The 57231-nt window shown below is 53.8% G+C and carries 57 protein-coding genes, 1 tRNA gene and 2 pseudogenes; 30 read left to right on the top strand and 30 right to left on the bottom strand.

The window, feature by feature from the left end:
- Nucleotides 1-27 precede the first annotated feature (27 nt).
- Nucleotides 28-915, bottom strand: a pseudogene (locus tag FDW98_RS14685) (tyrosine-type recombinase/integrase); the annotation flags it as partial.
- Nucleotides 916-1114: 199 nt separating this feature from the next.
- Nucleotides 1115-1199, bottom strand: a tRNA-Leu gene (locus tag FDW98_RS14680).
- A gap of 289 nt (nt 1200-1488) precedes the next feature.
- On the opposite strand from FDW98_RS14680, the gene FDW98_RS14675 reads away from it, so the two are divergent.
- The 3 genes from FDW98_RS14675 (at nt 1489) to FDW98_RS14665 (ending at nt 4177) form a co-directional block, all read left to right on the top strand.
- Nucleotides 1489-2502 (top strand): HNH endonuclease, encoded by a 1014-nt coding sequence (locus FDW98_RS14675; protein WP_096758480.1) that lies wholly within the window; start codon nt 1489-1491, stop codon nt 2500-2502.
- Nucleotides 2502-3083, top strand: coding sequence for a bifunctional 2-polyprenyl-6-hydroxyphenol methylase/3-demethylubiquinol 3-O-methyltransferase UbiG (locus tag FDW98_RS14670; protein WP_096758481.1), 582 nt, complete (start codon nt 2502-2504; stop codon nt 3081-3083). The genes FDW98_RS14675 and FDW98_RS14670 overlap by 1 nt, the downstream gene beginning before the upstream one ends.
- A 74-nt stretch (nt 3084-3157) precedes the next feature.
- On the top strand, nt 3158-4177 hold the full coding sequence (locus FDW98_RS14665; RefSeq protein WP_096758482.1) for an NAD(P)-dependent alcohol dehydrogenase: 1020 nt from the start codon (nt 3158-3160) through the stop codon (nt 4175-4177).
- Nucleotides 4178-4208: 31 nt separating this feature from the next.
- Here the strand turns inward: FDW98_RS14665 and idnK are convergent, their stop codons facing one another.
- Nucleotides 4209-4730: a gluconokinase gene (gene idnK / locus FDW98_RS14660; RefSeq protein ID WP_096758483.1), complete on the bottom strand. Its 522-nt coding sequence runs from the start codon at nt 4728-4730 to the stop codon at nt 4209-4211.
- 217 nt (nt 4731-4947) lie between these two features.
- On the opposite strand from idnK, the gene idnD reads away from it, so the two are divergent.
- The 5 genes from idnD (at nt 4948) to FDW98_RS14635 (ending at nt 10801) form a co-directional block, all read left to right on the top strand.
- Nucleotides 4948-5991 carry an L-idonate 5-dehydrogenase gene (idnD, locus tag FDW98_RS14655; protein WP_096758484.1) on the top strand — a complete coding sequence of 348 codons (1044 nt, stop codon included), beginning with the start codon at nt 4948-4950 and terminating at the stop codon, nt 5989-5991.
- A gap of 11 nt (nt 5992-6002) precedes the next feature.
- A complete protein-coding gene (gene idnO / locus FDW98_RS14650; protein ID WP_096758485.1) occupies nt 6003-6767 on the top strand; it encodes a gluconate 5-dehydrogenase in 765 nt (254 codons plus the stop codon).
- Between the two features lie 82 nt (nt 6768-6849).
- Entirely contained in the window at nt 6850-8169 is a 1320-nt protein-coding gene (gene idnT / locus FDW98_RS14645; RefSeq protein ID WP_016155581.1) for a gnt-II system L-idonate transporter, read from the top strand.
- Between the two features lie 51 nt (nt 8170-8220).
- A complete protein-coding gene (locus FDW98_RS14640; protein WP_096758486.1) occupies nt 8221-9219 on the top strand; it encodes a LacI family DNA-binding transcriptional regulator in 999 nt (332 codons plus the stop codon).
- A 79-nt stretch (nt 9220-9298) separates the two neighbouring features.
- Nucleotides 9299-10801 (top strand): helicase HerA-like C-terminal domain-containing protein, encoded by a 1503-nt coding sequence (locus FDW98_RS14635; protein ID WP_096759474.1) that lies wholly within the window; start codon nt 9299-9301, stop codon nt 10799-10801.
- A 103-nt stretch (nt 10802-10904) separates the two neighbouring features.
- Here the strand turns inward: FDW98_RS14635 and lptG are convergent, their stop codons facing one another.
- The 3 genes from lptG to FDW98_RS23515 all read right to left on the bottom strand — a co-directional run bounded on the left by lptG (nt 10905) and on the right by FDW98_RS23515 (nt 13200).
- On the bottom strand, nt 10905-11987 hold the full coding sequence (gene lptG, locus FDW98_RS14630; RefSeq protein ID WP_137398875.1) for an LPS export ABC transporter permease LptG: 1083 nt from the start codon (nt 11985-11987) through the stop codon (nt 10905-10907).
- Nucleotides 11987-13087, bottom strand: a complete 1101-nt coding sequence (gene lptF, locus FDW98_RS14625) for an LPS export ABC transporter permease LptF (RefSeq protein WP_096758488.1) — start codon at nt 13085-13087, stop codon at nt 11987-11989. The genes lptG and lptF overlap by 1 nt, the downstream gene beginning before the upstream one ends.
- Before the next feature lie 62 nt (nt 13088-13149).
- Nucleotides 13150-13200 (bottom strand): hypothetical protein, encoded by a 51-nt coding sequence (locus FDW98_RS23515; protein WP_212723231.1) that lies wholly within the window; start codon nt 13198-13200, stop codon nt 13150-13152.
- Between the two features lie 153 nt (nt 13201-13353).
- Here FDW98_RS23515 and pepA point away from each other — a divergent pair, with 153 nt between their 5' ends.
- From pepA to FDW98_RS14605, 4 genes are all read left to right on the top strand, one after another.
- On the top strand, nt 13354-14865 hold the full coding sequence (gene pepA / locus FDW98_RS14620) for a leucyl aminopeptidase (RefSeq protein ID WP_005134172.1): 1512 nt from the start codon (nt 13354-13356) through the stop codon (nt 14863-14865).
- A gap of 129 nt (nt 14866-14994) precedes the next feature.
- Entirely contained in the window at nt 14995-15438 is a 444-nt protein-coding gene (gene holC, locus FDW98_RS14615; protein WP_096758490.1) for a DNA polymerase III subunit chi, read from the top strand.
- Nucleotides 15438-18293, top strand: a complete 2856-nt coding sequence (locus FDW98_RS14610) for a valine--tRNA ligase (RefSeq protein WP_096758491.1) — start codon at nt 15438-15440, stop codon at nt 18291-18293. Before holC ends, FDW98_RS14610 begins: the two co-directional genes overlap by 1 nt.
- A gap of 207 nt (nt 18294-18500) precedes the next feature.
- Nucleotides 18501-19004 (top strand): GNAT family N-acetyltransferase, encoded by a 504-nt coding sequence (locus FDW98_RS14605; RefSeq protein ID WP_096758492.1) that lies wholly within the window; start codon nt 18501-18503, stop codon nt 19002-19004.
- A 25-nt stretch (nt 19005-19029) separates the two neighbouring features.
- Here the strand turns inward: FDW98_RS14605 and FDW98_RS14600 are convergent, their stop codons facing one another.
- The 3 genes from FDW98_RS14600 to rraB form a co-directional block, all read right to left on the bottom strand.
- The gene (locus FDW98_RS14600; protein ID WP_096758493.1) at nt 19030-19860 is read right to left on the bottom strand and encodes a topoisomerase II; all 831 of its coding nucleotides are present in this window, start codon (nt 19858-19860) and stop codon (nt 19030-19032) included.
- Nucleotides 19861-20008: 148 nt separating this feature from the next.
- Nucleotides 20009-20767: a tRNA isopentenyl-2-thiomethyl-A-37 hydroxylase MiaE gene (gene miaE, locus FDW98_RS14595; RefSeq protein ID WP_096758494.1), complete on the bottom strand. Its 759-nt coding sequence runs from the start codon at nt 20765-20767 to the stop codon at nt 20009-20011.
- Between the two features lie 51 nt (nt 20768-20818).
- On the bottom strand, nt 20819-21244 hold the full coding sequence (gene rraB / locus FDW98_RS14590) for a ribonuclease E inhibitor RraB (protein WP_096758495.1): 426 nt from the start codon (nt 21242-21244) through the stop codon (nt 20819-20821).
- 99 nt (nt 21245-21343) lie between these two features.
- Between rraB and FDW98_RS23845 the strand changes: the two genes are divergently transcribed.
- Together FDW98_RS23845 and argF (FDW98_RS14585) are read left to right on the top strand one after the other, a co-directional pair.
- A complete protein-coding gene (locus tag FDW98_RS23845; protein WP_371683367.1) occupies nt 21344-21439 on the top strand; it encodes a hypothetical protein in 96 nt (31 codons plus the stop codon).
- A complete protein-coding gene (gene argF, locus FDW98_RS14585) occupies nt 21409-22413 on the top strand; it encodes an ornithine carbamoyltransferase (protein ID WP_096758496.1) in 1005 nt (334 codons plus the stop codon). Before FDW98_RS23845 ends, argF (FDW98_RS14585) begins: the two co-directional genes overlap by 31 nt.
- A gap of 117 nt (nt 22414-22530) precedes the next feature.
- Here argF (FDW98_RS14585) and FDW98_RS14580 read toward each other — a convergent pair whose 3' ends face one another.
- Entirely contained in the window at nt 22531-22983 is a 453-nt protein-coding gene (locus tag FDW98_RS14580; RefSeq protein WP_096758497.1) for a YhcH/YjgK/YiaL family protein, read from the bottom strand.
- 675 nt (nt 22984-23658) lie between these two features.
- Between FDW98_RS14580 and arcA the strand changes: the two genes are divergently transcribed.
- From arcA to FDW98_RS14555, 5 genes are all read left to right on the top strand, one after another.
- Nucleotides 23659-24879, top strand: coding sequence for an arginine deiminase (gene arcA / locus FDW98_RS14575; RefSeq protein ID WP_096758498.1), 1221 nt, complete (start codon nt 23659-23661; stop codon nt 24877-24879).
- A gap of 9 nt (nt 24880-24888) precedes the next feature.
- On the top strand, nt 24889-25821 hold the full coding sequence (arcC, locus tag FDW98_RS14570) for a carbamate kinase (protein WP_096758499.1): 933 nt from the start codon (nt 24889-24891) through the stop codon (nt 25819-25821).
- Nucleotides 25822-25875: 54 nt separating this feature from the next.
- On the top strand, nt 25876-26880 hold the full coding sequence (gene argF / locus FDW98_RS14565) for an ornithine carbamoyltransferase (RefSeq protein ID WP_096758500.1): 1005 nt from the start codon (nt 25876-25878) through the stop codon (nt 26878-26880).
- 55 nt (nt 26881-26935) lie between these two features.
- Nucleotides 26936-28339 carry a YfcC family protein gene (locus FDW98_RS14560; protein WP_096758501.1) on the top strand — a complete coding sequence of 468 codons (1404 nt, stop codon included), beginning with the start codon at nt 26936-26938 and terminating at the stop codon, nt 28337-28339.
- Between the two features lie 144 nt (nt 28340-28483).
- On the top strand, nt 28484-28963 hold the full coding sequence (locus FDW98_RS14555) for an arginine repressor (RefSeq protein WP_096758502.1): 480 nt from the start codon (nt 28484-28486) through the stop codon (nt 28961-28963).
- Here the strand turns inward: FDW98_RS14555 and FDW98_RS14550 are convergent.
- The gene (locus FDW98_RS14550) at nt 28960-29082 is read right to left on the bottom strand and encodes a hypothetical protein (RefSeq protein WP_096758503.1); all 123 of its coding nucleotides are present in this window, start codon (nt 29080-29082) and stop codon (nt 28960-28962) included. The genes FDW98_RS14555 and FDW98_RS14550 overlap by 4 nt on opposite strands.
- Between FDW98_RS14550 and pyrL the strand changes: the two genes are divergently transcribed.
- The 4 genes from pyrL to ridA all read left to right on the top strand — a co-directional run bounded on the left by pyrL (nt 29062) and on the right by ridA (nt 31071).
- The gene (pyrL, locus tag FDW98_RS14545) at nt 29062-29196 is read left to right on the top strand and encodes a pyr operon leader peptide (protein ID WP_096758504.1); all 135 of its coding nucleotides are present in this window, start codon (nt 29062-29064) and stop codon (nt 29194-29196) included. The two genes, FDW98_RS14550 and pyrL, sit on opposite strands and share 21 nt — an antisense overlap.
- A 2-nt stretch (nt 29197-29198) precedes the next feature.
- Complete coding sequence (gene pyrB, locus FDW98_RS14540) at nt 29199-30134, top strand: aspartate carbamoyltransferase (protein ID WP_096758505.1); 936 nt, start codon at nt 29199-29201, stop codon at nt 30132-30134.
- Between the two features lie 12 nt (nt 30135-30146).
- Nucleotides 30147-30608 (top strand): aspartate carbamoyltransferase regulatory subunit, encoded by a 462-nt coding sequence (gene pyrI, locus FDW98_RS14535; protein WP_096758506.1) that lies wholly within the window; start codon nt 30147-30149, stop codon nt 30606-30608.
- A gap of 76 nt (nt 30609-30684) precedes the next feature.
- Complete coding sequence (gene ridA / locus FDW98_RS14530) at nt 30685-31071, top strand: 2-iminobutanoate/2-iminopropanoate deaminase (RefSeq protein ID WP_071696512.1); 387 nt, start codon at nt 30685-30687, stop codon at nt 31069-31071.
- Nucleotides 31072-31162: 91 nt separating this feature from the next.
- On the opposite strand, the gene FDW98_RS14525 is transcribed toward ridA, so the two are convergent.
- From FDW98_RS14525 to mgtL, 5 genes are all read right to left on the bottom strand, one after another.
- Nucleotides 31163-32449: a TRAP transporter large permease gene (locus FDW98_RS14525; protein ID WP_006686394.1), complete on the bottom strand. Its 1287-nt coding sequence runs from the start codon at nt 32447-32449 to the stop codon at nt 31163-31165.
- A gap of 30 nt (nt 32450-32479) precedes the next feature.
- Complete coding sequence (locus tag FDW98_RS14520) at nt 32480-32989, bottom strand: TRAP transporter small permease (RefSeq protein WP_096758507.1); 510 nt, start codon at nt 32987-32989, stop codon at nt 32480-32482.
- A 62-nt stretch (nt 32990-33051) separates the two neighbouring features.
- Nucleotides 33052-34029 carry a TRAP transporter substrate-binding protein gene (locus tag FDW98_RS14515; protein ID WP_096758508.1) on the bottom strand — a complete coding sequence of 326 codons (978 nt, stop codon included), beginning with the start codon at nt 34027-34029 and terminating at the stop codon, nt 33052-33054.
- 378 nt (nt 34030-34407) lie between these two features.
- A complete protein-coding gene (mgtA, locus tag FDW98_RS14510; protein ID WP_096759475.1) occupies nt 34408-37116 on the bottom strand; it encodes a magnesium-translocating P-type ATPase in 2709 nt (902 codons plus the stop codon).
- Between the two features lie 143 nt (nt 37117-37259).
- Entirely contained in the window at nt 37260-37313 is a 54-nt protein-coding gene (mgtL, locus tag FDW98_RS23840; RefSeq protein ID WP_223240171.1) for a mgtA regulatory leader peptide MgtL, read from the bottom strand.
- A 190-nt stretch (nt 37314-37503) separates the two neighbouring features.
- Here mgtL and treR point away from each other — a divergent pair, with 190 nt between their 5' ends.
- From treR to nrdG, 5 genes are all read left to right on the top strand, one after another.
- A complete protein-coding gene (gene treR, locus FDW98_RS14505; protein WP_096758509.1) occupies nt 37504-38451 on the top strand; it encodes a trehalose operon repressor TreR in 948 nt (315 codons plus the stop codon).
- Between the two features lie 110 nt (nt 38452-38561).
- Nucleotides 38562-39980, top strand: a complete 1419-nt coding sequence (gene treB / locus FDW98_RS14500) for a PTS trehalose transporter subunit IIBC (RefSeq protein ID WP_096758510.1) — start codon at nt 38562-38564, stop codon at nt 39978-39980.
- A gap of 49 nt (nt 39981-40029) precedes the next feature.
- Entirely contained in the window at nt 40030-41682 is a 1653-nt protein-coding gene (gene treC, locus FDW98_RS14495; RefSeq protein WP_096758511.1) for an alpha,alpha-phosphotrehalase, read from the top strand.
- A 406-nt stretch (nt 41683-42088) separates the two neighbouring features.
- The gene (gene nrdD, locus FDW98_RS14490; RefSeq protein WP_096758512.1) at nt 42089-44227 is read left to right on the top strand and encodes an anaerobic ribonucleoside-triphosphate reductase; all 2139 of its coding nucleotides are present in this window, start codon (nt 42089-42091) and stop codon (nt 44225-44227) included.
- Between the two features lie 121 nt (nt 44228-44348).
- A complete protein-coding gene (gene nrdG, locus FDW98_RS14485; RefSeq protein ID WP_096759476.1) occupies nt 44349-44813 on the top strand; it encodes an anaerobic ribonucleoside-triphosphate reductase-activating protein in 465 nt (154 codons plus the stop codon).
- Between the two features lie 3 nt (nt 44814-44816).
- Here nrdG and FDW98_RS14480 read toward each other — a convergent pair whose 3' ends face one another.
- The 13 genes from FDW98_RS14480 to pmbA form a co-directional block, all read right to left on the bottom strand.
- Entirely contained in the window at nt 44817-45101 is a 285-nt protein-coding gene (locus tag FDW98_RS14480; protein ID WP_096758513.1) for a type II toxin-antitoxin system RelE/ParE family toxin, read from the bottom strand.
- The gene (locus FDW98_RS14475) at nt 45091-45333 is read right to left on the bottom strand and encodes a type II toxin-antitoxin system RelB/DinJ family antitoxin (RefSeq protein ID WP_096758514.1); all 243 of its coding nucleotides are present in this window, start codon (nt 45331-45333) and stop codon (nt 45091-45093) included. The genes FDW98_RS14480 and FDW98_RS14475 overlap by 11 nt, the downstream gene beginning before the upstream one ends.
- Before the next feature lie 77 nt (nt 45334-45410).
- On the bottom strand, nt 45411-47324 hold the full coding sequence (locus tag FDW98_RS14470) for a BglG family transcription antiterminator (RefSeq protein ID WP_096758515.1): 1914 nt from the start codon (nt 47322-47324) through the stop codon (nt 45411-45413).
- A gap of 21 nt (nt 47325-47345) precedes the next feature.
- Nucleotides 47346-48086, bottom strand: coding sequence for a KDGP aldolase family protein (locus FDW98_RS14465; protein ID WP_096758516.1), 741 nt, complete (start codon nt 48084-48086; stop codon nt 47346-47348).
- A complete protein-coding gene (locus FDW98_RS14460) occupies nt 48083-49201 on the bottom strand; it encodes a DgaE family pyridoxal phosphate-dependent ammonia lyase (RefSeq protein WP_096758517.1) in 1119 nt (372 codons plus the stop codon). Before FDW98_RS14460 ends, FDW98_RS14465 begins: the two co-directional genes overlap by 4 nt.
- Entirely contained in the window at nt 49185-50318 is a 1134-nt protein-coding gene (locus FDW98_RS14455) for an amidohydrolase/deacetylase family metallohydrolase (protein ID WP_096758518.1), read from the bottom strand. Before FDW98_RS14455 ends, FDW98_RS14460 begins: the two co-directional genes overlap by 17 nt.
- 113 nt (nt 50319-50431) lie before the next feature.
- On the bottom strand, nt 50432-51076 hold the full coding sequence (locus FDW98_RS14450; protein WP_096758519.1) for a DUF4310 family protein: 645 nt from the start codon (nt 51074-51076) through the stop codon (nt 50432-50434).
- 11 nt (nt 51077-51087) lie between these two features.
- Entirely contained in the window at nt 51088-51864 is a 777-nt protein-coding gene (locus FDW98_RS14445; protein WP_096758520.1) for a DUF4311 domain-containing protein, read from the bottom strand.
- Between the two features lie 22 nt (nt 51865-51886).
- Nucleotides 51887-52186, bottom strand: coding sequence for a DUF4312 family protein (locus FDW98_RS14440; RefSeq protein WP_096758521.1), 300 nt, complete (start codon nt 52184-52186; stop codon nt 51887-51889).
- A 2-nt stretch (nt 52187-52188) separates the two neighbouring features.
- A complete protein-coding gene (locus FDW98_RS14435; protein ID WP_096758522.1) occupies nt 52189-52551 on the bottom strand; it encodes an SFCGS family glycine-rich protein in 363 nt (120 codons plus the stop codon).
- 10 nt (nt 52552-52561) lie between these two features.
- Entirely contained in the window at nt 52562-52882 is a 321-nt protein-coding gene (locus tag FDW98_RS14430; protein ID WP_096758523.1) for a glycine dehydrogenase, read from the bottom strand.
- Between the two features lie 344 nt (nt 52883-53226).
- Nucleotides 53227-53613 carry a cytochrome b562 gene (cybC, locus tag FDW98_RS14425; RefSeq protein WP_096758524.1) on the bottom strand — a complete coding sequence of 129 codons (387 nt, stop codon included), beginning with the start codon at nt 53611-53613 and terminating at the stop codon, nt 53227-53229.
- 80 nt (nt 53614-53693) lie between these two features.
- A complete protein-coding gene (pmbA, locus tag FDW98_RS14420) occupies nt 53694-55046 on the bottom strand; it encodes a metalloprotease PmbA (protein ID WP_096758525.1) in 1353 nt (450 codons plus the stop codon).
- 95 nt (nt 55047-55141) lie between these two features.
- On the opposite strand from pmbA, the gene yjgA reads away from it, so the two are divergent.
- Nucleotides 55142-55693 (top strand): ribosome biogenesis factor YjgA, encoded by a 552-nt coding sequence (gene yjgA, locus FDW98_RS14415; protein ID WP_096758526.1) that lies wholly within the window; start codon nt 55142-55144, stop codon nt 55691-55693.
- A 14-nt stretch (nt 55694-55707) separates the two neighbouring features.
- On the opposite strand, the pseudogene FDW98_RS23760 reads toward yjgA, so the two are convergent.
- Nucleotides 55708-55821: pseudogene (locus tag FDW98_RS23760) on the bottom strand (IS3 family transposase); the annotation flags it as partial.
- A 999-nt stretch (nt 55822-56820) separates the two neighbouring features.
- On the opposite strand from FDW98_RS23760, the gene FDW98_RS23675 reads away from it, so the two are divergent.
- Nucleotides 56821-57231: hypothetical protein (locus FDW98_RS23675; protein ID WP_249935704.1), on the top strand; the 411-nt coding region annotated here is incomplete at its 3' end.

Raw genomic sequence — 57231 nt, 5'->3', positions numbered from 1 at the left:
TCGTCTACCGGGGTGGGGTCAGTCCAGTTTAAGGATTGCCAGTGCCTGACGAGAAAGTGGCACTAAATGAGGAGTACGCATTTTCGAGCCACGTTCCGAATGCTTCACTCCTTCAATAGCTTCTCGTTCAGCCGGTATTGTCCACATTGCCGTTTCAAAATCTATTTCAGACCAACGCGCAAAACGCAGTTCACTTGAACGAATAAAGATTAACAAGGTGAGTTCAACTGCCAGACGAGTTAAAGGGCGTCCCGTGTAACTATCAATTCTGTGGAGTAGTTCAGGTAAGCGTTTCAGCTCAAGTGCAGGACGATGAACACGGTTACTGGAAGCAACTGCCCCAGCCATCTCCTGAGCAGGATTGTAATCGATCAAACCGCTTTGCACTGCATAACGCATAATCGCATTGGTACGCTGCTGAAGACGCGAAGCCACTTCAAAACGCCCTGTAGCCTCAACTCCTTTGATAGGAACAAGGAGATCGCGCGTGCTAAAACTATCAATACTCCGCTTCCCAATTGCTGGGAACAAATTATCTTCCAGGCTCTTTAACACCCTTCGGCTATGTTCTTCTGACCATTTTTTATTAGCGGCATGCCACTCTCTGGCAACTGACTCAAAGGTAATATCTTCTTTCGCCAGTTCTTCTTTCACGGCCCGTTTGTGTTCACGAGGATCGATTCCAGCAGCAACAAGCCTTCTGGCCTCTTCCCTCTTTTGACGAGCATCAGCGAGGGATATTTCAGGGTAAACCCCAAACGCCATCAGGTGTTGCTTGCCACCAAAGCGAAAGCGAAACCGCCAGTATTTTGAGCCGTTAGGGTGAATAAGCAAAAACATGCCATCCCCATCGACAAGGGTGTACTCCTTTTCCTGCGGTTTTGCAGAACGCACTTTGATATCTGTCAGAGCCATAAAAGTTCTCCTTCCATGTGCTGCCGTGAGTATATAAGCATTATCGAACCAGCATATATACTCGGTTCTATACTCACAAGCATGTTGATGTGGGGTAACTCAGATTGACGTCGGTTGACTGAAAAGCGGGGCAAGGCCTTGCGGATACTGGATTTCAGGCACAAAAAAAGACGTCCGTTGACGTCTATTGATGTTCCGATGGTGCCGAAGGCCGGACTCGAACCGGCACGTATTTCTACGGTTGATTTTGAATCAACTGCGTCTACCGATTTCGCCACTCCGGCACGGAAGGGATGCGGAAAACGTTGTGGATTATACCTGTCGCACGCCACCATGCAAGCGGCAGCGCACGATAGTCGCGCTAAGTGTTGAAAAAAACAGCGTCATTGCGGTTCGATCGCCCACACGCCCTTCTTCCTCCCGCTATTCTCATCTCTAACCTGAATTTTTCCGGAATTTACCTCGCAAAAAAATGCAACGTGACCCGCTCGGTTTACATTTGCTGCTGTTTACTATGAGATGTCGTTACTGAATCCAGTAATAGCAGTTACCAACCGTTCTCAGGACACCGTTATGCGTTTCTATCAGGTTGAACCCACGCTGGAAAACTACTGGCGCGGGATTATCCTCTTTGGCAAGAATGTGGCTTCCTACAAGTTTGCGCTCGCCCATGCATTGCACGAACTCAAACCTGATGGCAGCGATCTCATCACGCTTGAAGATCTGGCTGTACCGTTCAGCAGCCATTTGTGCCGCCATCTCAGACATGCGCCAAAGCAGATAACCTCACGCAGCAGCCAGTTTATTGCCACCTGTACGCAATTTAATAACGGCGAGATCACGCGTGATGAACTCACCGCCATCACGGTCCGGCAGGGGTTTAATAATGTGATTGATGCCTTTCACAATGTGAATCAGGGCGAAATTGAAAAACGCTTTTTTATTGATGAGCGTAAAACGCATAAAGGCATCCGGATGACGGATAATTTCTACAATCTGGGTGAGCGCCTGCAATACCGAAACCTTATTTTTGAAACAGATGCGCGCTGGAACCTCGTCGAACAAGCCTGGGCTATGAATATCTCCAGCCACCTGATAAATGTCGAGTATGACAACGATAACCAAATGCTGTTTAGCAGGAACAGTGACCGGCGGGTGACGATCTCCAGCTGTCGGGACAGCCTTAACGGTTATCAGAAGGGGCGCTGCTTCTACTGTTTTGCGCCTATTAGTTTGCTCCCTGGCGACGACACCTTTGCCGATGTTGATCATTTTATCCCGTGGAAAGCTCGGGGACAGGTCGCAAATATCGATGGCGTCTGGAATCTGGTACTCGCCTGCAAAGAATGTAACCGGGGTGGGAAAGGCAAATTTGCCCAACTTCCCTCACCCAGGCTACTTCAGCGTCTTCGGGACAGAAATGAATATTTCATTAACAGCCATCTCCCACTGCGTGAAACATTGATTCGCCAGACGGGCGCGACCCCGACGCTGAGAAACACATTTTTGAACGACAGCTGGAACGAGGCGCTTAAAATACTCTTTCACCAATGGGAACCCCTTGCACAAGGAACGGATACATTCTGATGACTCTCGAATATTACCAGCGCCACGCGCAGGATTTTTTTAGCTCTACGGTTAATGTCGATATGGAATCGCTTTATCTCCCCTTCCTGCGACACCTCCCGCAGAGCGGACGTATTCTGGATGCAGGCTGCGGCTCCGGCCGTGACAGTAAAGCCTTCCTGGAAAAAGGTTATCAAGTCGAAGCATTCGATGCCTCTGCGGAAATGGTTAACCTTGCCAGCCAGCATACCGGACTGTGCGTCAAACAGATGACATTTAACGATATCGCCGACACCGAACGCTATGATGGTATCTGGTGCTGTGCATCGTTGCTGCATGTGAGCGCCGAAGCGTTACCCGGTGTAATGAGCAAACTCGCCCACGCGCTTAAAACCGGGGGGATATGGTATGTCTCGTTCAAATACGGCGAAACAGAAAGAGTGAAAGACGGCCGTCACTTTACCGATCTCACCGAGCAGGGACTGGAAAAGCTGATCGCACCGCTGAGCGATATCACGCTAATCAGCAGTTGGACGACGCTCGATAAGCGTCCTGACCGCGACGAAATGTGGCTCAACGCCTTGCTGCAGAAAAGGCCCTAATCCCCCCTTCTGCGAAGCACCCTATTTCCCCATGCTCTACACTTCCTGTTCAACACCACACTGAGGGAAACACGATGTCGATGATAAAAAGCTACGCCGCAAAAGAGGCGGGCAGCGAACTCGAACTCTATGAATATGATGCGGGAGAACTAAAGCCGGAAGATGTCGAAGTACAGGTCGAATACTGCGGTATCTGTCATTCTGATTTGTCGATGATCGACAACGAATGGGGGTTCTCTCAGTATCCGCTGGTTGCCGGGCATGAGGTGATTGGTCGCGTGGCGGCGCTCGGCAGTGCGGCGCAGGATAAAGGCCTGAAGGTCGGCCAGCGCGTCGGCATCGGCTGGACGGCACGCAGCTGCGGGCACTGCGATGCCTGTATCAGCGGTAATCAGATTAACTGCCTGGAAGGTGCCGTTCCCACGATCCTCAATCGCGGCGGCTTTGCCGAGAAGCTGCGTGCAGACTGGCAGTGGGTGATCCCGCTGCCGGAGAGCATCGACCATGCGGCTGCCGGTCCATTGCTGTGCGGCGGCATCACGGTGTTCAAACCGCTGCTGATGCACCACATCACCGCCACCAGCCGCGTCGGGGTGATTGGTATCGGCGGCCTGGGGCATATCGCCATTAAGCTGTTACACGCGATGGGGTGCGAAGTCACCGCGTTCAGCTCCAACCCAGCGAAAGAACAGGAAGTGCTGGCGATGGGGGCCGATAAAGTGGTTAACAGTCGCGATCCGGAGGCGCTAAAAGCGCTGGCGGGCCAGTTCGATCTCATCATTAATACGGTTAACGTCGATCTCGACTGGCAGCCCTATTTTGAAGCGCTGGCCTACGGCGGTAATTTCCACACTGTCGGCGCGGTACTGAAGCCGCTGCCGGTGCCGGCGTTTACCTTAATTGCCGGCGATCGCAGCGTCTCCGGTTCGGCAACCGGCACGCCGTTCGAACTGCGCAAGCTGATGAAGTTTGCCGGGCGCAGCAAGGTGTCGCCAGTCACCGAGCAGTACCCGATGTCAAAAATCAATGAAGCTATCCAGCACGTACGCGACGGCAAAGCCCGTTACCGCGTGGTGCTAAAAGCCGATTTCTGATGCGGTGGCTCAGTCCCGTAAGGGGCTGAGCTTATTGCCCATGACGAAATGCGAGCACCGCCTGGCGGCACTGTTCCGTCACATGCTCGATGTCATGGTTCACGTCGATGCGGGCAATATCGCGTTCATCTTCCTGCGGGCACTCCAGCGCGTCGAACTGACTTTTTAGTAATCCCACCGGCATAAAATGCCCTGCCCGACGCTGCATGCGCGCCAGAATAGTCTCGTAATCGCCATCCAGCCACAAAAAATGCACATTCGGGCTGCCCTGGCGCAATATATCGCGATACTGTTTTTTTAATGACGAGCAGACAATAAATCCGGTTTCATTCTTTTTATACAGGCTGTATGACGCGTCATTTAACCGTTCTAACCACGGCAGCCGGTCTTCATCAGTTAATGGAATACCTTCCGACATTTTATCAATATTTTTGGCGGGATGGAGATCGTCACCATCTATGAATTTAGCGGATAATACGGCGGCAACTTTGCTGCCAATGAGTGATTTACCGCTACCAGAAACGCCCATCAAAATATAACTTTCCCCAGCCATCTAAAAAACTCCAGATTCATATTCCATGGCGCGATATTACGCCTTGCTGATGGGGAAATTCACGCTTTTTCAGTACCACTGAGCAGATTTACAAGGCGCATCACGTTATGCGTAACATTGTAGTGTAACAATTTTCCAGCGTGATCTTCATCACAAATAATAACAATTAAAACCGTTTAAATGCTGCCGAGGTTACTACCTGACCAGTGAGGAATTTATGCAAGTCAAAACCCAATCCTGCGTTGTCGCGGGTAAGAAAGCTGTTGCCATTACCGACCAAAATATTGAATGGAATAATAAAGGAACGTTAGTTCAAATTACCCGCGGGGGAATTTGTGGTTCCGATTTACATTATTATCAGGAAGGCAAAGTCGGTAATTTTACCGTTAAAGCCCCGATGATTTTAGGTCATGAAGTTATTGGTAAAGTGGTCCAGAGTGATTCACCTGAATTACATGAAGGTCAGTCGGTGGCGATTAACCCGTCGAAGCCCTGCGGCCACTGCAAATACTGTCTGCAGCATGAAGAAAATCAGTGTACGGAGATGCGATTTTTTGGCAGCGCCATGTATTTTCCCCATGTTGACGGCGGCTTTACCCGGTTTAAAACCGTCGATACCGCGCAGTGCATCCCCTACCCGCAGCAGGCCGATGAAAAAGTCATGGCCTTTGCCGAACCGCTGGCGGTAGCAATCCACGCCGCGCATGAAGCGGGCGACCTGCAGGGTAAACGGGTGTTTATCTCCGGCGTTGGGCCAATTGGCTGCCTGATCGTCAGCGCAGTGAAAACGCTCGGCGCAGCAGAAATCGTCTGTGCAGACGTCAGCCCACGTTCGCTTTCGCTGGCGCAACAGATGGGCGCAGACACGCTGATTAATCCGCAACAAGACTCGCTCGACGCGTGGAAAAAAGAGAAAGGCTATTTTGACGTCAGCTTCGAAGTCTCCGGCCATCCTTCCTCAATCACCACCTGTCTGGAAGTCACCCGCGCGAAAGGCGTGATGGTGCAGGTCGGCATGGGCGGCGCGGTACCAGAGTTCCCGATGATGATGCTGATCGGCAAAGAGATCGCGCTTAAAGGCTCGTTCCGCTTTACCACCGAATTCAATACCGCGGTGTCGTGGCTGGCAAATAACGTTATCGATCCGCTGCCGTTACTCAGCGCCGAATATCCGTTTACCGACCTTGAACAGGCGCTGATCTTCGCCGGGGATAAAACCCAGGCGGCGAAAGTCCAGCTCGTTTTTGAAGACATAAAATAAGGAATAGCATGATGAACGATCTTTTTTCACTGGATGGCAAAAATATTCTGATCACCGGTTCGGCGCAGGGTATTGGTTATTTACTGGCGACCGGGCTGGGCAAATATGGCGCGCAGATCATCGTCAATGATATTACGCCGGAACGCGCAGAAGCCGCCGTGGCAAAACTGCAGCAGGAAGGGATCCGCGCCGTTGCCGCGCCTTTCAATGTTACGCATAAACAGGATATCGACGCCGCCATTGACCATATCGAAAAAGATATTGGCCCGATTGATGTGTTGGTGAATAACGCTGGTATCCAGCGCCGTCATCCGTTCACCGAGTTCCCGGAACAGGACTGGAACGACGTGATTGCGGTGAACCAGACGGCAGTATTCCTGGTGTCGCAGGCGGTCACTCGTCGCATGGTGGAACGCCAGGCCGGGAAAGTCATCAACATCTGCTCCATGCAGAGCGAACTGGGCCGCGACACCATCACGCCATATGCCGCCTCAAAAGGGGCGGTGAAAATGCTCACCCGTGGGATGTGCGTTGAGCTGGCGCGCCACAATATCCAGGTGAACGGCATCGCGCCGGGCTACTTCAAAACCGAGATGACCAAAGCGCTGGTCGAAGACGAAGCCTTCACCGCCTGGCTGTGCAAACGGACGCCTGCCGCACGTTGGGGCGATCCGCAGGAACTAATTGGTGCGGCGGTTTTCCTCTCGTCCAAAGCATCCGATTTTGTTAACGGACACCTGCTGTTTGTCGATGGCGGCATGCTGGTCGCCGTCTGATACAACACCACGCAACATCACGCAGCGCCCTGGCGCTGCATTTTTGGCACACCACTCTACATAATTTATAAGAGAAAATAATATGCCATTAATTATAATTGCGGCAGGCGTCGCGCTGCTCCTGGTCCTGATGATTGGCTTTAAAGTTAACGGCTTTATTGCTCTGGTCCTGGTAGCGGCGGTCGTCGGTTTTGCCGAAGGGATGGATGCCCAGGCCGTTCTGCATTCAATACAAAATGGGATCGGCGGGACGCTCGGCGGGCTGGCGATGATCCTCGGGTTCGGCGCCATGCTCGGAAAGTTAATCTCCGATACCGGCGCGGCCCAGCGCATCGCCACCACGCTGATTGGCACGTTCGGTAAAAAACGCGTGCAGTGGGCGCTGGTCATTACCGGGCTGGTCGTCGGTCTGGCGATGTTCTTCGAAGTCGGTTTTGTTCTGCTGCTGCCGCTGGTGTTTACGGTGGTGGCCTCATCCGGACTGCCGCTGCTGTACGTCGGCGTGCCGATGGTGGCGGCGCTGTCCGTGACCCACTGTTTTCTGCCGCCTCATCCGGGACCAACGGCGATTGCCACCATTTTCGAGGCCAACCTTGGCACCACGCTGCTGTACGGCTTTATCATTACTATCCCGACGGTGATTGTCGCTGGGCCGCTGTTCTCCAAGCTGCTGACCCGCTTTGAGAAAGCGCCGCCGGAAGGGTTATTTAACCCACATCTGTTTACCGAAGAAGAGATGCCGTCGTTCTGGAACAGTATCTTTGCAGCGGTTATCCCGGTCATACTGATGGCGGTCGCCGCAGTGTGCGAAATTACGCTACCGAAGACCAACAGCGTGCGGGTGTTCTTTGAGTTTATCGGTAACCCTGCGGTCGCCTTGTTTATTGCCATCGTCCTCGCCATTTTCACCCTTGGTCGTCGTAACGGACGTACGATCGAGCAAATAATGGATATCATTGGCGACTCTATCGGTGCCATCGCCATGATTGTGTTTATCATCGCCGGCGGTGGGGCGTTTAAGCAGGTGTTGGTCGACAGCGGCGTGGGCCAGTATATTTCGCACCTGATGACCGGTACCTCACTCTCTCCGCTGTTGATGTGCTGGACGGTCGCGGCGTTGCTGCGCATCGCGCTCGGTTCAGCCACCGTGGCGGCGATTACTACCGCGGGCGTGGTGCTGCCGATTATTAACGTCACCCATGCCGATCCAGCGCTGATGGTACTGGCAACCGGTGCGGGCAGCGTGATTGCTTCCCACGTTAACGATCCGGGATTCTGGCTGTTTAAAGGCTATTTTAATCTCAGCGTCGGCGAAACGTTGCGCACCTGGACGGTCATGGAAACGTTGATTTCCATTATGGGACTCCTTGGGGTTCTGGCGCTTAACGCCATTCTGCATTAGTTCGGCATTACCGGGGAGCACAAGCCTGCGCTCCCCGGCTCAGGAGAGAAGATGAGGAACCACAGAATTTCTTTGCAAGATATCGCCACCCTGGCGGGTGTGACCAAAATGACGGTGAGTCGCTACATCCGCTCGCCGAAAAAGGTCGCAAAGGAAACCGGCGAGCGCATCGCGCAGATTATGGAGGAGATTAACTACATCCCCAACCGCGCGCCGGCAATGCTGTTGAACGCGCAAAGCTATACGCTCGGTGTGCTGATCCCCTCGTTTCAAAACCAGCTGTTTGCCGACATTCTGGCCGGGATTGAATCCGTGACCTCGGACCATAACTATCAGACCCTGATCGCCAACTACAATTACGATCGGGAGTCCGAGGAAGAATCGGTTATCAACCTGCTGTCGTACAACATCGACGGCATTATTCTTTCCGAGAAATATCACACTTTACGTACCGTGAAGTTTCTGCGTTCAGCGACTATTCCGGTAGTTGAGCTGATGGATATTCAGGGCGATCGTCTGGATATGGAGGTGGGATTCGATAACCGCCAGGCGGCGTTTGATATGGTCAGCACCATGCTGGATAAACGCCCGCGCCACAAAATCCTGTATCTGGGTTCGAAAGACGACGTCCGTGACGAACAGCGCTATCGCGGCTATTGCGATGCCATGACCCGCCGGGGTCTGGAACCGCTGCGCGTGAATCCGCGCGCCATCTCTTCCATCCATCTCGGTACCCAGATGATGCGTGACGCGCTGGCTGCGCACCCGGATGTAGACGGCGTGTTCTGTACCAACGACGATATTGCGATGGGCGCGCTGCTGCTGTGCCGCGAGCGCGATCTGGCGGTGCCGGAGCAGATCTCGATTGCCGGATTCCACGGGCTGGAAATGGGCAGGCAGATGATCCCAAGCCTCGCGAGCGTGATCACCCCACGTTTCGACATTGGTCGCATGGCGGCACAGATGCTGCTCAGTAAAATCAAGAACAACGACCATAACCACAACACCGTAGATTTGGGATATCAGATTTATCACGGCAATACGCTTTAAGTCATTTTCTCTCCCCTGCGCATATTCTCTTTCATCGACATTGCCTATACTCCAGGCAGGATAAATGGAGGAAATCTCAATGAGCGCACCCCTGTTAATTGCCCGCACACCGGACACCGAACTGTTTTTACTGCCTGGCATGGCCAACCGCCACGGGCTGATTACCGGCGCGACCGGGACCGGTAAAACCGTCACCTTGCAGAAGCTGGCCGAATCGCTGTCGGAGATCGGCGTACCGGTGTTTATGGCCGATGTTAAAGGCGACTTAACCGGCGTGGCGCAGGCAGGACAGGCGTCTGAAAAGCTGCTGACCCGTCTGAACAACATCGGTATTACCGACTGGCAGCCGCATGATAATCCGGTCACGGTGTGGGATATCTTCGGTGAGAAAGGTCACCCGGTGCGCGCCACGGTATCGGACCTCGGCCCGCTGCTGCTGGCCCGCCTGCTGAACCTGAACGATGTGCAGTCCGGCGTGCTGGATATTATCTTCCGCATTGCCGATGACCAGGGGCTGTTGCTGCTCGATTTCAAAGACCTGCGGGCTATCACTCAGTACATCGGCGATAACGCTAAATCCTTCCAGAATCAGTACGGCAATATCAGTAGCGCCTCGGTCGGGGCTATCCAGCGCGGGTTGCTGTCGCTGGAGCAACAGGGCACGGCGCACTTCTTTGGCGAGCCGATGCTGGATATCAAAGACTGGATGCGCACCGACGCCAGCGGCAAGGGGATAATCAACATCCTTAGCGCAGAAAAACTGTACCAGATGCCCAAACTGTACGCCGCCAGCCTGCTGTGGATGCTCTCCGAGCTATACGAGCAGTTGCCGGAAGCGGGCGATCTGGAAAAACCCAAGCTGGTGTTCTTCTTCGACGAAGCCCATCTGTTGTTCAACGATGCCCCGCAGGTATTGCTGGATAAAATCGAACAGGTGATCCGCCTTATCCGCTCGAAAGGCGTCGGTGTTTGGTTCGTGTCGCAAAACCCGTCGGATATTCCGGACAACGTGCTCGGTCAGTTGGGTAACCGCGTGCAGCACGCCCTGCGCGCATTCACCCCCAAAGACCAGAAGGCGGTGAAAACTGCGGCACAAACCATGCGCGCCAATCCGGCATTTGATACCGAAAAAGCCATTCAGGAACTGGGGACCGGCGAGGCGCTAATCTCGTTCCTCGATGCCAAAGGCAGTCCGTCGGTGGTGGAGCGGGCGATGGTGATTGCGCCGTGCTCACGCATGGGACCGGTAACCGACGATGAGCGCAACGGGCTGATTAATCACTCCGCGCTGTACGGCAAATATGAAGAAGAGGTTGACCGTGAGTCGGCCTATGAGCGCTTACAGCAAGGCGTGCAGGCCAGTACTGAGCAGCAAAACACACCACCCGCCAACGGCAAAGCGGTCGCAGTGGACGACGGTATTCTCGGCGGGCTTAAGGATATCTTGTTTGGCAGCACCGGACCGCGCGGCGGCAAGCGTGATGGTGTGGTGCAGAGCGTGGCGAAAAGCGCGGCGCGTCAGGTCACCAATCAGATTATTCGTGGCATGTTGGGAAGTTTGATGGGCGGAAGAAAACGCTAGCCCCGTGTTACGTTGCCGGATGGCGGCGTAAACGCCTTATCCGGCCTACGGGTCCGGAGTAGGCCTGAAAAGCACAACACCATCAGGCCTACGATTGCTGTGATTACGACTTACGCAGCATCAACCACAGGCTTATCAGGAAGAAGCTGGCACTTGGCAGCAGCGCCCCGATAATCGGTGGAATACCGTATACCAGCGTCAGCGGGCCAAAGATCTGGTCCAGCACGTAGAACACGAAGCCGAAGCTAATCCCCGTCACTACACGCATGCCCATCGGCACACTACGCAGCGGGCCAAAGATGAACGACAGCGCCATCAGCATCATCACCGCCACGGACAGCGGCTGGAAGACTTTGCTCCACATGTTGAGCTGGTAGCGTCCGGCGTCCTGGCCGCTCGACTTCAGGTACTTCACGTAATTATGCAGACCGCTGATCGACAGCGCATCCGGATCCAGCGCCACGACACCGAGTTTGTCTGGCGTGAGGTTGGTCTTCCAGGTGCCGCTCACGGTTTGTGAACCGGTAACCTGCTTCGGATCCTGCAGGTTGGACTCATCCACCTGCGACAGACGCCAGACCTTATTGTCTTTATCAAATTTGGCAGAAGCCGCATAGCGCACGGACTGCAAACGACGCTGGTCGTTAAAGGTATAAATACTGATGCCCCCTAACTCTTCGTCGCCTTTCACCCGCTCGATGTAGACAAAGCTGTCGCCGTCTTTCGCACACAGCCCTTGCTGGGTAGACAGCAGCGAGCCACCGTACATCTGCTGTGCGCGGTAGTTACGCGCCATCTGTTCACCCTGCGGCGCAACCCATTCCCCGATAGCCATCGTCAACAGCACCAGCGGAATAGCGGTTTTCATCACCGACAGCGCAACCTGCATGCGGGTAAAACCAGACGCCTGCATCACCACCAGTTCACTGCGCTGGGCCAGCATGCCCAATCCCAGCAGCGCGCCGAGCAGCGCCGCCATCGGGAAGAAGATCTGAATGTCTTTAGGAGCACTGAGCAGCGTATACAGCCCGGCCCCCATCGCGTCGTAGCTCCCCTGCCCGGCCTTTTTCAACTGGTCAACAAACTTGATGATGCCGGAGAGCGACACCAGCATGAACAACGTCATCATGATGGTGGTAAAAATGGTTTTACCGATATAGCGGTCAAGTACACCAAAGGGCTGCATTATACCGCTCCTTTACGCAGAAAACGGGCACGCAAGCGGCGCACAGGCACCGTATCCCACAGGTTAAGCGCAATCGCCAGAGCCAGATAACTCAGGTTAACCGTCCACATCCAGAACACCGGATCCAGTTTCCCTTTGCCGCCGTTCGACTTCAGTGAGGTCTGGATCAGGAAGAACATCAGATAAAGCAGCATGGCGGGCAGCATCGACAGTACGCGTCCCTGACGTGGATTCACCACGCTCAGCGGTACCACCATCAGCGCCATCATAAACACGGTGAATACTAACGTGATACGCCAGTGCAGCTCCGCACGGGCGCGATCGGTGTCGGTGGTCCACAGCGTGTGCATACTCATCTGGTCGGTATCGTTCGGATCCAGCGCCACGGCCTGATGGCCAATAATTGCCTGATAGTCCTTGAAGTCGGTAATGCGGAAGTCACGCAGCAGCGCGGTCCCTTCAAAGCGCGTACCTTCGTTCAGCGACACCACCTGGGAGCCATCGCGTAGCTGCGTCAGATGTCCGGAATCGGCCACGACCACGGAAGGACGGGCGTTACCTTTTGGGCGGATCTGCGCGAGGAACACATCTTTGAAATTACTGCCATCGACGCTTTCAATAAACAGCACCGAGCTGCCGTTAGTGGCCTGCTGGAACTGTCCTTGCGCGAGCGCCGCCATGCCGGGGTTCGCTTTCGCTTCTGCCAGCACTTCGTCCTGATGCTTTGAAGACCAGGGCCCCGCCCACATCACGTTGATCGCCGCAAAGATACTGGTAAACAACGCCAGCACCATCGCCGCTTTCACCAGTACGGCCTTACTCAGCCCGCAGGCGTGCATCACCGTAATTTCACTTTCGGTATACAGTTTGCCCAGCGTCATGAGCAGCCCGAGGAACAGGCTTAATGGCAAGATAAGTTGCGCCATTTCTGGCACGCCCAGCCCCAGCAGCGAGAGCACCAGATTTGCCGGGATGTCACCGTCAACCGCCGCACCGAGGATCCTGACAAGCTTTTGACAAAAGAAGATCAACAGCAGGATGAATAGGATCGCAAGTTGGCTTTTGAGCGTTTCCCGTACCAGATATCTTATGATTATCACTTTAAATACGCCCGTAAAAACCCGTCTTTTGCAGGAAAATAGCTTGTTTCATGGCTTAAACGTCATTTATTCTCTTGAGTCGTCGAAATCGTCGCTAAGATCATTATACTCAACGGATCCACCTCTCAGAAATTGTTCTGACGTGCCAATGCCGTAATAACGTTAAGATTAACACGAAGTCACCGCAACAGCGGGTATGAGTTACGAAAGCTTGCAATTCTATCCGTAGCCACCGCCGTTGTCTTTAAGATTCAGGAGCGTAGTGCATGGAGTTCAGTGTAAAAAGCGGTAGCCCAGAGAAACAGCGGAGTGCCTGCATCGTCGTGGGCGTCTTTGAACCACGCCGCCTTTCTCCGATTGCAGAGCAGCTCGATAAGATCAGCGACGGGTACATCAGCGCCCTGCTGCGTCGTGGCGAACTGGAAGGCAAACCGGGTCAGACCCTGTTGCTACACCACGTTCCTAACGTTCTGTCTGAGCGCATTCTTCTCATTGGTTGTGGCAAAGAGCGCGAACTTGATGAGCGCCAGTACAAGCAGGTTATTCAGAAAACCATCAATACTCTGAATGATACCGGCTCCATGGAAGCCGTCTGCTTCCTGACCGAACTGCACGTTAAAGGCCGTAACAACTACTGGAAAGTGCGTCAAGCTGTCGAGACAGCACAAGAGACCCTCTACAGTTTTGATCAGTTGAAGACCAACAAAAGCGAGCCACGTCGCCCGCTGCGTAAAATGGTGTTCAACGTCCCTACCCGCCGTGAACTGACCAGCGGCGAGCGCGCCATTCAGCACGGCCTGGCGATTGCCGCCGGTATTAAAGCCGCGAAAGATCTCGGCAACATGCCGCCGAACATCTGTAACGCAGCGTACCTGGCTTCTCAGGCGCGTCAACTGGCCGACAGCTACAGCAAAAATGTCGTCACGCGCGTCATTGGCGAACAGCAGATGAAAGAGCTGGGCATGCACTCTTATCTCGCCGTCGGACACGGTTCGCAGAACGAGTCGCTGATGTCGGTTATCGAGTACAAAGGCAACCCGTCAGAAGACGCACGTCCTATTGTGTTGGTCGGTAAAGGGCTAACCTTCGACTCCGGCGGTATTTCCATCAAGCCTGCTGAAGGCATGGATGAGATGAAATACGACATGTGCGGCGCGGCGGCAGTATACGGTGTGATGCGTATGGTGGCGGAACTTCAGTTACCCATCAACGTTGTCGGCGTGCTGGCGGGCTGTGAAAACATGCCAGGCGGGCGCGCGTATCGTCCGGGTGATGTGTTAACCACCATGTCCGGTCAGACTGTTGAAGTACTGAACACCGATGCCGAAGGCCGCCTGGTGCTGTGCGACGTGTTAACCTATGTCGAGCGTTTCGAACCTGAAGCGGTCATCGACGTCGCCACCCTGACCGGCGCCTGCGTGATTGCGCTGGGTCATCACATCACCGGCCTGATGTCGAACCACAACCCGCTGGCGCACGAGCTGATTGGCGCGTCCGAACAGGCGGGCGATCGCGCATGGCGTTTACCGCTGGGTGATGAGTTCCAGGAACAGCTGGAGTCCAACTTCGCAGATATGGCGAACATCGGCGGACGCCCTGGCGGCGCGATTACCGCTGGCTGCTTCCTGTCGCGCTTTACCCGTAAGTACAACTGGGCACACCTCGACATCGCGGGAACCGCCTGGCGTTCAGGAAAAGCCAAAGGTGCAACCGGTCGTCCGGTGGCGCTGCTGTCGCAGTTCCTGCTCAATCGCGCCGGGTTTAACGGCGAAGAGTAAGTTTGCTTGATTGCCGGATGGCGCCGCATACGCGTCTTATCCGGCCTACAGTGAGTATTTAACCGTAGGCCGGATAAGCGTAGCGCCATCCGGTTTTGCATTTAAATCCACAACAAGAAGCCCCATATTATGAGAAACGCAACGTTCTATCTTCTGGATAACGACACACAACAAGATGGCTTAAGCGCCGTTGAACAACTGGTGTGTGAAATTGCCGCAGAACGTTGGCGCGCGGGCAAGCGCGTACTGATCGCCTGTGAAGACGAAAAACAGGCTATTCGGCTGGATGAAGCGCTGTGGGCAAGACCGGCAGAAAGCTTCGTGCCGCATAATCTGGCGGGGGAAGGCCCGCGTGGCGGTGCTCCGGTCGAAATAGCCTGGCCAGAAAAACGCAACAGCAGCCCACGCGATCTGCTGATCAGTTTGCGCGTCGGCTTTGTAGATTTTGCCACCGCTTTCACAGAAGTGGTAGACTTCGTCCCTTATGAAGATTCTTTGAAACAATCGGCACGCGAGCGCTACAAAGCTTACCGCGTGGCTGGTTTTAACCTGAATACGGCAACCTGGAAATAATGGAAAAGACATACAACCCACAAGATATCGAACAGCCGCTTTACGAGCACTGGGAAAAGCAGGGCTATTTCAAACCTAACGGCGATGAAAGCAAAGAGTCCTTCTGCATCATGATCCCGCCGCCGAACGTCACCGGCAGTTTGCATATGGGTCATGCTTTCCAGCAAACCATCATGGACACCATGATTCGCTACCAGCGCATGCAGGGTAAAAACACCCTGTGGCAGGCCGGTACCGACCACGCGGGTATCGCCACCCAAATGGTGGTTGAGCGTAAGATTGCCGCTGAAGAAGGTAAAACCCGTCACGACTACGGTCGCGATGCGTTTATCGATAAAATCTGGCAGTGGAAAGCGGAATCCGGCGGCACCATTACCCGTCAGATGCGCCGTCTGGGCAACTCCGTGGACTGGGAGCGCGAGCGCTTCACCATGGACGAAGGTCTTTCCAATGCCGTGAAAGAAGTCTTTGTTCGCCTGTACAAAGAAGACCTGATTTACCGTGGCAAGCGCCTGGTAAACTGGGACCCGAAATTGCGCACCGCCATCTCCGATCTGGAAGTAGAAAACCGCGAGTCAAAAGGCTCAATGTGGCACATCCGCTATCCGCTGGCTGACGGCGCAAAAACCGCAGACGGGAAAGATTATCTGGTGGTCGCCACCACGCGTCCGGAAACCTTGCTGGGCGATACCGGTGTGGCCGTCAACCCGGAAGATCCGCGTTATAAAGATCTGATCGGCAAATTCGTTATCCTGCCGCTGGTTAACCGCCGTATTCCGATTGTTGGTGATGAACACGCCGATATGGAAAAAGGCACCGGCTGCGTGAAGATCACCCCGGCGCACGACTTTAACGACTATGAAGTCGGTAAACGTCACGGCCTGCCGATGATCAACATCCTGACCTTTGACGGCGACATCCGCGAAACCGCGGAAGTGTACGACACCAAAGGCGAAGAATCTGACGTCTATTCCAACGCGATCCCGGCTGAGTTCCAGAAGCTGGAGCGCTTTGCCGCACGTAAAGCGGTGGTTGCTGCTATCGACGCGCTGGGCCTGCTGGAAGAGATTAAACCGCACGACCTGACCGTGCCTTACGGCGACCGTGGCGGCGTGGTTATCGAACCGATGCTAACCGACCAGTGGTACGTCCGTGCCGACGTGCTGGCAAAACCGGCGGTAGAAGCGGTTGAGAACGGCGACATTCAGTTCGTGCCGAAGCAGTACGAAAACATGTATTTCTCCTGGATGCGTGATATCCAGGACTGGTGTATCTCCCGCCAGCTGTGGTGGGGTCACCGCATCCCGGCCTGGTATGACAACGACGGCAACGTCTATGTCGGCCGTACCGAAGACGAAGTGCGTCAGGAAAACAACCTCGGCACCGACGTTGCGCTGCGTCAGGATGAAGACGTTCTCGACACCTGGTTCTCCTCCGCGCTGTGGACCTTCTCTACGCTGGGTTGGCCGGAAAACACCGACGCGCTGCGTCAGTTCCACCCAACCAGTGTGATGGTTTCTGGCTTCGATATCATCTTCTTCTGGATTGCCCGCATGATCATGATGACCATGCACTTCATCAAAGATGAAAACGGCAAGCCGCAGGTTCCGTTTAAGACGGTCTACATGACCGGTCTGATTCGTGACGACGAAGGCCAGAAGATGTCCAAGTCCAAGGGTAACGTTATCGACCCGCTGGATATGGTTGATGGTATTTCCCTGCCGGATCTGCTGGAGAAACGTACCGGCAATATGATGCAGCCGCAGCTGGCTGAGAAAATTGCTAAACGTACCGAGAAGCAGTTCCCGGACGGCATCGAGCCACACGGTACCGACGCCCTGCGTTTCACCCTGGCGGCACTGGCCTCAACCGGTCGCGATATCAACTGGGATATGAAGCGTCTGGAAGGTTACCGTAACTTCTGTAACAAGCTGTGGAACGCCAGCCGCTTTGTGCTGATGAACACTGAAGATCAGGATTGCGGCTTCAACGGCGGCGAAATGACCCTGTCGCTGGCGGACCGTTGGATTCTGACGGAATTCAACCAGACCATCAAAGCGTACCGCGAGGCACTGGATAACTTCCGCTTCGATATCGCCGCGGGCATTCTGTACGAGTTCACCTGGAACCAGTTCTGCGACTGGTACCTGGAGCTGACCAAGCCGGTCATGACCGGTGGTTCTGAGTCTGAGCTGCGCGGCACCCGCCATACGCTGGTCACCGTGCTGGAAGGTTTGCTGCGCCTGGCGCACCCAATCATCCCATTCATCACCGAAACCATCTGGCAGCGTGTGAAGGTTATTTGCGGTAACACTGCCGACACCATCATGCTGCAGCCGTTCCCGGAATACGATGCGGCGCAGGTTGATGAAGCCGCGTTGGCCGATACCGAATGGCTGAAGCAGGCGATCGTGGCCATCCGTAACATCCGTGCGGAAATGAACATCGCGCCGGGCAAACCGCTGGAGCTGCTGCTGCGTGGTTGCAGCACCGACGCGATGCGTCGTGTGAACGACAACCGTAGCTTCTTGCTGAACCTGGCACGTCTGGAAAGCATCACCGTGCTGCCTGCTGATGATAAAGGTCCGGTTTCCGTGACCAAAATTATCGACGGCGCCGAGCTGCTGATCCCGATGGCTGGCCTGATCAATAAAGAAGATGAGCTGGCACGTCTGGCGAAAGAAGTGACCAAAATCGACGGTGAGATTGGCCGCATTGAAGCCAAACTGTCCAACGAAGGCTTTGTCGCACGCGCGCCGGAAGCGGTGATCGCTAAAGAGCGTGAGAAGCTGGAAGGTTACGCGGAAGCGAAAGCGAAGCTGATTGAACAGCAGGCGGTTATTGCCGCGCTGTAAAGCTGTTTGCCGGATGGCGCTACGCTTATCCGGCAAACAGGCACCGTCATCGTAGGTCGGATAAGCGTAGCGCATCCGACACCGCAGACGATAAAAGCCTCTGACGCTCTCGCCCAGAGGCTTTTTATTGAATTATCCTCGCTTGCGCTTTCCCTCTCCGCAGTGGTATTAACTGCATATGTCCCACTTTTACGTCATGAGTTCGCTATGAGTGTCATTACACCTGTCTCGGCGACGCTGCGTCGCATTGCTGCCGACGATAACACCGCCATTGCCCACGTGATCCGCCAGGTCTCCGCCGAATACGGTTTGACCGCTGATAAAGGTTACACGGTGGCTGACCCCAATCTCGATGAGTTATTCCAGGTATACAGCCAGCCGGGTGCGGCCTATTGGGTGGTTGAACAAAATGGGCTGGTCGTCGGTGGCGGTGGCGTTGCGCCATTAGGCTGTAGCGAGCCGGATATTTGCGAATTACAGAAGATGTACTTTCTGCCGAGCGTGCGTGGTCAGGGACTGGCGAAAAAGCTGGCGTTGATGGCTCTCGATCACGCCCGTGAGCAGGGATTTAAACAGTGCTATCTGGAAACCACCGAATTTCTGACCGAGGCGATTCACCTCTACGAACGTCTGGGCTTTGTGCATATTGCCGAGCCGCTGGGCTGCACGGGGCATGTAGATTGCGAAGTGCGGATGCTAAAACCCCTCTGACGTTAGGCAAAGGGGCAATACTGCGTTATTGCATTTCGGCTGAGAGCATCAGACGAATCACGCCGGCGGCGCGAGCGGTCGGCAATTTGAGAACCTGCGTCCACAGGTCCTGAACCATATCGCAAGCCAGTTGCTCTTTACCCACGCCTTTATTCGGGTCGGCCATGATTTGAATATCCGGCCCATAGCGCTGCACCAGCCCCGGACTAATGGCTTGCAGATCCTGAAGCGCCAGCTCTTTTTCTTCCGCCGTAACCGTATGTTTTCCCGGGCCGTAAGCCGCCTGCAGCATCGTCATGTCATTCGCCATACGGCGACTCATAATTTCACGCGGAATAAGCTGTACCGGGTTGATACCGCCCTTTACCGCCGGGAACAGGAAGCGAAAGCATTCGTCACCGCCTACTTTCGCTATCGCGTCAATTTGCGCGAGGTTCACCTGCATATAGGCAATCACGTTGGCATCGGGTGCCTGCTGTAAGCGCGCCATCTGGAACGTCAGGATCTGCGGCTGTATGGTGTCAATAATCTGCTGCTCGCTTTTCCCCGCCGTTTTCATCTCCACTGCCTGGTTGAGAATCGTCTGCCATAGCGCGGGTTCCTGCTCCTTAATGACCTCATAGACGGGCATTGCCAGCATTGCTTTCTCGAATTTCTGCGTTTCAGTCAGCCCATAGTCCGGACTTTCGCGCGGGATGAGGTAGTGCGTATCAAACAGATTCCAGCCGATAATCGCCACGACAAAAATCACCGCACCGGAGACCTTACCTACCCAGCCCTTTTTACGACAGACGCCCACCACGGTCGCAATCACCGCCCCGATATAGCCTGCCAATAATACGTGTGCCCAGTTCATTCACCATCCTTTTTCAAATCAATGCATATGGCGGGGATATATTCCCCCTTCAAGTGGTTTGATTATTGCGGCAGGCGCGATCGATTTCTAGCCACCAGATTTTAGCTACCGGGAAGGAGGAAGAGAGACACCATACCAGAGAGTGGAGCTAGGCTGGCACGCCGCTATGAAAACGAAACTCATCGTCCGGCGATAAGATCAGGGATGCTTCCACCTCACCCAAAAACCGTACCCGGTCACTGATGTCATGGTCGGCCGCCTGCTGTGCCAACGCCAGATAATCCTGATAATGGCGCGCCTCTGAGCTCAGCAGCGACAGATAAAACGCCTGTAATTCATCATCCAGATACGGTGCCAGCGCGGCAAAACGCTCGCAGGATCGCGCCTCAATGTAGGCGCCGCAGATCAGCTTATCAATCAGCGTTAACGGCTCATGGGTACGGACTTCTTTAAGCATGCCCTTGGCGTAACGACTGGCGGTCATTTTGATATACGGAATTTGGCGGCTTAGCATCGCTTCACGCACTTGCCAGAAGTGGTGTAGCTCTTCTTTGATCAGCAGCACCATGCTGTCGATAAGCTGTCGCCCCCACGGGTCGTCAGTCCGGGGCATGATGCTTTTGCTGATCTGCTTGTTCAGCAAGGTGAAATCCGGCTCTTCCCCTTCCCGGAAGGCAAAGGCTTCATAGGGTTGCAGCCACGCCAGCATCGCCTGCGATCCCTGCTTATCCGCAACATATTTACGCACCAGCAGCATCGCAGTTTGCGCCGCTTTCAGCTCGCAGACCAGATGGTCGGTCAGCAGCAGGGGAAGATTTGCCGGGTCGCGCGCTTTATCAAGCCAGGCCTCGGGCGTTTTGCAGTGCAGGAAATCCAGAATCGGGGAGAGTATTTGCGGGTAATCCATACGTTGTCCTTGCCCTACGGCAGCATGCGCCGCCGTAGGTCAGCAGATGACTTAGTGACGCACGCCGTCATCATCTTCGTCGACGAGATCGTCATCGTCGCCGTCTTCACCTTCTTCGCCGTTAGGGTCTTCAAAATAAGTGCCCCATCCGTCGTATTCCACGTCAAATTTTTCAGCCAGGTTCATCAGTTGTTCAACCTGAGTGTCAATCAGCTCGGCGTTCAGAGCACATTCACTGAGGATGTCACAGCAAATGACCGTGTCGCCTTCTTCCACTTCCAGCTCTTCCGGCTCGGTGACTTCATAACCCAGCTTGAAGGCTTCTACCGCTGCTTTTTCCAGGGTTTCAAAGTCATCCGCGGAAAGGTGATGCTCAATGGTATACAGCGCGTCAGGATCGCTACCATCTTCAAGTAACTCTTCAATAATCAAGCGTGTTTCTTCACGCTGTTCTTCCAGGTGTTCCGGGTTTGCCATGGCTAATATCCTCATAATGTCCTGCCGATACTCTTATTGTCACATACCGCTGACATTGCCTCCACCTTTCCAGGAAAGATTTGTTAAACAAGGTTGCAAATGAATAAACATACATATAAATTGAATTTTAATTCAATAAATAGCCTAAGCCATGTGAGGGAACCATGTCTGCATTTTATCAGAAGCACTTCTTGAAACTGCTCGATTTTACCTCTGCTGAACTCACGTCACTGCTGCAGCTCGCCGCCCGGCTCAAGGCGGACAAGAAAAACGGCACAGAGGTCGCTATGCTGACCGGTAAAAATATTGCGCTCATCTTCGAAAAAGACTCGACCCGTACTCGTTGCTCTTTCGAAGTTGCCGCTTACGATCAGGGCGCGCGCGTGACCTATCTCGGGCCAAGCGGCAGCCAGATTGGCCATAAAGAGTCGATAAAAGACACCGCCCGCGTACTGGGCCGCATGTATGACGGTATCCAGTACCGCGGCCACGGCCAGGAGGTGGTGGAGACGCTGGCCGAATATGCCGGGGTTCCGGTATGGAACGGATTGACCAACGAATTCCACCCCACCCAGTTACTGGCCGATCTGCTAACCATGCAGGAACACCTGCCGGGCAAAGCGTTTAATGAGATGACGCTGGTGTACACCGGCGATGCCCGTAACAACATGGGCAATTCAATGCTGGAAGCCGCCGCATTAACCGGGCTGGATCTGCGCCTGGTCGCACCACCGGCTTGCTGGCCAGAAGAGAGCCTGGTAGCCGAATGCAAAGCGCTGGCACAGAAAAACGGCGGTAATATCACCCTGACCGACGATATAGCGACGGGCGTGAAAGGTGCGGACTTCATTTATACCGACGTCTGGGTATCCATGGGTGAAGCCAAAGAGAAGTGGGCCGAACGAATTGCCCTGCTGCGTAACTATCAGGTCAACAGCGCGATGATGGCGCTAACCGGCAATCCGCAGGTGAAATTCCTGCACTGCCTGCCAGCATTTCATGATGACCAAACCACGCTGGGTAAACAAATGGCGCAAGAATACGGTTTGCACGGTGGGATGGAAGTAACCGATGAGGTCTTTGAGTCACCTGCCAGTATTGTCTTTGATCAGGCAGAAAACCGCATGCACACCATTAAAGCGGTGATGGTGGCGACATTAGCGAAGTGAGTACGTCGGTAAAAAGAATGCCGGATGGTGATGTTACGCATCTTATCCGGCCTACAACCGTGCTCCCGTAGGCCGGATAAGACGCTATTGCGTCGCCATCCGGCATCATAAAATCACTTATTCGACCAGCATTTTTACCACGGCTTTGCGCACCAGCGCGGGCGTACCTACCGCGCACAGCGGCTTATGCACTTCACCCGGATAGAACACCACAAAATCACCTTCATTCAGCACCACCGTCTTCTCTTCCGCCCCTTCCGGCAAGAAAGCGATATCTTTGTCCGCCAGCCAGTCGGTTTCGGGTGCGCCCGCAGGCAGCGTACTGAAGGTCATCCCTTCCTGGCCTTTTAGCAGGATCTGAATATCCAGATAACGGGCATGATACTCGGCGCGACGCTGCTCAAACGGCTCGGTCATATCTTCGGCGATCAGATAAAACAGGCGGTTACCGTCGATATCATGTTTCCCTTTTTCCGTTGCATCCGTCACGTGCGCTTTAATGTGTTCAATCGCCTGGCGCAGCTCTTCCGGCAGCCATGCTTCCAGGTGGTGGATATTACCGATAATCATGTCAAACCCCTTAACTAAAACATCGTTTCATTTTTAATTGTTATACGAAAAAACCGTCTGCCCTACCACTGCTATTTACCGATATTTTGCGTCAACGCATGTTTATTGCTGATGATGTTAGCCGGTTGTTAACTCAGCGCAGCGAGTTATGCATAAACTCTGCATAACTTCTGTTCCCCTGTTTCTCAATCCTCTCCTAATCGACTGTTCTGCCAGTTTTTATTAGAAAAACCGGCAGTGGATCACAGTTCACTTGCCGATGATTATCCCCGGCTATTACCATATTTATTTGCATATAAACCGCATGCGACAAATAATAAAATCATAAAAACGCATAAGAATTCATCGCTTGAAAAAATATCATTAAAAATCAATATGATATTGTTTTATCCAGGTATAATAAAACGCACAAGATATTAACAAAAACAAATAACAAGACATATTCCTGCGTAGCAATTCAATTATCTAGTTTGTTATTTTTTAATTTCTCAGAGCCACATCATATATTAAACAAGAAAAAGCCAATATCCTTCCGACTGTGAAATAAATCACATTTCCATTGCAGAGAAGATCTAAATATAGATTCTGAAATCAGCTGAAAAATCATGACTGCAAAATAATATTATTTGCAGGCGTCTCCTCTTTATTTTTTAAAATCGTATTAAAGGAATAATGATGGAAAAGCATTATGTCGGTTCCGAAATCGGTCAATTACGTAGCGTGATGCTACATCGTCCTAATCTCAGCTTAAAAAGGCTGACGCCATCAAACTGTCAGGATCTGCTTTTTGATGATGTACTTTCAGTCGAACGTGCAGGTGAAGAACATGACATTTTCGCCAACACGCTGCGCCAGGAAGGAATAGAAGTCCTGCTACTGACTGATTTGCTGACACAAACCCTGGATACCTCTGAAGCCAAAAGTTGGTTATTGGATACGCAGATTTCAGATTATCGCCTCGGTCCAACCTTCGCCTCGGATATTCGTGCCTGGCTTGCCGATCTGTCGCACCGGGAACTCGCCCGACATTTAAGCGGCGGACTCACTTACGGGGAGATTCCCGCCTCAATCAAGAATATGGTGGTTGATACCCACGATATTAATGACTTTATTATGAAGCCATTACCGAACCACTTATTTACCCGCGACACGTCATGCTGGATATATAACGGCGTATCGATTAACCCGATGGCTAAAACGGCCCGCCAACGCGAAACCAATAATCTGCGCGCAATTTATCGCTGGCACCCGCAATTTGCCGAGGGTGATTTTATTAAATATTTCGGCGATGAAAATATTAATTATGACCACGCGACGTTAGAAGGTGGAGATGTGCTGGTGATTGGCCGCGGTGCGGTGCTGATCGGCATGTCTGAACGGACCACGCCGCAGGGAATCGAGTTCCTTGCCCAGTCGCTGTTCAAACATCGCCAGGCTGAGCGCGTCATCGCCGTGGAGCTACCAAAACACCGCTCGTGCATGCATCTCGACACCGTAATGACCCACATAGACGTCGATACCTTCTCCGTCTACCCGGAAGTCGTCCGCCCGGATGTGCAGTGCTGGACCCTGACGCCAGACGGCCACGGCGGCCTGAAGCGCACACAGGAAAACACGCTGGTACATGCCCTCGAAAAAGCGCTGGGTATCAACCAAATTCGCCTGATCACCACCGGGGGCGACGCCTTCGAAGCCGAACGTGAGCAGTGGAATGACGCAAACAACGTCCTCACGCTGCGTCCCGGCGTGGTGGTGGGCTATGAGCGCAACATCTGGACCAACGAAAAATACGACAAAGCGGGCATCACCGTTTTACCCATTCCTGGCGATGAACTTGGACGCGGACGCGGCGGTGCCCGCTGCATGAGCTGCCCGCTGGAACGTGACGGTATTTAAGGAGACATCATGGAAAACAAACCGACTTTGGTTGTCGCACTGGGCGGTAACGCGCTGCTTAAACGCGGCGAGCCGCTGGAAGCGGACGTGCAGCGGAAAAACATTGAACTGGCGGCAAGAACCATCGCCCGGCTCACGCAGCAATGGCGCGTGATCCTGGTACACGGCAACGGCCCGCAGGTTGGTCTGTTAGCTTTACAAAACAGCGCGTATACCGCCGTCACGCCTTATCCGCTCGACGTTCTCGGCGCAGAAAGTCAGGGAATGATTGGCTACATGCTACAGCAAGCGCTGAAAAACCAGCTTCCACAGCGTGAAATCAGCGTCCTGCTGACGCAGGTTGAAGTCGATGCCCACGATCCGGCCTTCCGCAACCCAACCAAATACATCGGGCCGATTTATGACGCGGCCCAGGCCAAAACATTACAAACGGAAAAAGGCTGGATTTTCAAAGCCGACGGCAATGCATTTCGTCGCGTGGTGCCCTCCCCGCAGCCCAAACGCATCGTTGAAAGTGATGCGATCTGCGCGCTTATCGCTCGCGATCATCTGGTTATTTGCAACGGCGGCGGCGGCGTGCCGGTGGTGGAGAAAGCCGACGGCTACCACGGCATTGAAGCGGTGATCGACAAAGATCTCTCCGCCGCCCTGCTCGCCAGCCAGATCCACGCCAACGCGCTGCTGATCCTGACCGATGCTGACGCGGTGTATCTCGACTGGGGAAAACCTACGCAGCGCCCGCTGGCTCAGGTCACGCCGGAGCTGCTCGGCGAAATGCAATTCGACGCCGGCTCAATGGGTCCCAAAGTCACCGCCTGCGCAACGTTTGTCTCTCACTGTCACGGGATTGCAGGCATCGGCTCATTGGCCGACGGCCCGGCCATTCTCGCCGGAGAGAAAGGCACATTGATTCGCCTCGAAACCACTGACGTTAACGCTTAAAGCTTTTTGCCGGATGGCGGCTTCGCCTTATTCGGCCTACATAAGGACATTTTCATGACTGTTAACCTGAAAAATCGCAATTTTCTCAAACTGCTGGACTACACCCCGGCGGAAATCCAGTACCTGATCGATCTGGCTATCGAGTTGAAAACGGCGAAAAAAGCCGGACGCGAAAGGCAAACGCTGGTCGGTAAAAACATCGCGCTGATCTTTGAAAAAACCTCCACCCGCACCCGCTGCGCCTTTGAAGTCGGCGCGTTCGATCAGGGTGCGCAGGTGACCTACCTCGGCCCAAGCGGCTCACAAATTGGTCACAAAGAGTCGATGAAAGATACCGCTCGCGTATTGGGCCGGATGTACGACGGCATCGAATACCGTGGATACGGCCAGGAAATTGTTGAAGAGCTGGGTGAATTCGCCGGCGTCCCGGTATGGAATGGGCTGACGAACGAATTCCACCCGACGCAAATTCTCGCCGATCTGATGACCATGCTGGAGCACGCGCCGGGTAAAACGTTACCTGAAATAAGCTTCGCTTACCTCGGCGATGCCCGCAATAACATGGGCAATTCCCTGATGGTCGGTGCCGCAAAAATGGGGATGGACATTCGTCTGGTAGCACCAAAATCCTTCTGGCCGGACGAAGCACTGGTTGCCGAGTGTCGAGAAATCGCCAGCATAACCGGCGCTCGCATCACGCTCACCGACGATGTTGAAGAAGGCGTTTACGACGTCGATTTCCTCTACACCGACGTCTGGGTCTCCATGGGCGAGCCAAAAGAAGCCTGGGCAGAACGCGTCAGCCTGATGACGCCCTACCAGATTAACCAGCAGGTCATCACCGCGACCGGCAATCCTGACGTGAAATTTATGCACTGCCTGCCCGCTTTTCATAACGAGCACACCAAGGTTGGGCGTGAGATCGAAGCGGCTTACGGCCTGAAAGGACTTGAAGTGACGGAAGAGGTCTTCGAGTCAGCTCACTCAATCGTCTTCGATGAAGCAGAGAACCGGATGCATACCATCAAAGCAGTCATGGTAGCGACACTCGGCGACTAACCCCTGCGGGCATATGCCGCCTGCCGGCGTATGCCCGAGCTATCCGGAGAACATCATGGGCAAACTCAAATTTCCCAGCGCGTATACCATTCTGTTTATTCTCATTGCTCTCGTTGCGGTTATGACCTGGATTGTCCCGGCGGGGAAATACCAGATGGCGATGAATGCCACACTGGGTAAAGAGGTGCCGGTTGCCGGCACCTATGCCGCCGCCGAGGCGCATCCACAAGGTATCACCGCCGTACTGCTGGCCCCGATCGATGGCCTGTATAACCACGAAACCTACACCGCTGGCGCCATTGATGTGGCGCTCTTTGTCCTGATCATTGGCGGTTTTCTGGGGGTAATGAACAAAACCGGTGCCATTGACGCCGGAATCGAACGCGTGACGGTCAGGCTCAACGGCAAAGAAGAATGGATGATCCCCATTCTGATGGGACTTTTTGCCGCCGGGGGAACGATTTACGGCATGGCGGAAGAGTCGCTCCCGTTCTACACACTATTAGTCCCGGTCATGATGGCTGCTCGCTTCGATCCGCTAGTTGCCGCCGCCACCGTTCTGCTCGGTGCGGGGATTGGTACCCTCGGCTCCACCATTAACCCTTTTGCGACGGTTATCGCCGCTAACGCTGCCGGGATCCCCTTCACCCAGGGAATGCTGATGCGCATTCTGCTGCTGGTCGTCGGCTATGTTATCTGCGTCGTCTGGGTGATGCGCTATGCGCGGAAAGTTCGCAGTCATCCGGAGCTGTCTGTCGTGGCGGATAAAATGGAAGAAAACCGCGCCCATTTTCTCGGTAACCGTGCCAATACAAACCTTGAATTCACGGCAACGCGTAAATGCATCCTGTTCATTTTCGCGGCAGCCTTTGCGGTCATGATTTATGGGGTTGCCGTACTCGGATGGTGGATGGCGGAAATCTCCGCTGTCTTTCTGGCCTCGGCGATTATTGTCGGCGTTATCGCCCGGATGAGTGAAGAAGACTTTACCAGTACGTTCATTGACGGCGCGCGGGATCTGCTGGGGGTGGCGTTGATTATCGGCATTGCGCGCGGCATCGTCGTGGTGATGGATAACGGCATGATAACCCACACCATTCTGCACAGCGCCGAGAATTTGGTCTCCGGTCTCTCCACCACCATTTTCATCAACGTGACCTACTGGCTGGAAGTTTTACTCTCCTTCCTGGTGCCTTCTTCATCTGGTCTGGCAGTACTCACCATGCCGATTATGGCCCCACTGGCCGACTTCGCCCATGTCCCCAGGGATCTGGTCGTCACCGCATACCAATCCGCTTCCGGCATTGTGAATCTGATTACCCCCACTTCAGCCGTCGTGATGGGTGGGCTGGCCATCGCTCGCGTCCCTTACGTGCGGTATCTGAAATGGGTTGCCCCACTGGTGCTCATTCTGACGCTACTCAACATGGCTGTCCTGAGCATCGGCGCCATGCTGTAACCCTTGTGGCCGTCGGATATCGACGGCTTTTTTGAACGTGCTCTCGTTTTTCTACACAACCGCCCGTTTGAGCCGTTATGCATACTGTAAATGTGGTGAATTCCTCCATCACATTGATATGAATAATAAATATAAGGGGTTTCTATGAAGGAATTCGATGATTGCTCTGCCAAAGAGCAGCAACAGCTGGCTGTTTGCCAGCGCCTGATTACAGAAAAAAGCTATTTATCTCAGGAGGATATACGCCGCGATCTGCAAAGTCAGGGTTTTACCAGCATCAGTCAGTCCACCGTATCGCGTTTGCTGAAACTGCTCGGTGCCATAAAGATAAGAAATACCAAAGGACAAAAAATTTATTCTGTAAATCCCCAATCGCGACCGGCCCCTGATGCCGCGCGATCGATTGCTGAAATGGTGGTCAGCGTTGAACACAATAGCGAATTTATCCTCATCCACACCGCGGCGGGATATGGCCGCGCCGTGGCCAGAATCCTCGACTACCACGCCTTGCCGGAAATTCTGGGTGTTATTGCGGGCAGCAGTATTGTCTGGGTCGCACCACGGGTGGTGCAACGAACAGGCCTGGTTCACAAGCAGATTAATTATTTACTCAACATGAATTAAAATTCATAAGAACCGTTTGCGATGAATAATTTGTGCATTATTCGCTTGATCCTATAACGTAGCTGAGTATAATCGCCGACAATTTGCCGGGAGGATCTATGGTTCAGTGTGTACGACATTTTGTCTTACCGCGTCTGAAAAAAGACGCTGGCCTGCCGTTTTTCTTCCCGTTGCTCATCATTCTAAGCCCCTCAATTGAGGGGCTTTTTTTTTGCCCAGGCGTCAGGAGATAAACATGGCTAACCCGCTCTATCAAAAACACATCATTTCCATAAACGACCTCAGCCGCGATGACCTCAATCTGGTACTCGCGACGGCGGCGAAACTAAAAGCCCACCCGCAGCCGGAGCTGTTGAAGCATAAGGTGATCGCCAGCTGTTTCTTCGAAGCCTCAACCCGCACCCGTTTATCTTTTGAAACCTCAATGCACCGTCTGGGCGCCAGCGTGGTGGGATTCTCTGACAGCAGCAACACCTCACTGGGCAAAAAAGGTGAAACGCTGGCTGACACCATTTCCGTCATCAGCACCTACGTCGACGCCATTGTAATGCGTCATCCGCAGGAAGGCGCCGCGCGTCTGGCCACGGAGTTCTCCGGCAATGTGCCGATACTGAACGCGGGAGACGGCTCTAACCAGCATCCGACCCAGACGCTGCTGGACCTGTTCACCATTCAGGAAACGCAGGGTCGCCTGGACAATCTGCAAATTGCGATGGTGGGCGATCTGAAATATGGCCGTACCGTTCACTCTCTGACTCAGGCGCTGGCGAAGTTCGAAGGCAACCGCTTCTACTTTATCGCCCCGGATGCGCTGGCAATGCCGCAGTACATTCTGGACATGCTGAATGAAAAAGGTATCGCCTGGAGCCTGCACGGCACGATTGAAGAAGTGATGGCGGACGTAGACATCCTCTACATGACCCGCGTGCAAAAAGAACGCCTGGACCCGTCCGAATACGCCAACGTGAAAGCACAGTTCGTTCTGCGCGCCAGTGACCTGGAAGGTGCCAGAGAGAACATGAAGGTGCTGCACCCGCTGCCGCGCATCGATGAGATCACTCCCGACGTCGATAAGACACCACACGCCTGGTATTTCCAGCAGGCAGGCAACGGCATCTTCGCCCGCCAGGCGTTACTGGCACTGGTACTGAATAGCGAACTGGCACTGTAAGAGGACATGACGATGACACACGATAACAAACTGCAGGTTGAAGCCATCAAACGTGGCACCGTGATTGACCATATTCCCGCACAGATTGGTTTTAAGCTGCTGACGCTGTTCAAACTGACAGAGACCGATCAGCGTATCACCATCGGCCTGAACCTGCCGTCCGGTGAGATGGGGCGTAAAGACCTGATCAAAATTGAAAATACCTTCCTGACCGACGAGCAGGTCAACCAGCTCTCGCTGTACGCCCCGCAGGCCACGGTAAACCGCATTGATGACTATGACGTGGTGGGTAAATCACGTCCCAGCCTGCCTGAGCGTATCGATAACGTGCTGGTGTGCCCGAACAGTAACTGTATCAGTCATGCCGAGCCGGTTTCCTCCAGTTTTGCAGTGAAAAAACGCGCCGATGACATCGCACTCAAATGCAAATACTGTGAAAAAGAGTTTTCGCATTATGTGGTGCTGGCCAACTAATTGGGGTTGGTTATGAGATCCCGGCTCCCTATAATGAGCGGGAACATTCTATTACCGCTGTAATTCAGGAGAAATCATGAGCAAGACTATCGCGACGGAAAATGCACCAGCAGCAATCGGCCCATACGTTCAGGGTGTTGATCTGGGTAGCATGATCATCACTTCCGGTCAGATCCCGGTTGACCCAAAAACCGGTGCCGTATCGGAAGACGTGTCCGCTCAGGCGCGTCAGTCGCTGGAAAACGTTAAAGCTATCGTAGAAGCCGCAGGCCTGAAAGTGGGCGACATCGTAAAAACTACGGTCTTCGTTAAAGACCTGAACGATTTCGCCACCGTCAACGCTACCTACGAAGCGTTCTTCACCGAGCACAACGCGACCTTCCCGGCACGCTCTTGCGTGGAAGTAGCCCGTCTGCCAAAAGACGTGAAAATCGAGATTGAAGCGATCGCCGTTCGTCGCTAAACCTTCTTGTGCCGGATGGCGGCTTAGCCTTATCCGGCCAGGGGAAGCGTAGTTTGCAGGCCCGGTAAGCGCGAGCGCCACCGGGCATTTATCACATTACACCAAACAGTTTCGGCAGGAACAACGAAATCGCCGGAATATACGTCACCAACATCAGCACCAGGAACAGCACCGCATAGAACGGCAGCATCGCCTTCACCACCTGCTCAATCTTCTGCTTACTCACCGCACTGGCGACAAACAGCACCGATCCTACCGGCGGCGTAATCAGGCCAATCCCTAAGTTCACCAGCATGATCATGCCAAAATGCACCGGATCGATACCCAACGCGTTGGTCACCGGCAGCAGGACCGGAGTCAGGATCAGGATCAGCGGCGCCATGTCCATCAGCGTGCCGATCAGCAGCAGCATGATGTTAATGCACATCAGAATGACGTATTTGTTATCCGAGATGCTGGTAAAGGCTTCGGTGATACGCATCGGCAGCTGCATATAGGTCATTACCGCGCCGAAGGCGGCGGCAAAGCCGATCAGGATCATCACGATAGTGACCGTTTTCACCGTGCGGAACATCAGCTTCGGCAGCTCAGACCATTTGTAGTCACGATAGATAAACATAGTGACAAAGAAGGCCCACAGACAGGCGATCGCCGCGGATTCCGTCGCGGTGAAGATACCCGAGAGGATCCCTCCCATAATGATCACCACCGTCATCAGGCCCCACAGCGTGTCGACAAAAATCTTCAACGCCTGGCGAAACGGTACGCGCTCCCCTTTTGGATAACCGCGTTTGTGCGCAAACGCTACGCACATCACCATCAGGCTAAAGCTCAACAGCAGACCCGGTAAGATGCCGGCAATGAACAGCGCGGCAATAGACACCGTACCGCCGGTCGCCAGCGAGTAAATCACCGAGTTATGGCTGGGGGGCGTCAGGATCGCCTGTACCGATCCGCTGGCGGTCACCGCCGCCGCAAAGTCACGCGGGTAGCCTTTTTTGTCCATCTCCGGGATCATCACCGAACCAATAGAGGCGGTGTCGGCTACGGACGATCCGGAAATCGCACCAAAAAAGGTGGAGGCCACAATATTCACCAGCGACAGTCCGCCGCGAATAAAGCCCACGAATATGTAGGCAAAATTCACCAGCCGACGCGCAATCCCGCCTTCGGCCATAATCGCTCCGGCCAGAATAAAGAACGGGATCGCCAGCAATGAAAATTTATTCACCCCACTGGTCAGTTGGATCATCACCGCTTCCAGTGGAATATCAATGTACCAGGCGCCAATGATCGCGCTAATACCCACCGCGTACGCTACCGGTACCCCAATCGCCAGCATAATGCCGAGCGTAAAGACGAGAATAAATGCATCCATCTGCTTTCCTTTCTGAAATGGGGGCGGTAACTAGCTGGTCGAACCCAGCATGACAACAGGACGTTGGTACTGCGGACCACGGCAGATCTTCTCAACAATAAAAAGCAGCGTGATGGCAGAGCCAATCGGTAACGGCAGGTAGTTTTGCCCGGCGCTTAACAGCGGGAATTCCGCAACGGGTTGTTCCCACAGTTCAAGACACAGCGTGGTGCCGTACCAGAGAATAAACAGGCTAATCGCCGTCAGCATAATATCGGCGATAAGAGAGCAGTAACGGCGGGCGGTTTCACCCAAACGATCGGTCACCATGCTTACCGCGATATGCGAACCTGCGCGATAACTCACCGCGGCGCCAATAAAGGTGAATGTCACCATACAGAGAATAGCGACAGGCTCAGGCCATGACAGGGCATTGTTCAGAACATATCGTGCAAATATCCCAATTGGGATGATGGCGACCATCACTAATAATGCCATCCCGGCAATCCACATTGAGACCCGGTAAAAAAAATCCATTACCGATGAATAGCATTCACCCATAATCATCACCTCGAATTAATCAAAAGACTCAGGCAGATGGTGGATGCCATCCGCCTGATGAACTACTTCACATCCTGAATACGTTTGATCAAATCTTGGTGATCTTTACCGTAATTATCCCTTACCGACTGCGTGGCTTTATAGAAAACATCAGTATCAATATCATGGAACTGAACACCATTGGCTTTCATAGTTTCCAGTGATTTCGCATTATAGGCTTCCCACAATTTACGCTGTTCTACCTGCGCTTCTTTCGCGAGCTTAATAATGAGATCCTGATCTTCTTTTTTCAATTTATCCCATTTCGTTTTCGAGAACAGAAATAGCTCAGGAATAATAAAATGTTTGCTCCAGGTGTAGTTTTTAACCACCGGTAAATAGTTGTGCGCCACAAACGTTGGCGGGTTATTTTCCGTGCCATCAATTACGCCGGTCTGCATGCCGCTAAACACTTCGCTGACCCCCATCACAATGGAGTTCGCGCCCATCGCTTTTAAGGTATCCAGCGCGATTGGGCTGGCCTGCACGCGGATTTTCATCCCGTGTAAATCTTCTGGCTTGATAACCGGATTTTTAGTGATCAGGTTGCGCGTACCTGCATCCATCCAACCAAGGAATACCAGTCGTGATTTACTGTTTGCGGTCAGACGGTCGCCAATCTCCTGGCCAATCATCCCGTCCAGCACCTTATGCATATGGTCTTCATCGCGGAAAATATACGGCAGGGTAAAGACGTTAATTTCAGGGAGTATGGCGGCAACTGGGGTCATTGAGACGCGAATAATATCGATGGCGCCTAATTGCGCCTGCTCAATCATCTGTTTCTCATCGCCTAATACGCCACCGGGAAAGGTTTTAATCTCCAGACGCCCGTCGGTCGCCGCACTGAGTTTTTCCCCCATGTGCTTCACGGCAACAACGTTCGGGTAATCAGCCGGATGCACATCGGCGGCGCGGAAGGTTTGGGCTAACGTGGTATGACTGGCCAGCAAGACTGACGCGCCAATACACAGGCTTAACAGGTTTTTTGTCAGTTTCATTTGTCCTTCTCCAGAAGTTCATAATTTCCATTAATAGAAATGGCATGCAGAGCAAATGACTGCCGGAATTAAAAATGGGCAGCGAGAAACTTTTTTAACGACGTTACCTGCGCAGACTAGCTGGTGTAACAATTTATTTCGATGACTGCCTTCACAAAAAAACGTCAATGCTAATAATTTTTAGCACACTGTTTCATTTTTGCAACGGAGATCGTTTTATTGAGAAAAAACAAAAGGCGAGAACGGGATATGTTAATACTTTACCCCGTTAGTATTTCAATAAAATTAAAACACAAATATTACGAGAGAATATCTTCGAATGAAAAAGAAAAATGCCGAATGGCTGTACCCGCACCATTCGGCAGAGAAACGAAACGGTTATTGCCAGCCGTAACGGCGGCTATAAAAACCTTTCACTAATTGGGTCAACGTCATGTAACCCGCCAGAATCGCAATCAGCCACGGGAAGTAGCTCAGCGGCAATGCCTGCAATTGCAGGTAGCTCGCCAGCGGGGAGAATGGCAGCGCAATCCCCACCACCATCACCACCAGCGTCATCAGCATCAGCGGCCATGCGGCACGGCTCTGGATAAATGGCACGCGGCGGGTACGGATCATATGCACAATCAGCGTTTGTGACAGCAGCCCCACCACAAACCAGCCCGACTGGAATAACGTCTGATGCTCTGGCGTATTGGCATGGAAGACAAACCACATCAGGCAAAAGGTCAGAATGTCGAAGATCGAGCTAATCGGTCCAAAGAACAGCATAAAGCGCCCCAGTTCAGCGGGATTCCAGCGCTGTGGTTTTTTGATCTGCTCTTCATCGACGTTATCAAACGGAATTGCCACCTGGGATACATCGTACAGCAGGTTCTGGATAAGCAAGTGTAACGGCAGCATTGGCAGGAACGGCAGAAATGCGCTCGCTACCAGCACGCTAAAAACGTTACCAAAGTTAGAACTGGCCGTCATTTTGATGTACTTCAGCATGTTCGAGAAGGTTCGACGCCCTTCGATCACCCCTTCTTCCAGCACCATCAGGCTCTTTTCCAGCAGGATGATATCCGCCGCTTCACGGGCAATATCGACCGCACCATCGACGGAGATACCAATGTCCGCCGCGCGCAGCGCCGGGGCATCGTTGATGCCATCGCCCATAAAGCCGACCACGTGGCCTTCGCGTTTGAGCAGGGTCACTATGCGTTCTTTGTGCATTGGCGTCAGGCGGGCAAACAGCGTGGTGCGCTGGGCAAGCCGGGCCAGCTCGTCGTCACTCAACCCTTCAATGTGGCTACCAATCACCACCTCACCCGCGTCCAGACCGACTTCATGACACACTTTTGCCGCCACCAGTTCGCTGTCACCGGTGAGGATTTTTACCGTAATGCCGCTGGCCTTCAGCGCCTTCAGCGCCGGGGCGGTGGTCTCTTTCGGTGGATCGAGGAATGCGATGTACCCTTCGAGAATCAGATCGGACTCATCAATACGCTGGTAGTCCCCTTCACGCGCGGGCAGGTATTTGGTTGCCACTGCCACCACGCGTAGCCCCTGACGGTTCAGCGTGTCGGTCACGCGCTTCACCCGACGCAGCATGTTGTCGTCCAGCGGAACAATTTCACCGTTGTGGCGCACCTGGGTACAGACGTTGAGGATCTCCTGCAGCGCGCCTTTGCACACTAACTGGTGAACATCGCCCACTTCTGCCACCACCACCGACATGCGGCGGCGTTCGAAATCAAACGGGATCTCATCGATTTTCTGCCAGCGGGTCGAGAGTTGACGCGCCGATTCTTCATCCACACCGTCCAGCACCGCCGTATCCAGCAGGTTCTTCAGCCCGGTCTGATAATGGCTGTTCAGCCACGCAGAATGCAGAACGTGCTCGCTGGGTTTACCGGAGATATCGGTATGATTCTCCAGCACAATTTTATCCTGGGTCAGCGTACCGGTTTTATCGGTACACAGAATATCCATCGCACCAAAGTTCTGGATGGCGTCGAGGTGCTTAACGATAACTTTTTGTTTTGACAGCTTCACCGCCCCGCGCGCCAGCGTTGAGGTGACGATCATCGGCAGCATCTCTGGCGTTAAGCCTACTGCCACGGACAGGGCAAACAGCGCCGCTTCCCACCAGTCGCCTTTGGTGTAACCGTTGATAATCAGCACAATCGGCGCCATCACCAGCATAAAGCGGATCAGCAGCATGCTGACGCGGCTGATCCCTTTCTGGAATGCATTCTGCTCGCTATCCTGCTCGGTCACGCGACCCGCCAGCTGTCCAAACCAGGTGTTCGCCCCGGTAGAAATGACGATCGCCTGCGCCGTACCGCTCACCACGTTGGTGCCCATAAAGCACAGGGTATCGCACTCCAGCGGGTTGCTTTGCTGCGGGTCACGGCTGGTCGCCACCTTCTCGACCGGCAGTGACTCACCGGTCAGCGAGGCCTGCGCGACAAACAGATCGCGCGCCTGAACGATGCGTAAATCCGCCGGGATCATATCCCCCGCCGCCAGCTTGATAATGTCGCCGGGCACGAGCTGATCGATAGGCAGTTCAACCCAACCGTTTTCGCCGGTCTCGTTAATCACCCGCAGGACCGTGGCGGTATTGCTGACCATCGCTTTTAGCGCATCCGCCGCTTTGGTGGAGCGCGCTTCCTGCACAAAGTTCAGCAGCGTCGAGATAATCACCATCAGGGCAATCACGCCTGCGGCAAACAGATCCTCGGTGGCATAGGAAATCCCGCCCAGAATGGTGAGCAGAATATTAAACGGGTTGCGGTAACAGACCCACAGATGTACCCACCACGGCGACGGTTTCTGCGCCGGCAGCTGGTTTTCGCCATGCTGCTCACGGGCGCTTTCCACTTCCGCGGCGTTCAAGCCTTCAGGGTGGGTATTAAAGGTTTTCCACAGCGTCTCTTCGTTCATCAGCGCCATCTTCAGGCAATGTTCACTCAGAGAAGGCGGAATGGGCGTGCTGGCAACAGTCTGGGCGTTCGGCAGCGGATCACGATGCACCAGACGATGCGGTAAATGGCGGTTCAGCCGGGCAAACAGCTGGCGGGTGATATTTTTAAACATAGGCAGTCCCTCTGCGCCGGTATCAACAGGCGCAGTGAATCCTTCAGGCGTGGCAAAGCCTTGCCTGATGGCAATCATAAAATCACAACAGGGACGTCAGAACGTCACTGTCTTACGTTTCCGGTAAGACAGTGAAAGCAGGCTTACCGGAAAGGGGTTTTTCTCCGTTTCGGGAGAGGGGTGGGATCGGGATCCATACAGCCTCCGGTAAGTGAATGATTTGCCCTGCGCATTATAGGGATAAATCTATAAGGTTCGTGGCAATTATGGCGGTATGATAAAGCACAGAAACTAAACCAAACGTATACCAGACTTTGCCCATTGCGCTGAGCATGAGTAAAGTTATTCTCTTTTGGCATAACTTCACACGCGACACGGGAATACAGGATGCAAAATCGGCTGACCATTAAAGACATCGCCCGCTTAAGCGGTGTGGGAAAATCAACCGTTTCCCGCGTCCTCAACAATGAAAGCGGCGTCAGTGAGCGCACCCGCGAACGCGTTGAAGCGGTGATGAATCAGCACGGTTTTTCCCCTTCCCGCTCTGCCCGCGCCATGCGTGGGCAAAGTGACAAAGTGGTGGCGATTATCGTCACGCGACTGGATTCACTTTCCGAGAATCTGGCCGTGCAGACCATGCTGCCCGTCTTCTATGAGCAGGGCTACGACCCGATTATGATGGAAAGCCAGTTCTCGCCGGAGCTGGTGGAAGAACACCTGGGTATGCTCCGACGCCGCAACATTGACGGCGTGGTGCTGTTCGGTTTTACCGGTATTACCGAAGCGATGATCGCCTCCTGGCAGGACTCCCTGGTGTTGCTGGCAAGGGATGCTAACGGTTTTGCCTCGGTCTGTTATGACGATGAAGGCGCAATCCATACCCTGATGCAGCGTTTATACGATCGCCAACACCGCCATATTAGTTTTCTTGGCGTTCCCCACAGCGACGTCACCACCGGTCAACGGCGTCATGCCGCCTACCTGGCCTTCTGTAAAAAACATCAACTGCATCCTGTTGCGGCCCTGCCGGGTCTCGCCATGAAGCAGGGCTACGAACACGCTGCCGATGTCATTACCCCAGACACCACCGCCTTAGTGTGCGCCACGGATACTCTGGCCCTTGGGGTCAGCAAATATTTGCAGGAGCAGCGCATTGAACATCTGCAGCTGGCGAGCGTGGGCAGCACACCGCTGATGAAATTCCTCCATCCGGAGATCGTCACCGTCGATCCCGGTTACGCCGAAGCCGGTCGACAGGCGGCGTTGCAGTTGATCGAGCAGATCAACGGCCGCAGCGAACCCCGACAGATCGTCATTCCCGCCACCCTTTCCTGATCGCTTTCTGAGCGCTAATTTGTGATCTTCGCTGCGTTTCGGGAACGTTCCCATTTTTAAATATCCAGCGAAGATATACTCTGGCGCCAGGTCAACAACAGGGCTTAATCATGAGCAAAGTAAAACAAGCGGATATCGACCAGCTGATTGCGTTGGTGGGCGGGCGCGACAATATCGCCACGGTGAGTCATTGCATCACGCGCCTGCGTTTTGTGCTGAATCAGCCCGCGAATGCCAGACCGAAAGAGATCGAGCAACTGCCGATGGTCAAAGGCTGCTTCACCAACGCCGGGCAGTTTCAGGTGGTGATTGGCACCGAGGTGGGCGACTACTACAAAGCGCTGCTGGCCACCACCGGACAGGCCAGTGCCGACAAAGAGCAGGCGAAAAAAGCCGCGCGACAGAACATGAAATGGCACGAAGAGTTGATCTCGCACTTCGCGGAGATCTTCTTCCCCCTGCTGCCCGCGCTGATCAGCGGCGGCCTGATCTTAGGTTTTCGCAATGTGATCGGCGATCTGCCGATGAGCAACGGTCAGACGCTGGCGCAGATGTACCCGTCGCTGAAAACCCTCTATGACTTCCTGTGGTTGATCGGGGAAGCGATCTTCTTCTATCTGCCGGTCGGCATCTGCTGGTCAGCGGTGAAGAAAATGGGTGGCACGCCGATCCTCGGCATCGTGCTGGGCGTCACGCTGGTTTCACCGCAGCTGATGAACGCGTATTTGCTGGGCCAGCAGGTGCCGGAAGTGTGGAACTTCGGCCTGTTTACGATCGAAAAAGTCGGCTACCAGGCGCAGGTTATTCCTGCTCTGTTGGCAGGTCTGGCGCTGGGATTGATTGAAACGCGCCTGAAACGCCTCGTCCCGGATTACCTGTATCTGGTGATCGTCCCGGTGTGCTCGCTGATCCTCGCGGTGTTCCTCGCCCACGCGTTTATTGGTCCGTTTGGTCGCTGGATTGGCGATGGCGTCGCCTTTGCCGTGCGTCATCTGATGACCGGCAGCTTTGCCCCGATTGGCGCAGCGCTGTTTGGCTTCCTGTACGCCCCGCTGGTGATCACTGGCGTGCATCAAACTACGCTGGCCATCGATATGCAGATGATCCAAAGCATGGGCGGCACGCCGGTGTGGCCGCTGATTGCACTGTCAAATGTCGCCCAGGGCTCGGCGGTAATAGGGATTATCATCGCCAGCCGCAAGCAAAACGAACGTGAAATCTCGGTACCTGCCGCTATCTCCGCCTGGCTCGGCGTGACCGAACCGGCAATGTACGGCATCAACCTGAAATACCGCTTCCCGATGCTGTGCGCAATGATCGGTTCCGGCCTCGCTGGTCTGCTGTGCGGCCTGAACGGCGTGATGGCGAACGGCATTGGCGTCGGCGGTATACCTGGCATCCTCTCCATCCAGCCGACTTACTGGCAGGTATTTGGCCTGGCAATGGTCATCGCGATTGTTATCCCGATGGTACTGACCTCGTTCGTCTACCAGCGTAAATACCGTCAGGGCACGTTACAAATTGTCTGACTCTTTTTTGGGGTGCCATTGCACCCCTCCGCATTTGCAGGAAACCATAATGACTATTCCACACTGGTGGCAACACGGCGTTATCTATCAGATTTACCCCAAGAGTTTTCAGGACACCACCGGCAGCGGCACCGGCGATTTGCGCGGCGTTACGCAGCGTCTCGACTATCTGCAAACGCTGGGCGTTGATGCGATATGGCTGACGCCGTTCTACATTTCGCCACAGGTTGATAACGGCTACGACGTTGCAGATTATATCTCCGTTGACCCGGCCTACGGCACGCTGGATGACTTCGACGAACTGGTGGCGCAGGCGAAAGCGCGCGGCATACGCATTATTCTCGATATGGTGTTTAACCATACCTCGACGCAGCACGCCTGGTTTCGTGAAGCGCTGGATAAAGACAGTCCGTATCGTCAGTTCTATATCTGGCGTGACGGTACGCCTGAGGCCTGCCCGAACAACTGGCGCTCCAAATTTGGCGGCAACGCCTGGGACTGGCACGCCGCAAGCGAACAGTATTATCTACACCTCTTTGCCCCGGAACAGGCCGACCTGAACTGGGAAAATCCGGCGGTTCGCGCCGAGCTGAAAAAAGTGTGTGAGTTCTGGGCCGATCGCGGCGTAGACGGACTGCGCCTCGACGTGGTGAATCTGATCTCCAAGGATCAGGACTTCCCGAGCGATCCTGACGGTGATGGCCGCCGTTTTTACACCGATGGTCCGCGCGTGCATGAATTCTTACGCGAGATGAACCGCGATGTCTTCACCCCACGCAGCCTGATGACAGTGGGCGAAATGTCCTCCACCACGCTCGAACATTGCCAGCAATACGCCGCACTGGACGGCTGCGAATTGTCGATGACCTTTAACTTCCACCACCTGAAAGTCGATTACCCGAATGGTGAAAAGTGGTCGTTAGCCAAACCGGATTACGTGGCGCTGAAAGCCCTGTTCCGCCACTGGCAGCAGGGCATGCACGACGTCGCGTGGAACGCGCTGTTCTGGTGTAATCACGATCAGCCGCGCATCGTTTCACGCTTTGGTGATGAAGGACAATATCGCGTGCCGGCCGCTAAAATGCTGGCGATGGTGCTGCACGGGATGCAGGGCACGCCTTATATCTATCAGGGCGAAGAAATTGGCATGACCAACCCACATTTTCGCCAGATTACCGATTATCGCGACGTCGAAAGCCATAACATGTTTGCCGAGCTGAATGCTAGCGGGCGTGATGCCGACGAGCTGTTGGCGATCCTCGCCAGTAAATCCCGCGATAACAGCCGCACGCCGATGCAGTGGGACGGAAGCCAACACGCGGGCTTTACCCAGGGGGAGCCGTGGATCAACCTGTGCGACAATGCGGCGGAGATCAACGTTGCTGCAGCGCTAAGGGATTCCGATTCGGTGTTTTACACCTATCAGAAGCTGATTGCCTTACGAAAAACAGAACCGATTCTCACCTGGGGCGATTATCAGGATCTGTTGCCGGACAGTCCGCATGTCTGGTGCTATCAGCGCGAATGGCAGGGACAACGGCTGCTGGTCGTTGCTAATCTGAGCAACGCCTTCCAGCCCTGGCAACCGGCGAACACTCGCGACAACTGGCAGGTGTTGATGCACAACTATGACGAGGTCGCCCACCAGCCCGGCGCGATGACGCTACGTCCTTTTGAAGCTATCTGGTGGCTGCAAAAATAGCTTGCAATTGGATCAAGCCCGGCGCGTATAGCGCTGCCGGGCTTCACGGCATACGCTCAACTTACCCGTCTGTTTTTGCTGAATAATTAATCAGAATTTTCTACGGGCAATTTACAATCGCTGTACTGCCCGTCATCTGTACGCTCTGGTTTTTACTTTGAGCTACATCAATAAAATCGCAAACATCCTTGATGCAAATCACTACATATAGAACTTAAAATGCACGCCGACCCAATATGTTGTATTAATCGACTACAATTGCTACAACGCCATTTCCCTCGGTAGCGGTGGAAATGTGGATAAATGGGGTCTGGATTGCGGGAAGTCATTGGATAGAGAGATGAATAAACCAGTGAGCGCTTCCCACCCTCTGTGGATAACCTGTTCTTATAAATATGGAGTGATCATGACACCGCATGTGATGAAGCGTGATGGCTGTAAAGTGCCGTTTAAATCAGAGCGCATCAAAGAAGCCATTCTGCGTGCAGCTAAAGCAGCGGGAGTCGATGACGCAGATTACTGTGCCACCGTCGCAGAAGTCGTTAGCAGCCAGATGAATGAGCGCAGCCAGGTCGATATCAACGAGATCCAGACAGCGGTGGAAAACCAGCTGATGTCTGGCCCGTACAAACAACTCGCCCGTGCGTACATCGAATATCGCCACGACCGTGATATCCAACGTGAAAAACGTGGTCGCCTGAACCAGGAAATTCGGGGTCTGGTTGAGCAAACCAACTCCGCGCTGCTGAACGAAAACGCCAACAAAGACAGTAAAGTGATCCCAACCCAGCGCGACCTGCTGGCCGGTATCGTCGCCAAGCACTATGCGCGCCAGCACCTGTTGCCGCGTGATGTAGTTCAGGCACACGAGCGCGGTGATATTCACTACCACGATCTCGATTACTCGCCGTTCTTCCCGATGTTTAACTGTATGCTTATCGACCTGAAAGGCATGCTGACGCAGGGCTTTAAGATGGGTAACGCGGAGATTGAGCCGCCAAAATCCATCTCCACGGCGACCGCGGTCACCGCGCAGATTATCGCCCAGGTTGCCAGCCACATTTACGGCGGCACCACCATTAACCGTATCGATGAAGTTCTCGCGCCGTTCGTCACCGAGAGCTTTAACAAGCACCGTAAAACCGCAGAAGAGTGGCAGATCCCGGATGCCGACGGCTATGCGCATTCCCGTACCGAGAAAGAGTGCTACGACGCATTCCAGTCCCTCGAGTATGAAGTGAACACGCTGCATACCGCCAACGGCCAGACCCCGTTCGTCACCTTTGGCTTTGGCCTGGGAACCAGCTGGGAATCACGGTTGATCCAGCAATCTATTCTGCGCAACCGCATTGCCGGTTTGGGTAAAAATCGTAAAACCGCCGTGTTCCCGAAACTGGTGTTTGCTATTCGTGACGGTCTGAACCACAAGTTTGGCGATCCAAACTACGACATCAAACAGCTGGCACTGGAATGCGCAAGCAAGCGTATGTATCCGGACATCCTGAACTACGATCAGGTCGTAAAAGTGACCGGTTCGTTCAAAACCCCGATGGGCTGTCGCAGTTTCCTCGGCGTATGGGAAAACGAGAACGGCGAACAGGTTCACGACGGGCGTAACAACCTTGGCGTGATTAGCCTCAACCTGCCGCGTATTGCACTGGAAGCACACGGTGATGAAGCCACCTTCTGGAAACTGCTCGACGATCGCCTGGTGCTGGCGCGCAAAGCGCTGATGACCCGTATCGCGCGTCTGGAAGGCGTAAAAGCGCGCGTGGCGCCAATCCTGTATATGGAAGGTGCCTGCGGCGTGCGTCTGAAAGCCGACGATGATGTGTCTGAAATCTTTAAAAACGGCCGGGCGTCGATCTCTCTGGGCTACATCGGTATTCACGAGACCATCAACGCGCTGTTTGGCGAAAAGCATATGTACGACAGCGAGCAGCTTCGCGCCAAAGGCATCGCCATTGTTGAACGCCTGCGTCAGGCCGTCGATCAATGGAAAGACGAAACCGGCTATGGCTTCAGCCTGTACAGCACGCCAAGTGAAAACCTGTGCGACCGCTTCTGCCGTCTGGATACCGCCGAGTTTGGCGTAGTGCCGGGCGTGACCGACAAGGGCTACTACACCAACAGCTTCCACCTCGACGTGGAGAAAAAGGTTAACCCGTACGACAAAATCGATTTCGAAGCACCGTATCCGCCGCTGGCGAACGGCGGCTTCATTTGCTACGGCGAGTACCCGAACATTCAGCACAACCTGAAAGCACTGGAAGACGTCTGGGATTACAGCTATCAGCACGTGCCGTATTACGGAACCAACACACCGATCGATGAGTGCTACGAGTGCGGCTTTACCGGTGAATTCGAATGCACCAGCAAAGGCTTCACCTGCCCGAAATGCGGTAACCACGACGCTGCTCGCGTGTCAGTCACCCGTCGCGTCTGCGGTTATTTAGGCAGCCCGGACGCACGTCCGTTTAACGCCGGTAAGCAGGAAGAAGTGAAGCGCCGCGTGAAGCACTTAGGTAACGGGCAGCTCGGTTAATTTCCGTTTGCAAAGACCGTAGGCCTGATAAGACGCAATCGCGTCGCCATCAGGCATCACAATGTTGCCGGATGGCGGTGCAAGCACCTTATCCGGCCTACATTCTTTCTGGACATCCTCTATGCGATATCATCAATATTACCCCGTCGACATCGTCAACGGCCCCGGTACACGCTGCACCCTGTTTGTCTCTGGGTGCGTGCATGAATGCCCCGGCTGCTATAACAAAAGCACCTGGCGTCTGAACTCCGGCGAGCCGTTTACCAAAGAGATGGAAGATAAGATCATTGCCGATCTCAACGATACGCGGATCCCTCGCCAGGGGATCTCGCTGTCCGGCGGCGATCCGCTACATCCGCAAAACGTGCCGGATATCCTGAAACTGGTGCAACGCATTCATGCGGAGTGTCCGGGGAAAGACATCTGGGTATGGACCGGCTACAAGCTTGATGAACTCAACGCCGCGCAAATGCAGGTGGTCGATCTCATCAACGTGCTGGTCGATGGCAAATTTGTGCAGGATCTTAAAGACCCGGCGCTGATCTGGCGCGGCAGCAGCAACCAGGTGGTACATCACTTGCGATGATCGCTAAAGCCGTTTGTTTGCATCGTGATAGACGGCTGAATGTTCTCGCTTGCCTACCGCGACAACAAACACAATCACAACTTCATCCCGAACCTGGTACACCAGACGATAGCCGGACGATTTAAGCTTAATTTTATAGCAGTCAGGAAGACCGTTTAAACAGGCAGAGTCAATTCTGGGGTTCAATAGCACATCAGCCAACTTTTTCTTAAGCTGAGCCTTCACTGTATCGCCCAGCTTATGCCACTCTTTTAAGGCCCTCGGGTCGAATTCCAGTTCATAAGTCATCCAGACTAATCTTGATTCCCTTTTGCGGACTAGACAGCCTCTCCCGAACTGTCTGAATCAGTGCATCTTCACTATCGCTAAGAGTGACGGTTTTCACTGGCATGCGCCCCGTTTCCGCGACGTACTGGAACAGTAATCGCACGGCTTCCGTTGGAGTAATGTTCAGTTTATCCAGCACGGCATAAGCCTCATTTTTGAGTTTGTCATCCAGACGGACGTTCAGCGTGGCCATTATGCCTCCGGTAGAATCGAATGTGTAATGCAGTTTAGCATTACATTCGCATTACATCGAATTATGGATAACACCTCTCAAAAACGACTGACGCACTCCATGGCGACCGTTTTGAACTCGGTAAAATTCTGACACGCACAGAGCCGCGTCATGGCGCGTTCACGCAGGAAGGTGACGAAAATATCGTAGATGGCCATCGCTTCTTCATACTCGCTTTTACTGATGGCCAGCAAGAAGATCACGTGTGCGGTTTCGTCTCCCCAGGCGATGCCCTGCGGGGCGAGCACCGTATAGACCACCGTTTTTTTAGCCAGCAAACCGAGGGAGTGCGGCAGGGCAATACTGTCACCCAGCAAGGTGCTGACGATGGCCTCGCGCTCAACGACGGAGTCGAGAAACTCCGCATCGACAAAGCCTTCATCGTGCAGCTGGCCGCATAACGTGTTGAACAGCGTCTGTTGATCCATCGGTTCGTCAATAATGCGAAAATGGGCGGCGTCGAAGAACTTGTTCAGCATCCACGGGCGGGTGCGATCCACCAGCACCAGCTTACCAATTTGCTCCAGCTGATAATCAGTGGGGAACGGGGCGATCATCACCACGGGCTTATCTTTTTCATTTATTCGCGCAGTAGAAATCACGAAGTCTTCGCTGATGGCGTCCCGTTGCTCGTAGTCGCGCAGCGTCACGGTGCCGACAATCTCAATCTGCGGATATTTACGCGCCAGCACCGCTTCAATCATGCGCGCCATGGCGTTTCCTGCGTCGCAAACCAACAGCACACGAGGCTGTCGCTGGTAACCAATGTTGTAACTACGTTCCAGCCCAACGCCAATGTGCAGCACGAGGAAGCCAATCTCATTTTCGCTAATGGTATACGGGGTGTATTTCCCCCACCCCGACACGGCGGCCAGCGTCATGTCCCATGCCATCGGATAGTGCTGTTTAATATTTTCCAGCAGCGGATTGGGGATCATGATCTGGTAGCGTACCCGGGTGATCATGGTCTTAATATGAGTCAGTAGATCGGCATGCAGTTGCCGATCGTTCATCAGGTTGTAATTGTACTGGGTGTTGATAAAACGCAGGATGTAATTGACCAGCGCTTCGTCATCATCGGCGTTAATCGCGCTGGGGGCGATATCCTGTACCTGACGGGCGGCGATATGTACCTTCAGCCAGTTCTCCTCAAACACGGAGAGCGGTTTGTCTGCCAGCTGGTGCAGGACTGAAGCAATTTCCCGCGTCGCCAGGCACACCTCATGTTCCACCTCTTCTGCGGTAAATTCCGGCAGCGGATAGCCCTCGCTAATCCGGCGTACCGCCACCGCACAATATAAGCGCAGAAAGAGTTCACCTTCGTCGGTCAGGCGAATATGAAAGCGGGTAAAAATATCCTGTAAAACCGGCTGCAGCTGTTGCGGGACGCCCGCATTTAGCGCCTCTTCAATCACCAGTGGATGGGCCGGGTCCTGCTGCGCCAGCGTCCACAGAAGATCGGTCAGACAGGCGCGGATCGCCATCTCACTGCCAAACAGCTTCATCCCATGTCGGGGGCGCGTTTCCAGCGTCAGTCGATAGCGTTGCAGGTGCTCACGCACGTCTGCCATGTCGTTTTGCAGCGTCGCCCGGCTGATGAACCATTCATCAGCTAAATCTTCCAGCTTCAGCGAAAAAGCCGATGTCAGAAAACGAACCACCAGCCAGTGTACCCGTTCCTGGCTGGTACGCGGAATGCACAGCAACCGCTCGGGCTGCTGCGTTTGTAACGTCTGGTAGCGTGCCGGATCGTCAATGTTCAACTGATAACCGTTGCCCCGGCTAAGGACAAACTGCGCGCCATACGGGGTGAGAAGCGCGTTCAGCGCGGTAATATCCGCCCTGACCGTGCGTGTGGAAACCGACAACCGCTGCGCCAGCTCATCCTGCGGCAGCGCCTCGCTTTGCAGCATGCCAAACAGCTGCGCTAAACGTTGGTTGGGGAATCGCACGTCAGTTTCCTCACTAGTCAGTTAACCTACGCAGGCCCGGGTCATTGCCAGCAGCTGGCGCACATCGTCAGGCCGGGTGTTGCCGCTCACCTTATCAATAATAGAACTATAAATGTGAGGAATGATTTTGCTCACGCCGGCATCAAGGGCAATCTGCAGAATCTCAGTAAAGTTGTCCAGGTCGATACCGCCCGTAGGCTCCAGCCAGAAGTCATGCCGGGCGCAGGCTTCAGCCACCGCCTGATATTCGTCGCGGCATTGCAGACCACCCATCGGAAAATATTTAATCGAGCTGCCGCCCATGTCTTTCAGCAGTGCAATGGCGGTTGCCACCGGTACCACGCCATCTGCTGACTGGCTGCTGAGCGGGCCGGTGGAGATCTTCACCCAACCCGGCGTACCGGTTGGCGAAACCAGACCGTTGACCACCGTTTGAGATTGCCCCAGCAGCGCCCGACTGGTCGCCACGCCGGTAAACACCTGATTGACGTGCTGCGGCTGCACCTGACGGGAAATTTCACTGACCATCGCCGACTGGTTCGGATCGCCCGCCCCGAGACCAACGGACAGCGCATTGTCGATAAGCGCCGCGTATTCACGCATATCCGCCACCGCGCTTTCAACGCTCGGGTAATTTTTGGACAGCACGCCGACCAGCACATGGCCTTCGGCCGCCGCGTAAATATCGCTGGCGTTCTCTTTTGACCCCGCCAGCACGTTCAGACAGACGCGATCGCGATAAAAATCAGGCGTCAGTTTCATGCTTTTTTCTCCTGCCCGGTCACGTCCGCAATACGACGCGCCACTATCTCCAACTGCGCGCGGTCTACACTGCGCACGTCCGCTTCAATAATACCTTCGTTGGCTTTGTAGCCACGGAAGTAGATCGCATACTCGCCCTGCTTAAGCGCCTCAACCAGCTCGCCGGTGGCGATCCCGGTTACCGCTTCGTCAAACTTAATTTCGGTACGTGCAATGTCGCGCCCTGCGCTATCCCACACCACGCGCGCACTGACGCCATTGAAGGTATTCAGCGTATTAATAAACGGCGTCATTTTTTCGACCATCTCCGCGCCGCTCTCTTTCTGCGCGCTGAGGTACAGTTCGATGGCGCAGGTCAGCCCGAGAATGCCCTCTTTACCGACCTTCATCGCCCGGCCAATGCCCGCCGTCTGGCGTTTCACCCACTCCACATACTGTGTTTTACCAATCACCAGGCCGCTGGTTGGCCCTTCGATCGCCTTGGCGCCGCTGTAAATCACCAGGTCCGCACCGACACGGTAGTAGCACTGCAAATCTTCTTCCGCCGCCGCATCCACAATCAGCGGCAGATTATGCGTACGTGCGACCACGGCGGCCTGCTCTACGCTGAGCATGCTTTTTTGTACGCAGTGGTGCGATTTGATATACAGAATGGCCGCCGTGCGCGGCGAGATGGCGGCTGTCAGCTGCGCCGCCGAGCATTCATTGGCGTAGCCGGCCTCGACTAACTTGCCGCCGCCAAGCGCCACCATGCTGCCAACCGGTGCGCCAAAGTTGACGTTATGGCCGCGAGGCAGCACGATTTCGTTGTTGTCGATTGGCGTGGCGTGCAGGTTTTCCAGCAGCCAGTCGCTGTCTTTTACCAGCACAGCCGCCACTGACAGGGCAATCCCCGCAGAGGCACAGGACACCACCGTGGCGCCTTCCACCTCGAGCAACTTCGCGATGTAGTCTCCGGTTTTATTGACCAGATCTTTCATTTCGAAGTACTGATTCATCCCCGCCATCGCGGCCTGTACCACTTCGGGTCGTGGCGTAGAGACCCCAAGCGCCGTCATGCGCCCAGAGGTATTAATAACCTGTTTTAAATGGTATTTCTCAAAAATCGAAGGCATGTTCCGCGCTCCCTTGTTCGGTCATATAGCCCTTGCCTGCACGTATTGCAGCAAGCGGTACCAGCAGTTGTTCAGCCTGCAGGCTGTCGTTTTCGGCATCGACCAGCACGGCGGGCTGGCGCTTCAGCGTAAAGAGGGTGAGATCGGCATCCAGACCGACCTGAAGTCGGCCTTTATTTTTCAGGTGCAGGCCGTCGGCGGCACTGGCGGTCACGCACTCGATGACCTGCGGGAGCGACATACCGATGGCGAGAAATTTCGACATTACATTCGCCAGCGAATGCACCGGGCCACTGATGCGGTTGCGGCAGTAAATGTCTGAGCTGATGGTGTGCGGCAAAATACCTAAGCTAATAGCGCGTTTCGCCACCGCAAAGCTCAGGCTGGCGGTACCGTGTCCGACATCGAGGCGTACGCCGCGCGAAATCGCCCGCGTCACCGAGGCCCGCAGTTCGCCTTCTGGCGTCAGAATACGGTTCGGTTTACCGTTATAGCAGTGGGTAATAATGTCGCCCGCCGTCAGGCGTTCGGCTACCTCATCCAGATCCGGCGGGTTGTTACCGATGTGCACCATTAGCGGCAGGTCACCATTCTGCGCTTGCATGGTTTTGGCGTAGTCCAGCGGGGTAATGCCATTTTCGCCGACCACGCTGCTGCTCATTCGCGCCTTCAGGCCGACAATAAAATCCGGGTGACGTTGCACCGCCTGCTTCACCGCGTCAGCGTCGATATTAGCCATATTAGCCAGCTCGTTTTGCGCAATCAGCCCCACGCGGGAAATATTCAGCAAGGCATAAACATCGGTGGTCGCTTCACGGGTTAAGGTATAGAAATCATCAATATCATCAGCGCCGGTGCTACCGGCATCCACCACCGTGGTGACGCCGGTGGCAATCCCGATGCTGTCGGGCTGGTCATGATAAATCGGGGATTTCGGGTAGCAGTGGACGTGAGAATCAATCCACCCGGCGCTGACGTAGCACTCACCGCGTAAATCGACAGTTTTCACCGCCGGATCGGTTATCTCGCCCAGCGCCGCAATTTTGCCGTCCTTGACCGCAATATCGCTCACCGTATCGTCTACCAGACGCGCATGGCGCAGGAGTAAATCAAACATCACACTCTCCTGTAGAAAGAGGAAATCGGTTGCCGGATGGCGACATAAATGTCTTATCAGGCCTACAACGAGTACGATGCTGTAGGCCTGATAAGCGCAGCGCCATCAGGCAATTAGCTAATCGCAATCGGGAAGATGGAACCGAGGATCATGGCCCCAAGGATCGCACCGCCGGTGATCGGTTTCTGCCACAGGTAAAACAGCAGCGCCCCGGCCAGAGAACCGACGCCGATAGGGATGGAAGCCGTCATCGCGCTGAGGATGATCAGCGGTCCAAGGAAGCGACCTGAGGCGTTACCGGCTCCCATCATCACGTCCGCCCCGTAGGTCGAATCACTCTGATTGATGGTGAACTTACGCGCCAGAATGATGATGTAGCCAATTGCCAGGCCAATCACCAGACCGGTGACCAGCGAGGCAGCAAAGTTAGCGACCGGGAAAATAATGCCAGCCCCCAGCAGCAGTGCCGGCACGCCCAAACCAACGCCGGTCTGGATGGCCCCGCCGATGTCCAGGATACCCACCAGCGAACCTTCAATAATGCGGGCAAACAGGAAGCTCGCACCAAACGCCGCTACCGCCCCGTAAGAACCGGTGTCCATTCCCGCTTTCAGCATTGCCACAAAGGCCACTTCGTTAAACGCACCGATGCCATACAGGTAGTACATGTGCGTGCCGGCAAAGACGCCGGAGGAGAGCAGGCCCACGAAGATCGGGAACGACCAGTCGGCGAACCAAAAACCTTTATTCTGTTCCATTGTGGCCTCCGTTACTTGCCGCTGAGTGAGTTGTGGATCAGTTCCAGCCAGTTCGGCACGGTCAGATGGAAGGATTCGATCATCTTCATATCGAAGCCGCGGAAGAAACCGCTCAGCACGAACAGTGCGACGATAGCCACCATCATCACTTTAGTGACGTGGTTCCAGCCGCTCTCTTCGACGCCTTTACCAATCAAAATACCGAGTACCAGACCCGGTACGGCGTTGCCCATAATCAGCTGCGCCGCGCCACCAAAGACGGTCGCCCAGAAGCCTGATTTCTTGCCGGCATCAATCGCCGCCAGCCAGAAGATCACCGGCATCACGGTGTTGACCAGCAGGTTTGCCGCCGGTACCAGCACCTTCACGGCAGTAACCTGCAGCGCCGCCGGTACGGATGACGCGGTGAGATTCAGGAAGGTGACGACAATCATGCCGATGACACCGCAGGCAATCGCCATGCGTCTGGGGTCATGCAGCGTTTCACCGACATTACGGTTTTTAAGCATCAATGCCGCCGCACCCCAGTTAGGGATGATGCGGTGGTCAACGTCCTGCGTGAACGCCCCCGCCGCAACGGATGAAGCCCAGGCGTTAAAGAAGAAGCCCAGGCCGAATGAGAAGTGAGAAGCAGGATCCCCTTCACAGGAATTCAGCTCCCCCAGAGTACGAAACGCGCCCATCCCCTGAGAGGTAGGCGCATGAAACATGCGTGCAGCCCCAGCGCCGACACCTACGCCAACCAGCGCGCCGATGATGAGCGATTTTATTAATATTATCAGGAACATAATTATGCCTTTTAATAGTGAATCAGCGTTGCGTGACGAAATCCACCTTCTCAAGATTGATGGCAGTCACGTTGACGGTCACATCCAGCTCCACGCTGAAAGTGCGTCTTTCGCGGCGCAAAAAGAGGAATAAGAACGCCTCTTTACGCACCGTTTCACGCGCTTGAACAACCTGCACATCCTGTGGCTCAATACGCAGTAAGATATGCGGTGACCCTTTCATCACCGCGGCCTGAACGTGGTTCAGGGCATCGGCAAAGGCGCGCGCTTTGGCGTCACCCTTACCCGTGACTCTCACCGTTGTGGTGAATTGCTCTTTCATGCTTAAGCGCCGTATTTCTTTTGCCACGCCTGCACCAGGCGCTCGCCGAGCTCTTCTTTGTCCATAAAGCCGAATCCCAGCACGTTACAACCTTCGTTGATGGCGGTGACGCCCTCTTCAACCGAACGCATACCGTATTTGGCTTTGTAACCATATTTGGTCTGCGCGGTGATAGCCCCCGCGCCGCCGCTGCCGCAAAACGAAATGCCAAAGGTGGCGTTTTCCGCTTTCATCATGTCACCCAGCTTCATATCTGCCGCCACGCCCGGTACCACGACCGCACGTCCGCCTGCTTTCTCAACGCCTGCCGCCACTTTCTGGCCTTTACCCAGACGATCGCCAATCACCACAGTAATCTGTTCCATCTTGTGCTCCTTAAAGGTTCTCTTTTGCGACTTCAAAATGTACCGACAGCAGCCAGGCCTCTTCTTCAGGTAGGTTGCCAAACTCCGCCACGATGTCGCGGGCAAGTGCCATTGATTCGGCAGATATTTCATCAAATAAGCTGGCATCGACTTCAGGTAGCGGTTCACCCGTCACCGAGCGGTGCGCCATGGCACGAACATGCGATGTCAGCATTTGTTCCTGTACGGCATTGGGAATGATGTGGCGTGCGCGCAACAGGGCATACACCTGCGCCAGCATGCGTTCGGCCAGTTCACCAGACGGTGTCACCGATTCCCCCCTGTCATTCATTACCGCTCCGTTATTCACTCGTCATACCCCACTAATGGCTCTAAGCGTAAACTAACGGTGGAGGTTAAAAGTTTGTAGCGAGTTGTTTTCCACTTCGAAGTGGAAAGGTGAGCAACGATAGTGATCTGTGCCGCAAAAAGGGCGGGATTGGTTATTTATCGCCTGGATAACGTGATGGGGATCGCACGAAATAGCAGGGAAACCGCAAGCGGCAGGAAAAACGGGTTGGCGTTAAAAGTTAAAAAATGTGATGGGTATAGCGTTTACTTATGGGGGGCGCTGCCGGATGGATACGCTGTCGCGTCTTATCCGGCCTACGACGTCGCGCAGGCCGGATACATAAATTAACGGTACTTCTTATGGTAAGCGTTGCGGGTGGTTTTTAGCTCCTCCGCTGCCGCTTTCGCCTCTTTGACTTTACCTTCGTTCGCCAGTTTTAACGCGCCGTCGATCTGGCCGATCAGCGTGTCAAAGCCGTGACGGAAATCTTTCATCTCCGGGCTGTCCGGGGATTTAGTTTCCAGCTTCGGTGGCGTTCCTTTTTGTGCATCCTGCGCGGCTGCACGCATTTTGGTTAACGCGTCTTTCAGTTCAGTGGCGTTATCCGTTTTTTCCACGATTTTCAGGTTGTCGTTGAGGATCCCCATATCGTCTTCGAGATCGGCTGCAAACGCAGATGAACCCAAAACCAGCGTTGAAGCCGCGACGATCGCTAACAGGTGTTTACGCATTGCTCACTTCCTTTTTTATTATTAAGAATAACGCCAGATACCCGTAATAATTCACGCCGCAGCTCGAAGTATGACGGGTATTACTGCCCGGCGATTTTCATCTCCGGCAGTAGCACAGAACCACACTGTATATTACTGCGCGTTTCAATATCGTTACCGACGGTGACAATATTGCGCCACATGTCTTTCAAGTTACCGGCAATGGTGATTTCACTCACCGGGTACTGAATTTCACCGTTTTCGACCCAGAAACCCGCCGCGCCGCGCGAATAATCGCCGGTGATACCACTCACGCCCTGCCCCATCAGCTCGGTTACGACCAGACCCGTGCCCATCTCTTTGAGCAACTGCTCGAAGCTTAGACCTTGTCCGGGAATACGCCAGTTATGAATACCACCGGCATGACCGGTGCTTTTCAGTCCCAGCTTGCGGGCAGAATAGTTGGTCAGCAGCCACTGAGTCAGGACGCCGTCTTTGATAATATCGCGACGTTCCGTACGCACGCCTTCGCTGTCGAACGGCGAAGAGGCCAGCCCTTTCAGCAGATGCGGGTGTTCTTCAATGGTCAACCATTCCGGCAGAATTTGTTGGCCCAGCGAGTCCAGCAGGAAGGTAGATTTACGATACACCGAGCCACCTGCAATCGCCCCGACCAGGTGCCCAAACAGGCCAGTCGCCACTTCATTGGCGAAAATAACCGGTGCTTTCATGGTGGACAGTTTACGCGGTGACAGACGGGATAAGGTGCGGCGCGCACAGTCGGCCCCCACCCATTCCGGCGTTTGCAGATCGCCGATTGCGCGGCCAATGGTGTAGGCGTAGTCGCGTTCCATATCGCCATTTTCTTCGGCGATCACGCAGCTGGAGAGAGAATGACGCGTGGAGCAGTAGCCCTGCAGCATTCCGTGGCTGTTACCAAACACTTTGATGCCGTAGTGGCTGTTAAAGCTGCCACCTTCGGTGTTAGTAATGCGCTTATCGGCCTGCAACGCCGCTTGTTCAGCACGTGCCGCCAGTTCGATGGCTTCGTCAGGCGAGACTTCCGCCGGGTGGAACAAGTCTAAATCTGGCGCATCAAAGGCCAGCAGTTCTTTATCCGCCACGCCTGCGCACGGGTCCGGGGAGGTGTAACGAGCAATATCCAGCGCAGCCTGCACGGTGCGCGCAATCGCCTGTGGACTTAAATCGGTGGACGACGCACTACCTTTACGGTTCTGGTGATACACCGTAATGCCCAGCGCCCCGTCGCTGTTGAATTCTACGTTCTCCACTTCACCATAACGGGTGCTGACGCTAATACCCGTCGTCTTGCTTACGGCGACTTCTGCACCGTCCGACTGAGCTGATGCTAATTCCAGTGCTGTCGAGACTGCTTCTTCCAGAATCTTACGCTGCGCTTCAACTTGTGAGATTACTTTCATCGCAAATGCCATAATGTAGAGAGAGTTTCTCTGAAGTCTAACAGAGAACCGTTTTTCAGTGCGCATCTTAACTGGTAACATTAGCCTCTTTTTTTAAGGAGCCTGACATGACTAAGCAGCCCGAAGACTGGCTCGACGACGTTCCCGGTGATGGCATCGAAGACGAAGACGATGAAATTATCTGGGTCAGTAAAAGTGAAATAAAACGTGACGCCGAGGAGTTAAAGCACCTGGGCGTGGAACTGGTAAAACTGGGGAAAAACGCGCTGGATAAAATCCCGCTCGATGCGGATTTACGTGCCGCCATTGAGCTGGCTCAGCGTATTAAGATGGAAGGCCGTCGCCGCCAGCTGCAGCTGATTGGCAAGATGCTGCGTCAGCGCGATGTCGATCCTATCCGTCAGGCGCTGGATAAGCTGAAGAACCGTCACAACCAACAGGTTGTAATGTTTCATAAGCTGGAGCAGCTGCGCGATCGTTTGATCGTTGAAGGTGATGATGCGGTAGCGGAAGTCCTCAGACTGTGGCCGCACGCCGATCGCCAACAGCTTCGTTCTCTGGTTCGCAATGCGAAGAAAGAGCTGGAAGGCAATAAGCCGCCGAAATCAGCACGTCAGATTTTTCAGTATTTGCGTGAGTTGGCAGAAAACGAGGCCTAACAAAAGGCTCAGGATTATAGTCTGCACTCATAAAGTGGGACAGCGGCTTTCAGGGCCTGGGTTCGGTATTCTACCGGGCTCAGGCTTTGTAATTTAAAGCTCATCCGCTCGTTGTTGTAGTAATGGATATTACAAATAACGGAGTTCAGCCCGTAATTCTTCGGGATAGTGCTTTTCCAGTCCCGCATCGGTAAGTGGGGATGTTATTGGTTGTTTTGACATTGGTTTGCCCCAGCCGTGTTTTATACTCAGAAGTCATTTCTGGTCTTAGAATTTGTACACTTTGACCCAGTACGGGACAACACTTTCATTTGCGATGTGAAATCGTGCCGCTGATTCGCGCATCTTAAGTTCTTCACAGAGTGAAGCTCAGACAACAGTTTTCCGAAATTCAGGAGAATAATTGTCGTTTTTTAGGTAGCACCATCAATGCCGTGTAATTGCAAGGCTCTGACCAAGCGAGGAACTGACGTTATTTTAACTCCAAAGCATTCTACGATTCGTCGTGTCCCATCATTACCGGAGAGGTAGCGTCAGACAACAGACTCTCTGGTTTCGAGGGAATATTTTGGATTTGCCATAAAAAACTGGAGCGTCCAACTTTTGGGGTGCAGTCCGATTTCATACCAGAGCCTTTAATGTAGTTCCAATTACCTCACATACTTTCCCTTCTAATTGTATATATCAAAACAAATGTATACATATAACATTCATATTCAGACCAACTTATCACACAGCCAACAACAAATACATTACCAATATGTGATACATAAAAAAATTCACGCGAAAAATAAATTCATCAAAACAATAATTATCTAGGATTTATATAAACACATCTAACTTTCGGGCGTAAATCCTAAAAAAATAACAAGGAAATCCTTAAAAAAAGACATTACCCATTGTTTTTAAAAGCAAAAAAAAAATAAAAACAATCACACCCACAACAGATAACAGAATTGAACTAACAAATGAGAACTTTATAATCCGCATAATGTTAGACGCAGAAGCCTTATTACATACATTTACAAGGATGTATCGCATTAGAGCAACCGCATCCTATCAGGAATAAATCAATCATTGCGATGCTTTGTTTTTTTACAAAAATATATACATGGAGATTATCAATTATGAATTTTAAACGCAGCGCGCTTACTATCGTTGTTTCATGCGCATTATTACCGAATGTTGTTTTTGCTGGACCTGACGATAATGCAACCGAAAAATATGTTGATGATGCAGTGACAGCTGCCACTCAAACCCTGGAAGGGGAAGTAACAGCCAACGCAGCGGCAATTGCAACCAACACTACAGACATAGCAGCCAATACCGGCGCTATTGCCGATAACGCTTCGGGTATTGCAACCAACACTACAGACATAGCAACCAACACCAGCGCTATTGCCGATAACGCCTCGGACATCGCAACAAACACCACGGATATTGCAACCAACACCAGTGCTATTGCCGATAACGCCTCGGATATCGCAGACCTTGACACCCGTACCACGGCCAACACTACAGACATAGCAGCCAATACC

Source organism: Citrobacter sp. wls711 (genome assembly GCF_005281055.1).
In the GTDB taxonomy this organism is placed as follows: domain Bacteria; phylum Pseudomonadota; class Gammaproteobacteria; order Enterobacterales; family Enterobacteriaceae; genus Citrobacter; species Citrobacter gillenii.
This window is presented reverse-complemented; position numbering and strand designations above follow the sequence as displayed.

Bases quoted from the DNA above. Each gene is read 5' to 3' on its own strand.
- FDW98_RS14675 (WP_096758480.1), top strand. From the start codon at position 1,489: ATGCGTTTCTATCAGGTTGAACCCACGCTGGAAAACTACTGGCGCGGG.
- FDW98_RS14670 (WP_096758481.1), top strand. From the start codon at position 2,502: ATGACTCTCGAATATTACCAGCGCCACGCGCAGGATTTTTTTAGCTCT.
- FDW98_RS14665 (WP_096758482.1), top strand. From the start codon at position 3,158: ATGTCGATGATAAAAAGCTACGCCGCAAAAGAGGCGGGCAGCGAACTC.
- idnK (WP_096758483.1), bottom strand. From the start codon at position 4,730: ATGGCTGGGGAAAGTTATATTTTGATGGGCGTTTCTGGTAGCGGTAAA.
- idnD (WP_096758484.1), top strand. From the start codon at position 4,948: ATGCAAGTCAAAACCCAATCCTGCGTTGTCGCGGGTAAGAAAGCTGTT.
- idnO (WP_096758485.1), top strand. From the start codon at position 6,003: ATGAACGATCTTTTTTCACTGGATGGCAAAAATATTCTGATCACCGGT.
- idnT (WP_016155581.1), top strand. From the start codon at position 6,850: ATGCCATTAATTATAATTGCGGCAGGCGTCGCGCTGCTCCTGGTCCTG.
- FDW98_RS14640 (WP_096758486.1), top strand. From the start codon at position 8,221: ATGAGGAACCACAGAATTTCTTTGCAAGATATCGCCACCCTGGCGGGT.
- FDW98_RS14635 (WP_096759474.1), top strand. From the start codon at position 9,299: ATGAGCGCACCCCTGTTAATTGCCCGCACACCGGACACCGAACTGTTT.
- lptG (WP_137398875.1), bottom strand. From the start codon at position 11,987: ATGCAGCCCTTTGGTGTACTTGACCGCTATATCGGTAAAACCATTTTT.
- pepA (WP_005134172.1), top strand. From the start codon at position 13,354: ATGGAGTTCAGTGTAAAAAGCGGTAGCCCAGAGAAACAGCGGAGTGCC.
- holC (WP_096758490.1), top strand. From the start codon at position 14,995: ATGAGAAACGCAACGTTCTATCTTCTGGATAACGACACACAACAAGAT.
- FDW98_RS14610 (WP_096758491.1), top strand. From the start codon at position 15,438: ATGGAAAAGACATACAACCCACAAGATATCGAACAGCCGCTTTACGAG.
- FDW98_RS14605 (WP_096758492.1), top strand. From the start codon at position 18,501: ATGAGTGTCATTACACCTGTCTCGGCGACGCTGCGTCGCATTGCTGCC.
- FDW98_RS14600 (WP_096758493.1), bottom strand. From the start codon at position 19,860: ATGAACTGGGCACACGTATTATTGGCAGGCTATATCGGGGCGGTGATT.
- miaE (WP_096758494.1), bottom strand. From the start codon at position 20,767: ATGGATTACCCGCAAATACTCTCCCCGATTCTGGATTTCCTGCACTGC.
- rraB (WP_096758495.1), bottom strand. From the start codon at position 21,244: ATGGCAAACCCGGAACACCTGGAAGAACAGCGTGAAGAAACACGCTTG.
- FDW98_RS23845 (WP_371683367.1), top strand. From the start codon at position 21,344: ATGAATAAACATACATATAAATTGAATTTTAATTCAATAAATAGCCTA.
- argF (WP_096758496.1), top strand. From the start codon at position 21,409: ATGTCTGCATTTTATCAGAAGCACTTCTTGAAACTGCTCGATTTTACC.
- FDW98_RS14580 (WP_096758497.1), bottom strand. From the start codon at position 22,983: ATGATTATCGGTAATATCCACCACCTGGAAGCATGGCTGCCGGAAGAG.
- arcA (WP_096758498.1), top strand. From the start codon at position 23,659: ATGGAAAAGCATTATGTCGGTTCCGAAATCGGTCAATTACGTAGCGTG.
- arcC (WP_096758499.1), top strand. From the start codon at position 24,889: ATGGAAAACAAACCGACTTTGGTTGTCGCACTGGGCGGTAACGCGCTG.
- argF (WP_096758500.1), top strand. From the start codon at position 25,876: ATGACTGTTAACCTGAAAAATCGCAATTTTCTCAAACTGCTGGACTAC.
- FDW98_RS14560 (WP_096758501.1), top strand. From the start codon at position 26,936: ATGGGCAAACTCAAATTTCCCAGCGCGTATACCATTCTGTTTATTCTC.
- FDW98_RS14555 (WP_096758502.1), top strand. From the start codon at position 28,484: ATGAAGGAATTCGATGATTGCTCTGCCAAAGAGCAGCAACAGCTGGCT.
- pyrL (WP_096758504.1), top strand. From the start codon at position 29,062: ATGGTTCAGTGTGTACGACATTTTGTCTTACCGCGTCTGAAAAAAGAC.
- FDW98_RS14550 (WP_096758503.1), bottom strand. From the start codon at position 29,082: ATGTCGTACACACTGAACCATAGATCCTCCCGGCAAATTGTCGGCGAT.
- pyrB (WP_096758505.1), top strand. From the start codon at position 29,199: ATGGCTAACCCGCTCTATCAAAAACACATCATTTCCATAAACGACCTC.
- pyrI (WP_096758506.1), top strand. From the start codon at position 30,147: ATGACACACGATAACAAACTGCAGGTTGAAGCCATCAAACGTGGCACC.
- ridA (WP_071696512.1), top strand. From the start codon at position 30,685: ATGAGCAAGACTATCGCGACGGAAAATGCACCAGCAGCAATCGGCCCA.
- FDW98_RS14525 (WP_006686394.1), bottom strand. From the start codon at position 32,449: ATGGATGCATTTATTCTCGTCTTTACGCTCGGCATTATGCTGGCGATT.
- FDW98_RS14520 (WP_096758507.1), bottom strand. From the start codon at position 32,989: ATGGGTGAATGCTATTCATCGGTAATGGATTTTTTTTACCGGGTCTCA.
- FDW98_RS14515 (WP_096758508.1), bottom strand. From the start codon at position 34,029: ATGAAACTGACAAAAAACCTGTTAAGCCTGTGTATTGGCGCGTCAGTC.
- mgtA (WP_096759475.1), bottom strand. From the start codon at position 37,116: ATGTTTAAAAATATCACCCGCCAGCTGTTTGCCCGGCTGAACCGCCAT.
- treR (WP_096758509.1), top strand. From the start codon at position 37,504: ATGCAAAATCGGCTGACCATTAAAGACATCGCCCGCTTAAGCGGTGTG.
- treB (WP_096758510.1), top strand. From the start codon at position 38,562: ATGAGCAAAGTAAAACAAGCGGATATCGACCAGCTGATTGCGTTGGTG.
- treC (WP_096758511.1), top strand. From the start codon at position 40,030: ATGACTATTCCACACTGGTGGCAACACGGCGTTATCTATCAGATTTAC.
- nrdD (WP_096758512.1), top strand. From the start codon at position 42,089: ATGACACCGCATGTGATGAAGCGTGATGGCTGTAAAGTGCCGTTTAAA.
- nrdG (WP_096759476.1), top strand. From the start codon at position 44,349: ATGCGATATCATCAATATTACCCCGTCGACATCGTCAACGGCCCCGGT.
- FDW98_RS14480 (WP_096758513.1), bottom strand. From the start codon at position 45,101: ATGACTTATGAACTGGAATTCGACCCGAGGGCCTTAAAAGAGTGGCAT.
- FDW98_RS14475 (WP_096758514.1), bottom strand. From the start codon at position 45,333: ATGGCCACGCTGAACGTCCGTCTGGATGACAAACTCAAAAATGAGGCT.
- FDW98_RS14465 (WP_096758516.1), bottom strand. From the start codon at position 48,086: ATGAAACTGACGCCTGATTTTTATCGCGATCGCGTCTGTCTGAACGTG.
- FDW98_RS14460 (WP_096758517.1), bottom strand. From the start codon at position 49,201: ATGCCTTCGATTTTTGAGAAATACCATTTAAAACAGGTTATTAATACC.
- FDW98_RS14455 (WP_096758518.1), bottom strand. From the start codon at position 50,318: ATGTTTGATTTACTCCTGCGCCATGCGCGTCTGGTAGACGATACGGTG.
- FDW98_RS14450 (WP_096758519.1), bottom strand. From the start codon at position 51,076: ATGGAACAGAATAAAGGTTTTTGGTTCGCCGACTGGTCGTTCCCGATC.
- FDW98_RS14445 (WP_096758520.1), bottom strand. From the start codon at position 51,864: ATGTTCCTGATAATATTAATAAAATCGCTCATCATCGGCGCGCTGGTT.
- FDW98_RS14440 (WP_096758521.1), bottom strand. From the start codon at position 52,186: ATGAAAGAGCAATTCACCACAACGGTGAGAGTCACGGGTAAGGGTGAC.
- FDW98_RS14435 (WP_096758522.1), bottom strand. From the start codon at position 52,551: ATGGAACAGATTACTGTGGTGATTGGCGATCGTCTGGGTAAAGGCCAG.
- FDW98_RS14430 (WP_096758523.1), bottom strand. From the start codon at position 52,882: ATGAATGACAGGGGGGAATCGGTGACACCGTCTGGTGAACTGGCCGAA.
- cybC (WP_096758524.1), bottom strand. From the start codon at position 53,613: ATGCGTAAACACCTGTTAGCGATCGTCGCGGCTTCAACGCTGGTTTTG.
- pmbA (WP_096758525.1), bottom strand. From the start codon at position 55,046: ATGGCATTTGCGATGAAAGTAATCTCACAAGTTGAAGCGCAGCGTAAG.
- yjgA (WP_096758526.1), top strand. From the start codon at position 55,142: ATGACTAAGCAGCCCGAAGACTGGCTCGACGACGTTCCCGGTGATGGC.